Origin of the sequence: Pseudomonas sp. H26/SER47-MNA-CIBAN-0231 (genome assembly GCF_040310465.1) — a bacterium.
In the GTDB taxonomy this organism is placed as follows: domain Bacteria; phylum Pseudomonadota; class Gammaproteobacteria; order Pseudomonadales; family Pseudomonadaceae; genus Aquipseudomonas; species Aquipseudomonas atacamensis.
The window spans coordinates 1-57,671 of sequence record NZ_JBEOPW010000008.1; the positions used below are offsets into that span (position 1 = coordinate 1).

Annotated in this window: 45 protein-coding genes (1 of these 45 running past the window's edge); 15 read left to right on the plus strand and 30 right to left on the minus strand. The window is 62.0% G+C overall.

Annotated features, from left to right (window positions below):
* Nucleotides 1-203: 203 nt before the first annotated feature.
* The 5 genes from AAEZ10_RS14200 to AAEZ10_RS14220 all read right to left on the minus strand — a co-directional run bounded on the left by AAEZ10_RS14200 (nt 204) and on the right by AAEZ10_RS14220 (nt 5,307).
* Nucleotides 204-713: a hypothetical protein gene (locus AAEZ10_RS14200; RefSeq protein ID WP_016774812.1), complete on the minus strand. Its 510-nt coding sequence runs from the start codon at nt 711-713 to the stop codon at nt 204-206.
* 8 nt (nt 714-721) lie between these two features.
* On the minus strand, nt 722-1,240 hold the full coding sequence (locus tag AAEZ10_RS14205; protein WP_350569675.1) for a hypothetical protein: 519 nt from the start codon (nt 1,238-1,240) through the stop codon (nt 722-724).
* Nucleotides 1,237-1,890, minus strand: a complete 654-nt coding sequence (locus tag AAEZ10_RS14210; RefSeq protein ID WP_056786867.1) for a hypothetical protein — start codon at nt 1,888-1,890, stop codon at nt 1,237-1,239. Before AAEZ10_RS14210 ends, AAEZ10_RS14205 begins: the two co-directional genes overlap by 4 nt.
* A gap of 225 nt (nt 1,891-2,115) precedes the next feature.
* Nucleotides 2,116-3,411 (minus strand): OprD family porin, encoded by a 1,296-nt coding sequence (locus tag AAEZ10_RS14215; RefSeq protein WP_350569677.1) that lies wholly within the window; start codon nt 3,409-3,411, stop codon nt 2,116-2,118.
* A 192-nt stretch (nt 3,412-3,603) separates the two neighbouring features.
* Complete coding sequence (locus AAEZ10_RS14220; protein ID WP_350569679.1) at nt 3,604-5,307, minus strand: amidase; 1,704 nt, start codon at nt 5,305-5,307, stop codon at nt 3,604-3,606.
* 309 nt (nt 5,308-5,616) lie between these two features.
* Here AAEZ10_RS14220 and AAEZ10_RS14225 point away from each other — a divergent pair, with 309 nt between their 5' ends.
* Nucleotides 5,617-6,732 carry an AI-2E family transporter gene (locus AAEZ10_RS14225; protein WP_350569681.1) on the plus strand — a complete coding sequence of 372 codons (1,116 nt, stop codon included), beginning with the start codon at nt 5,617-5,619 and terminating at the stop codon, nt 6,730-6,732.
* Nucleotides 6,733-6,742: 10 nt separating this feature from the next.
* Nucleotides 6,743-8,356, plus strand: coding sequence for a mechanosensitive ion channel family protein (locus AAEZ10_RS14230; protein ID WP_071172514.1), 1,614 nt, complete (start codon nt 6,743-6,745; stop codon nt 8,354-8,356).
* A gap of 3 nt (nt 8,357-8,359) precedes the next feature.
* Here AAEZ10_RS14230 and AAEZ10_RS14235 read toward each other — a convergent pair whose 3' ends face one another.
* The 6 genes from AAEZ10_RS14235 to AAEZ10_RS14260 form a co-directional block, all read right to left on the minus strand.
* Entirely contained in the window at nt 8,360-9,637 is a 1,278-nt protein-coding gene (locus AAEZ10_RS14235) for an OmpP1/FadL family transporter (protein WP_122692529.1), read from the minus strand.
* An 86-nt stretch (nt 9,638-9,723) separates the two neighbouring features.
* Nucleotides 9,724-11,226: a glycine betaine/L-proline transporter ProP gene (gene proP / locus AAEZ10_RS14240; protein WP_024013032.1), complete on the minus strand. Its 1,503-nt coding sequence runs from the start codon at nt 11,224-11,226 to the stop codon at nt 9,724-9,726.
* Nucleotides 11,227-11,535: 309 nt separating this feature from the next.
* Nucleotides 11,536-12,834, minus strand: a complete 1,299-nt coding sequence (locus AAEZ10_RS14245) for a carbohydrate porin (RefSeq protein WP_350569684.1) — start codon at nt 12,832-12,834, stop codon at nt 11,536-11,538.
* Between the two features lie 97 nt (nt 12,835-12,931).
* Nucleotides 12,932-15,337 (minus strand): glucose/quinate/shikimate family membrane-bound PQQ-dependent dehydrogenase, encoded by a 2,406-nt coding sequence (locus tag AAEZ10_RS14250; protein ID WP_350569686.1) that lies wholly within the window; start codon nt 15,335-15,337, stop codon nt 12,932-12,934.
* Nucleotides 15,338-15,687: 350 nt separating this feature from the next.
* Nucleotides 15,688-16,704 carry an NADP-dependent oxidoreductase gene (locus AAEZ10_RS14255; RefSeq protein ID WP_350569687.1) on the minus strand — a complete coding sequence of 339 codons (1,017 nt, stop codon included), beginning with the start codon at nt 16,702-16,704 and terminating at the stop codon, nt 15,688-15,690.
* 55 nt (nt 16,705-16,759) lie between these two features.
* Nucleotides 16,760-17,548 carry an SDR family NAD(P)-dependent oxidoreductase gene (locus AAEZ10_RS14260; protein ID WP_350569689.1) on the minus strand — a complete coding sequence of 263 codons (789 nt, stop codon included), beginning with the start codon at nt 17,546-17,548 and terminating at the stop codon, nt 16,760-16,762.
* A 139-nt stretch (nt 17,549-17,687) separates the two neighbouring features.
* Between AAEZ10_RS14260 and AAEZ10_RS14265 the strand changes: the two genes are divergently transcribed.
* The gene (locus AAEZ10_RS14265) at nt 17,688-18,290 is read left to right on the plus strand and encodes a TetR/AcrR family transcriptional regulator (protein WP_071172657.1); all 603 of its coding nucleotides are present in this window, start codon (nt 17,688-17,690) and stop codon (nt 18,288-18,290) included.
* Between the two features lie 5 nt (nt 18,291-18,295).
* On the opposite strand, the gene AAEZ10_RS14270 is transcribed toward AAEZ10_RS14265, so the two are convergent.
* Together AAEZ10_RS14270 and AAEZ10_RS14275 are read right to left on the minus strand one after the other, a co-directional pair.
* The gene (locus AAEZ10_RS14270; protein WP_225914370.1) at nt 18,296-18,697 is read right to left on the minus strand and encodes a response regulator transcription factor; all 402 of its coding nucleotides are present in this window, start codon (nt 18,695-18,697) and stop codon (nt 18,296-18,298) included.
* A complete protein-coding gene (locus AAEZ10_RS14275; protein WP_350569692.1) occupies nt 18,694-19,683 on the minus strand; it encodes a response regulator in 990 nt (329 codons plus the stop codon). The genes AAEZ10_RS14270 and AAEZ10_RS14275 overlap by 4 nt, the downstream gene beginning before the upstream one ends.
* Nucleotides 19,684-20,035: 352 nt before the next feature.
* Between AAEZ10_RS14275 and AAEZ10_RS14290 the strand changes: the two genes are divergently transcribed.
* Nucleotides 20,036-25,195 (plus strand): trifunctional serine/threonine-protein kinase/ATP-binding protein/sensor histidine kinase, encoded by a 5,160-nt coding sequence (locus tag AAEZ10_RS14290; protein ID WP_502947696.1) that lies wholly within the window; start codon nt 20,036-20,038, stop codon nt 25,193-25,195.
* Nucleotides 25,196-25,438: 243 nt separating this feature from the next.
* Here AAEZ10_RS14290 and AAEZ10_RS14295 read toward each other — a convergent pair whose 3' ends face one another.
* The 5 genes from AAEZ10_RS14295 to AAEZ10_RS14315 all read right to left on the minus strand — a co-directional run bounded on the left by AAEZ10_RS14295 (nt 25,439) and on the right by AAEZ10_RS14315 (nt 31,257).
* Nucleotides 25,439-25,915, minus strand: a complete 477-nt coding sequence (locus tag AAEZ10_RS14295) for a helix-turn-helix domain-containing protein (protein WP_016774798.1) — start codon at nt 25,913-25,915, stop codon at nt 25,439-25,441.
* 88 nt (nt 25,916-26,003) lie between these two features.
* On the minus strand, nt 26,004-27,116 hold the full coding sequence (locus AAEZ10_RS14300) for an alkene reductase (protein ID WP_350569698.1): 1,113 nt from the start codon (nt 27,114-27,116) through the stop codon (nt 26,004-26,006).
* Nucleotides 27,117-27,287: 171 nt separating this feature from the next.
* Nucleotides 27,288-29,522 carry a xanthine dehydrogenase family protein molybdopterin-binding subunit gene (locus tag AAEZ10_RS14305; RefSeq protein WP_350569700.1) on the minus strand — a complete coding sequence of 745 codons (2,235 nt, stop codon included), beginning with the start codon at nt 29,520-29,522 and terminating at the stop codon, nt 27,288-27,290.
* The gene (locus AAEZ10_RS14310) at nt 29,519-29,992 is read right to left on the minus strand and encodes a (2Fe-2S)-binding protein (RefSeq protein WP_350569702.1); all 474 of its coding nucleotides are present in this window, start codon (nt 29,990-29,992) and stop codon (nt 29,519-29,521) included. The genes AAEZ10_RS14305 and AAEZ10_RS14310 overlap by 4 nt, the downstream gene beginning before the upstream one ends.
* Nucleotides 29,989-31,257, minus strand: a complete 1,269-nt coding sequence (locus AAEZ10_RS14315) for a c-type cytochrome (protein WP_350569704.1) — start codon at nt 31,255-31,257, stop codon at nt 29,989-29,991. Before AAEZ10_RS14315 ends, AAEZ10_RS14310 begins: the two co-directional genes overlap by 4 nt.
* A gap of 298 nt (nt 31,258-31,555) precedes the next feature.
* On the opposite strand from AAEZ10_RS14315, the gene AAEZ10_RS14320 reads away from it, so the two are divergent.
* From AAEZ10_RS14320 to AAEZ10_RS14330, 3 genes are all read left to right on the plus strand, one after another.
* Nucleotides 31,556-32,755, plus strand: coding sequence for an MFS transporter (locus tag AAEZ10_RS14320; protein WP_350569706.1), 1,200 nt, complete (start codon nt 31,556-31,558; stop codon nt 32,753-32,755).
* Between the two features lie 94 nt (nt 32,756-32,849).
* Entirely contained in the window at nt 32,850-33,755 is a 906-nt protein-coding gene (locus tag AAEZ10_RS14325; RefSeq protein ID WP_016774792.1) for a LysR family transcriptional regulator, read from the plus strand.
* 130 nt (nt 33,756-33,885) lie between these two features.
* Nucleotides 33,886-35,388: a sensor domain-containing diguanylate cyclase gene (locus AAEZ10_RS14330; protein WP_122692537.1), complete on the plus strand. Its 1,503-nt coding sequence runs from the start codon at nt 33,886-33,888 to the stop codon at nt 35,386-35,388.
* 6 nt (nt 35,389-35,394) lie between these two features.
* Here AAEZ10_RS14330 and AAEZ10_RS14335 read toward each other — a convergent pair whose 3' ends face one another.
* From AAEZ10_RS14335 to AAEZ10_RS14345, 3 genes are all read right to left on the minus strand, one after another.
* Nucleotides 35,395-36,933: a cryptochrome/photolyase family protein gene (locus AAEZ10_RS14335; RefSeq protein ID WP_350569709.1), complete on the minus strand. Its 1,539-nt coding sequence runs from the start codon at nt 36,931-36,933 to the stop codon at nt 35,395-35,397.
* Between the two features lie 195 nt (nt 36,934-37,128).
* Nucleotides 37,129-38,250, minus strand: coding sequence for an alkene reductase (locus AAEZ10_RS14340; protein ID WP_350569711.1), 1,122 nt, complete (start codon nt 38,248-38,250; stop codon nt 37,129-37,131).
* A gap of 102 nt (nt 38,251-38,352) precedes the next feature.
* Entirely contained in the window at nt 38,353-39,030 is a 678-nt protein-coding gene (locus AAEZ10_RS14345; protein ID WP_122692540.1) for a type 1 glutamine amidotransferase domain-containing protein, read from the minus strand.
* Between the two features lie 212 nt (nt 39,031-39,242).
* Between AAEZ10_RS14345 and curR the strand changes: the two genes are divergently transcribed.
* The gene (gene curR / locus AAEZ10_RS14350; protein WP_016770670.1) at nt 39,243-39,827 is read left to right on the plus strand and encodes a TetR family transcriptional repressor CurR; all 585 of its coding nucleotides are present in this window, start codon (nt 39,243-39,245) and stop codon (nt 39,825-39,827) included.
* Nucleotides 39,828-39,881: 54 nt separating this feature from the next.
* Here the strand turns inward: curR and AAEZ10_RS14355 are convergent, their stop codons facing one another.
* The 3 genes from AAEZ10_RS14355 to paoC form a co-directional block, all read right to left on the minus strand.
* A complete protein-coding gene (locus tag AAEZ10_RS14355) occupies nt 39,882-40,325 on the minus strand; it encodes a hypothetical protein (protein WP_350569713.1) in 444 nt (147 codons plus the stop codon).
* A 61-nt stretch (nt 40,326-40,386) separates the two neighbouring features.
* Complete coding sequence (locus tag AAEZ10_RS14360) at nt 40,387-40,719, minus strand: hypothetical protein (RefSeq protein WP_350569715.1); 333 nt, start codon at nt 40,717-40,719, stop codon at nt 40,387-40,389.
* A gap of 25 nt (nt 40,720-40,744) precedes the next feature.
* The gene (gene paoC / locus AAEZ10_RS14365) at nt 40,745-42,955 is read right to left on the minus strand and encodes an aldehyde oxidoreductase molybdenum-binding subunit PaoC (RefSeq protein ID WP_350569717.1); all 2,211 of its coding nucleotides are present in this window, start codon (nt 42,953-42,955) and stop codon (nt 40,745-40,747) included.
* A gap of 266 nt (nt 42,956-43,221) precedes the next feature.
* Here paoC and AAEZ10_RS14370 point away from each other — a divergent pair, with 266 nt between their 5' ends.
* Together AAEZ10_RS14370 and gabP are read left to right on the plus strand one after the other, a co-directional pair.
* Entirely contained in the window at nt 43,222-45,348 is a 2,127-nt protein-coding gene (locus tag AAEZ10_RS14370; RefSeq protein WP_350569719.1) for a TonB-dependent siderophore receptor, read from the plus strand.
* Between the two features lie 235 nt (nt 45,349-45,583).
* The gene (gene gabP / locus AAEZ10_RS14375) at nt 45,584-46,990 is read left to right on the plus strand and encodes a GABA permease (RefSeq protein WP_160769482.1); all 1,407 of its coding nucleotides are present in this window, start codon (nt 45,584-45,586) and stop codon (nt 46,988-46,990) included.
* Here gabP and AAEZ10_RS14380 read toward each other — a convergent pair.
* Both AAEZ10_RS14380 and AAEZ10_RS14385 read right to left on the minus strand, forming a co-directional pair.
* Nucleotides 46,987-47,199, minus strand: a complete 213-nt coding sequence (locus AAEZ10_RS14380; RefSeq protein ID WP_122706258.1) for a hypothetical protein — start codon at nt 47,197-47,199, stop codon at nt 46,987-46,989. The genes gabP and AAEZ10_RS14380 overlap by 4 nt on opposite strands.
* 18 nt (nt 47,200-47,217) lie before the next feature.
* Nucleotides 47,218-49,269: a 2Fe-2S iron-sulfur cluster-binding protein gene (locus tag AAEZ10_RS14385; protein WP_350569721.1), complete on the minus strand. Its 2,052-nt coding sequence runs from the start codon at nt 49,267-49,269 to the stop codon at nt 47,218-47,220.
* 285 nt (nt 49,270-49,554) lie between these two features.
* On the opposite strand from AAEZ10_RS14385, the gene AAEZ10_RS14390 reads away from it, so the two are divergent.
* Entirely contained in the window at nt 49,555-50,184 is a 630-nt protein-coding gene (locus tag AAEZ10_RS14390) for a glutathione S-transferase family protein (RefSeq protein WP_024013009.1), read from the plus strand.
* 153 nt (nt 50,185-50,337) lie between these two features.
* Entirely contained in the window at nt 50,338-51,258 is a 921-nt protein-coding gene (locus tag AAEZ10_RS14395; RefSeq protein WP_350569723.1) for a LysR family transcriptional regulator, read from the plus strand.
* A 27-nt stretch (nt 51,259-51,285) separates the two neighbouring features.
* Here the strand turns inward: AAEZ10_RS14395 and AAEZ10_RS14400 are convergent, their stop codons facing one another.
* Both AAEZ10_RS14400 and AAEZ10_RS14405 read right to left on the minus strand, forming a co-directional pair.
* Nucleotides 51,286-52,062 (minus strand): alpha/beta fold hydrolase, encoded by a 777-nt coding sequence (locus AAEZ10_RS14400; RefSeq protein WP_122692547.1) that lies wholly within the window; start codon nt 52,060-52,062, stop codon nt 51,286-51,288.
* A 155-nt stretch (nt 52,063-52,217) separates the two neighbouring features.
* Nucleotides 52,218-53,123 carry an AraC family transcriptional regulator gene (locus tag AAEZ10_RS14405; RefSeq protein WP_350569725.1) on the minus strand — a complete coding sequence of 302 codons (906 nt, stop codon included), beginning with the start codon at nt 53,121-53,123 and terminating at the stop codon, nt 52,218-52,220.
* 125 nt (nt 53,124-53,248) lie between these two features.
* Between AAEZ10_RS14405 and rclC the strand changes: the two genes are divergently transcribed.
* Together rclC and AAEZ10_RS14415 are read left to right on the plus strand one after the other, a co-directional pair.
* Nucleotides 53,249-53,824 carry a reactive chlorine resistance membrane protein RclC gene (gene rclC, locus AAEZ10_RS14410; protein ID WP_071172487.1) on the plus strand — a complete coding sequence of 192 codons (576 nt, stop codon included), beginning with the start codon at nt 53,249-53,251 and terminating at the stop codon, nt 53,822-53,824.
* Between the two features lie 30 nt (nt 53,825-53,854).
* Entirely contained in the window at nt 53,855-54,082 is a 228-nt protein-coding gene (locus AAEZ10_RS14415) for a DUF2790 domain-containing protein (protein WP_095180049.1), read from the plus strand.
* 1 nt (nt 54,083) lies between these two features.
* On the opposite strand, the gene AAEZ10_RS14420 is transcribed toward AAEZ10_RS14415, so the two are convergent.
* Both AAEZ10_RS14420 and AAEZ10_RS14425 read right to left on the minus strand, forming a co-directional pair.
* Nucleotides 54,084-55,325 (minus strand): MFS transporter, encoded by a 1,242-nt coding sequence (locus AAEZ10_RS14420; protein WP_350569728.1) that lies wholly within the window; start codon nt 55,323-55,325, stop codon nt 54,084-54,086.
* A gap of 118 nt (nt 55,326-55,443) precedes the next feature.
* The gene (locus AAEZ10_RS14425; RefSeq protein ID WP_350569730.1) at nt 55,444-56,577 is read right to left on the minus strand and encodes a lactonase family protein; all 1,134 of its coding nucleotides are present in this window, start codon (nt 56,575-56,577) and stop codon (nt 55,444-55,446) included.
* Between the two features lie 276 nt (nt 56,578-56,853).
* Here AAEZ10_RS14425 and AAEZ10_RS14430 point away from each other — a divergent pair, with 276 nt between their 5' ends.
* Nucleotides 56,854-57,671: the 5' portion of an Nramp family divalent metal transporter gene (locus AAEZ10_RS14430; protein WP_409037407.1), read on the plus strand. The gene runs 475 nt beyond the window's last position; 818 of the gene's 1,293 nt are visible here — the first part of the coding sequence; it begins with the start codon at nt 56,854-56,856; its stop codon lies off the right edge, out of view.

Consider the following 57,671-nt stretch of genomic DNA (forward strand, 5'->3'; position numbering starts at 1 on the left):
AACCCGATCGCTGATTCGTCAGCGACCGCACCACAATAGAACCCGCCCCCAAGGCGCACAAGCCGGCGGATTCTGGCTTGGCTGTAGGCAGTGGCGCAAGGATTTGTAGCCTTGAGACCGTGTCAGCAGGTGTCTTTTAAACAGCTTCGTTCAAATCAAAGAATTGCGCCGCAGTCCACCGCACCAGCCCCCATCACCCAACCTCACGGCTGATACGGAATCACCTTGTCCCGGTCCATTTCCACCAACAACTGGTCGAGCATCTGCCGTTTGTTCTCGACCCCGGGAATCGGCACATACCACGTCATCACGCTCCAGCCTTCGCGGGAGTAGTTGTAGGTTTTGAGCAGTTGGCCATCCTTGAACACCGAGCCGCGCAGGTTGTCCTGGTAGTGGTAGGGCATAGGGAAGGTGAACAGGGTGAAGACGTTGACCAGCGCCAGCCAGTTGACCTTGCCGTCGCTGGGTTCGGTGATCAACAGGCTGTAGCCGTTGCGGGTGTAACCGCCGTCGAGCATCGAGAACGCGCCGGTCTTTTTCAGGACGCTGACGGTTTCGCGCTGATGCTGCTCGTCGATGCGCGTATAGGCCGGCCCCATGCCGAGCGTGACCGGCACGTAGGCCTGATCGGCATGGTAATCGAGCGGTTGCAAGGTGTTGGCGCAGCCGCCCAGCATCAGTGAGGCACAGAGCAGGCCGGCGACTTTTATCATCGCGCGGTTCATTGCGCGACTGCCGGGATCAGCCGGTCCTGCTGCACATCCTGCGCGAAGGCGCGGGCGATGCGGCCGAGGTTCTGTTCGCGCATCTCGCCGCCCTGATCCAGTAGCCAGACGTATTTTTGAGTGATGTTGCGATAGGTGTATTGCTTCAGTCGCTTGTCACCCTGGAACACGGTGAATTCGGTTTGCGTGTCGAATTCGTTCGACAGCGGCAGCAAGAACAACGTCGCGGTGCTCAGCAGAATCACCGGAAACGGCGGTAGGTGTCGTTCCACATTGAGTTTGACCTTCACGTTGTACTCGTCAGCTTTACCGCTGCCGGTTTCGATAGTGCGGAACACACCGGTCTGACGCAGGTGGTTGCGCAGGCTGGAGCCGTTTTCCGGATCATCGACCATAACGTGAATCGGCTGCAGATAATCTTGACCGTCCGTAAGCGTGCGCTCGGGCAAGGTGTTGGTCGCCGCGCAACCGGTCAACAGAGCGGCGGCGGTGAGGGCGATAATTTTTTTTTTCATGGTTTGGCGTCCACGGCAATGCCCGGAATGGGGCCGGTGAAGATGTAGGGCTGAGCACTGTTCAGGTCGAGTTTCAGCGGTTGCAGCGTTGGCAATCCTGGCGCCAGACGTTGCGCAATCAGCGCATCGCGGGCGTTCTGATCACTCCAGCGGAACGCGCAGAAACCGGCTGTCAGGCAGAACGAGCGGAACTCGCCGATGTAATAGGCCTTGCCGGGTTCCAGGCGCATCGGCAGGTTGAATTTCTCCCGCGCCTCTCTCGAGGTGAAAACAGTGCCTAGCCCAGGTTGATAACGTGCGGAAAAGAACTGGAAATCATAGAACTCGTAATCGCCCGGCTTCAGGGGAAGCACGAATACGCTCGCTGCGCCGACACCGTCCTGAACATCCTGCGGTGTGGAGTAAGCGCCGGCCATTTTCCAGACGCCGGCCGCACCGTATTCGGAACCGCGTTTGCGGAAAAAGATTCGCTGGTTGTCAGCGGCTGATTGCTTGAGTGATTGCGGCCCGATTGAGCCAACGAGATAACTGACTGGCTCGCTTGCCTTGGGTTGCAAGGGTTCGCTGACCCAGGAAGCGCTTTCGGTAATGCAGCCGCTGAGCGTCGCGGCGAGCACGACGGCCGCTCCGAGTTTGAATAGCTGAAACATGTACATCCCTGAATCTGCTTGCGTTGATTGACTACAAACAGGAAGGTCAATCAATGCCTTCCTGGCTTGGCTTTTTATGGAGGGCGCAGAATAAACGAGGTGATGGCACTTGGCTAGCCGCTGTAGGCGCTGCGGTACGCTGAAATCATTTGATTTTGATCTCAAGGAGCAAACTCATGGTTTGTGGCCGACGCAGGAACCTGTGGGCGGGTTGATCGTGTTACCTCAAAAACCCAACGGGTACTGAACGACCACGTAAATCCGGTCAATGTCATCCCCGGCCTGTGCTTCGTTGGCGCGGTGGGTGACGTGCGATAGCTGCACCGACAGATCCTTCGCGGCGCCGGATTGCACGACATACTTCAGGTCGATATCGCGTTCCCAGTGTTTGCCGCCGCTGCCTTGTTGCGGTTGATAGTCGCCGCTGTCGGCGTCGAACGGGTTGTAGGCGCCGCCCCTCGGCGCGTTCGTTCCGTCGATGTGGCTGCCGCTGACGTAGCGGGTCATGAAGTTCAGGCCGGGGATGCCGAAGGCGCCGAGGTCGAGGTCGTAGCGGGCTTGCCAGGAGCGTTCGTTGGCGCCGTTGAAGTCGGCGTATTTGATCGAGTTGGCGAGGTAGATCGAGTCGCCGCCGACGAAATCGAACGGCGTGTCGCCATTGATCCGTTGCCAGCCGAGCATCACCGTGTGCGCGCCGAAGCTGTATTTGCCGGAAAGGCTGAAGGCGCTGTTGTCGATCTCGCCGGCCAGTGCGCGGCCGGTGTCGCGGGTGTGGTAGAGGTTGGCGTCGAGCAGCACGCCGGACTGTTTGAAGTGCAGATTGCCGTAGTACTGGTGCCAGGTGTCGCTCAGTTCTGAGGCGTAGAGTGCGCCGCCGATCGGGCTTGAGCTGAACAGGTCGGCACCGACGAAGCTGATGCCACCCGCTTCGGTGTTGGCGCCGTAGCCGTAGAAATCGCCTTTGCCGGAGGAGCTGTCCTGGTTCTTGAATGCAGTGAAATGCCCGGCGAGCAGATTGACGTTGTCGAGCTCGGCGCTGTTGAGCAAAAAGCCTGTGGCGTATTCCGGTTGCAGGCGTTTGTCGGAGGTGTCGAAGACCGGGGTTTCTACGGTCATTTCGCCGAAGGCGAGGGTGGTTCGCGAGACCTTGAGCTTGAACGCACCGCCAGCGCTGGAATAGTTGTTTTCACTGCGACCATCGCTGTCGACCGGTAACAGGCCGGTGCCGGAATGGCCCTTGCCGCCGTCGAGTTTCAGGCCGGCGAAAGCGTGGGCGTCGATGCCGAAACCGACTGTGCCCTCGGTGAAACCGGATGAGAAGTTGCCGATAAAGCCTTGTGCCCATTCCTGTTTGTAGTTTTTCCCGGAGGGCGTGGGCGAGCGGTAGTCGTTGCTGAGGTAGAAGTTGCGCAGCAGGACATCGCTTTTGGCGTCGTCGAAAAAGCCGCTGGCATGGGCGGTGCCGGTCAGACCGCAGAGCATGGCGAGCAGAGTGAGGCGGGAGGGGGCGCGGTTGATCATGGTCAGTGCCGGTGGTAATCAGGATGGCGCTGATGATCGGCGGATTGGCCTGGTAAGGATTGGGCCGGTGTGCTGAGTTGGCAGCCCTCACACCAAACCCTGTGGGGTAGTCAGGTGGAAATGTGGCGGCTGTCAGGCCGCCATCGCTGGCAAGCCAGCTCCCACAGAGATTGTGGGAGCTGACACAGTACATTAAGCCAGCGGCGGTGTACGCGGTGGGATCTGGCGTTTGCTGCCGGTGGATTCGAAGGCGGCGGCGAAGCGCAGCAGGTTCGAGTCGTCATAAGCGCGGCCGGCGAAGGTCAGGCCGACGGGCATGCCGATGTCGGCCATCACACCCATGGGCACGGTGACGGTCGGCACGCCGAGGTGGCGGATCGCGAGGTTGCCGTTGGCCACCCAGACGCCGTTGCTCCAGGCGATATCCGCCGAGGCCGGGTTCACATCCGCATCCGCCGGGCCGACGTCAGCGACGGTGGGGAACAGCACGGCGTCGAGGCCGAGGTTATCCATCCAGTCTTCAAGGTCGATGCGTCGGGTCTGCTCCAGACCGCGCAAGCCATCAGGCACGGTTGGGATTTCATTCCACGGCGTGATGCCGCGCTCGGCCATGCGCACGTATTCGTCCATGCCGGCGGCCAGATCGCCTTCGCGGTTGGGCAGGGTGCCCGGGTCGTGCGGGAAGATCTTCGGCCCGTCGACGTCAACCAGACGATTGAGTTTCGGGTCGCCATTGGCTTGCAGGAAGTCGTCGAACGCCCAGGCAGTCAGATCCCACAGTTCATGATGCAGAAACTCTTTCGACACCAGCCCACGGGTGAACACGGTTGGTGCGCCAGGGCGGTCGCCTTCGCAGTTGGAGACTAGCGGAAAGTCGGTTTCGACGACTTCAGCGCCAGCGGCTTCCAAGGCCTGACGCGCCTGTTTCCACAAATCGATCACGGACGCGCGGGTGTTGATGCGCTGACCGGTCGGGCCGCCAATGCCGGGGGCTTCGCTGGTGCCGGCGTCGGGGTCGGCGTTGATGTACATGCGCGGGATGGCGAAGCGTTTGCCGGCCAGGGCTTTGGCATCGACGGCCAGCTCACTGTAGGTAGCCGGACGCACTTCGCTGACGCGCGGGATCGGCACCCACGGTTGCAGGCGCCAGAGGTCGCCACGGGTGTCGGTATCTTCGGCGACGACCACGTCGAGCACTTCGAGCAGGTCGGCCATGGTCCGCGCGAATGGCACGACGACGTCCATGGTCGGGGTCAACGGCCAGTTGCCGCGCACCGAGATTACGCCGCGCGACGGGGTGTAGGCGCACAGGCCGTTGTTGGACGCAGGGCCGCGACCGCTCGACCAGGTTTCCTCGGCCAGGCCGAACGCAGCGAAACTCGCAGCGGTCGCGGTGCCGGCGCCGTTGGACGAGCCGGAGGCGAACGGTGCGGTCAGGTAGTCAGCGTTGTACGGGCTTTCAGCGCGGCCATAGACGCCGCGTTGCATGCCACCATTGGCCATCGGCGGCATGTTGGTCTTGCCCAGGCAGATCGCCCCGGCAGCGCGCAGGCGCTCGATGGTGAAGGCGTCGCGATGGGCGACCAGATCGGCGAACGCCGGACTGCCGGAGGCGGCGGTCAGGCCCTTGACCAGATAGCTGTCTTTGGCGGTGTAGGGGATGCCATCGAGCGGGCCGAGGGTTTCACCGTTGGCACGGCGGGCGTCGGAGGCGCGGGCTTCGTTCAGTGCTTCGGGGTTACGCACGACGACGGCGTTGAGTGCGGTCGGGGTGTCGGCGCCATCGTAGGCATCAATGCGCGTCAGATAGGCCTGCACCAGCTCCACGGCAGTGGTCTGGCCGGATTCGAGGGCGGCGCGCAGTTGGGCGATGGAGACTTCGGTGACTTCGATCATGGGGTCACCTGTTGAGCGTGGATGTTCTGGGCAGGGGTTTTCATAGCGGTTCTCGTTGCACGGCTTGAAGCGACAAGGTCGGGACTGGCGCCTATTTAACACCATGCGGCGGGCGGAGTAATCGGTGGGGTGATGGTTTTGTTGGTAGATGGCCTGAGCATCCGTGCTGCCTGACCTTGCGCTTTCGCGAGCAGGCTCGCTCCCACACCGTGTTGCGTAAAGCGATAATGCCGCGCCCCACAGGAAGACCAGCCCAACATGTTCTAGGCTCAGCGCATCCCGAATGCTGCACCGCTCAGGAATGTTGCCATGGAAGATAAGCCGCTGATTGCGTTCAACAGTTCCAAAGCCTTGCTCGACGTACTGATCCGCGCCGGGTTGATCGCGACCCTGGTGCTGTTCTGCTACGACATTTTCCATCCGTTTCTCAATGTGATGCTGTGGGCGCTGATCCTCGCAGTCACGCTGTACCCGCTGAACCAGAAACTCGGCGCAAAACTCGGCAACCGTTACGGTTGGGCGGCGATTGTGCTGGTATTGCTGGGGCTGGTGATCCTGATGGTGCCGCTGAGCCTGCTCGGCGCATCCGTGGCCGATTCGGTGAAGGTGGGCATGCAAACCGTGGAAGCGGGGCAGTTCGAGATTCCGCCGCCACCCGCCAATGTCGCCGACTGGCCGCTGATCGGCGCGCCGTTGTATGGCATCTGGATGCACGCTTCGCAGGACCTGAGCTGGGTGTTCAAGGAACTGGCGCCGCACCTGACCAGTTGGGGCCGGGTGCTGTTGCATCAGGCCGCCGGCGTCGGCGCAGGCATCGTGGTGTTTGTCGTCGCGCTGATCGTCGCCGGACTGATCATGACCCACGGCGAACGCGGCCATCGCACGGCGGTGGCGATCACCACGCGAATTTCCGGCCCGGTGCGTGGCCCGCAGATCGCGCAACTGTGCACCTCGACCATTCGCGCGGTGGCGCAGGGCGTGGTCGGTATCGCTTTTATCCAGATGATCTTGATCGGTGTGGCGCTGGTGATCATGGGCGTGCCCGCTGCCGGTGTGCTGGCGTTGATGGTGTTGCTGCTGGGCATCATGCAACTGCCGGTGCTGTTGGTTACCGTGCCGGTGGTGGTGTTCGTCTTTGCCCATGACGGCGTCGGTGCCGGCACGATCATTTTCGCCGTGTGGATGGTGATCGCCGGGCTTTCCGACAACGTGCTCAAACCGATGTTGCTCGGCCGTGGCGTGGCCGTGCCGATGCCGGTGGTGCTGATCGGCGCGCTGGGCGGCATGGTTACCAGCGGCATCATCGGCCTGTTCACCGGGCCGGTGATCCTGGCGGTCGGTTATGAATTGTTCATCGGCTGGGTCTATCAACCGGCGGACGTCAGCGAAGTGCTGGACGAAACCTCTCACGACAATCAGCCATAAGGAACGGCGCATGCGTAACAGGCTGATGGTGCTGGCGATGCTGCTGGCTGCAACACTGTGGTCCGGGCTCGGCCAGGCACTGGAAGACACCACGACAGCAACGGACGAAGCGGTAGAACTGAAAGTGGCCAACCGCAGCATCATGCTGTTTCGCGCGACCATCCTCGGCGAGGCGCCGGCCTCACGGGTCAAGCGGGCGAAGCGGGTGATCAGTGAAGCGCTGGAGGAAGACCCTGAGCTGAAAATCAGCACTGATTCGATCCAGAACAGTTACATGGTGCTGATCGGCAATACCCGTGCGTTCATCGTTGCACCGAAAGACGTCGACAGCCTGGCCTATTCCTCGGTGCAGGAAGCCGCCGAAGGCGCAGCGGAAAAACTGCGCCAGGTGGTCAACGAGACCCGTGAGGCGCGTAACGTGCAGATGATTGTGCGTTCGCTGGCGCTGGCGGCGGTGGCCACGCTGATCTATCTGGCGCTGCTCTGGTGCCTGTCGTGGCTGCGCCACAAGCTGTTGGCGAAACTGCCGGCGCTGATGGATCGCCACACCAAGGCGCTGAAGGTCGGGCGGGTGCAACTGATCGACTCGAATTTTCTCTACCCGTTGGTCAGCCGCTGTCTGTTGTTCCTGCGCTGGTTGCTGATCCTGCTGCTGTCCTACGAATGGCTCGGTTTTGTCCTGTCACGCTTCCCGTATACGCGGCCGTGGGGCGAAAGCCTCAACAACTATCTGGTGGAACTGGCCGGTTATCTGTTGCAGGGCATCGTCGATGCGATACCGGGGCTGGGCGTGGCGCTGGCGATTTTCTTTATCGCCCGGGGCGTGACCGCATTTACCCGACGCATCCTGCGCCGGATGGCCGCGCCGGGGACGTTCAGTTGGCTCAACCATGAAACCCTGCAACCGACGCAACGCCTGACCGCGCTGGCAGTCTGGCTGTTTGCGCTGGCGATGGCTTATCCCTATCTGCCCGGCGCCGGGACCGATGCGTTCAAAGGCTTGTCGGTGCTGATCGGCCTGATGATTTCCCTTGGCGCCACCAGCGTCGTCGGGCAAGCGGCGGCCGGGTTGATCCTGACCTACACGCGGACCCTGCGCCCCGGCGAGTTTGTCAGGATCGGCGAGTACGAAGGCACCGTCACCGAATTGGGCATGTTCACCACGCGGATTCGCACTGGCCTCGGAGAAGTGCTGACGCTGCCCAACTCGATGATCACCGGCACCGTGACCAAGAACTACTCGCGCACCGTGCAAGGTCCGGGCTACGTGGTCGACACGGTGGTGACCATCGGCTACGACACGCCATGGCGCCAGGTCGAAGCGATGTTGCTGGAGGCGGCCAAACGCACGCCGGGCGTGCTCGAAGACCCGCCGGCGCAGGTGTTCCAGACCGCGCTGTCGGACTTCTATCCCGAGTATCGACTGGTGGCCCAGGCCATTCCCAGCCAGCCGCGCCCGCGTGCGGTGTTGCTGAGCATGCTCCACGCCAATATTCAGGACGTGTTCAATGAATACGGCGTGCAGATCATGTCGCCGCATTACCTGGGCGATCCACAGCAGGAAAAACGCGTGCCGCCGGAGCAGTGGTTCACCGCACCGGCGCAGGCGCCGAAGGATGAGTGATCCCTAGAAACGCCAGACCACGCCGCCGCCCAGCACATGCAGGGCGGCGTTTTTGTATTCGCCGGAGACCGAGCCGCCGGAGCGCGCTTTGGTCTGTTGCACGTCCATGTCGCCGAGGTAGATCAGCGTGTAGCTCATGTGCACGTCGACATCTTCCTGCAACGCATAGCTGACCCCGGTCGCCAGGCGCCACGCTTCGTTCATCGGGTTGTCGACGGTGCGATCCTTGTCGTCCACTGCCGAGGAGTCGTAACCGAGGCCGACGTTCCAGCGCAGTTTCGGGTTGATCTGGTGCTGCGCGCCGATCGAGGCATGCCAGGTGTCCTTGTATTGCCGCTGCGCCGTTCTGGAAGTCGAGCCCAGGCCGGTATCGACTTCCACGCCAACCTTGCCGAAATCGCTCCAGTCCTGCCAGCCGAGGCTGCCGAGCAGCGTCCACTGCGGATCAAGCTGGTAGGACACGCTGGTGGTGACGGTCTGCGGCACGTTCATGTCGACGTTCAGCTGATCGGCGTCGAGACGGTTGAGCGCCAGACGCAGCAGCGGATTGGTGATTTTCTTCAGCTCGGGTTTGTCTTCGAATTTGAGCTTGATCTTGCTGGTCCAGGCCAGCCCGAGCTTTGTGCGCTCGTTGAGGTTGTAGAGCACGCCGACGTTGGCGCCCGTGCCCCAGTCGGTGTCCTTGTAACGCAACTGACCATCCTCGGCGTTGCCCAGACCGAGCACGTTATTGTTGACCGCCACTTCGGTGCGGAAGTAGCCAAGCATGAAGCGCGGGCCGAGGCCGACGGACAGGTCGTCAGTGATCTTGTAGGCATAGGTGGGCTGGAACGACACACCGATAATGGCCGACTCCTGAGCGAAATAGCGCCCGGCCCAGTCATCGTCGTAGTCCAGCGCCAGACCGAAATTGCCGTACATGCCGAAGCCGATCGAGGAGCGCTCATCGAGTTGATGGCTGATGAAGAAGCTGGAGCCGGGCAGGTACTTCAAGGCGTTGCCACCTTCGTTGCCGCCGAAGGTATTGGCGTTGTCGCGGGAGAAGCTGACGTCGCCGAGGATCAACTGCGCGTTGAAGTTGATCTGCGTGCCGGCCAGTTGGCTGATGCCCGCCGGGTTGGTCATCAGAATGCTCGGGTCGCTGGCCATGACCGCAGAGCCGGCGTTGGCCAGACCGGTGCCTTCGTGGCCGGCCTCGTAAATCATGATGCCGCCGGCTTCGGCCTGGAGGCTGGCGAAGAGCAATCCGCCAGCGACCGAACTTTTCATCAGCTTGAACATGTGAACTCCTTGAATGGCATGCGATCCGGTTTCAAGGCTAGCTCAAGCTCGGCGCGGCGTGGGACCGATTGCCGACGCCGCACTGATCAATCGATGCGCGGATGCTGGAGCGCCAGTTCCTTGCGCTTGGCTTCCAGCGCGGCGATTTCGGCATCGATGTCTTCGATTTTCTGCTCGATGTTGTCGTGGTGTTCTTGCAACAACTCCTTGGCCTCTTCGAGGTCGGAAGCCGCCGGGGCCGCGCCGCGCAAGGGCTTGTTGGCGGTTTCCTTCATGGTCACACCAGTGACCAGACCGACCACGGCGATGACCATCAGGTAATACGCAGGCATGTACAGATCGTTGGTGCTTTCCACCAGCCAGGCCACGGCAGTCGGGGTCAGACCGGCGATCAGCACCGAAACGTTGAAGGCACTGGCCAGCGCGCTGTAGCGGATGTGGGTGGGGAACATCGCCGGCAGGGTCGAGGCCATCACGCCGATGAAGAAGTTGAGCAGCACCGCGAGGATCAGCAGGCCGGAGAAGATCAGGCCGATGCTGCCGCTGTTGATCAGCATGAACGCCGGAATGGCGAAGATGAACAGGCCAATGCTGCCGACGACGATGAAGGGTTTGCGGCCGATCTTGTCGCTGATGAAACCGATCAGCGGCTGCACGAAGAGCATGCCGACCATGATCGCGATGATGATCAGCACACCGTGGTTTTCGCTGTAGTGCAGGTTGTGCGTCAGGTAACTCGGCATGTAGGTGAGCAGCATGTAATAGGTGACGTTGGTCGCCGCTACCACGCCGATGCAGGTCATCAGGCTGCGCCAGTGTTTGGTTGCGACTTCCTTGAAGGACACTTTCGGGCCGCCGGCGAGGCCTTCGCGGTCGCCTTGTTCGAGTTTTTCCACGTGCTGCTGGAACGCCGGGGTTTCTTCCAGGGCGTGGCGCAGATACAGGCCGATCATGCCCAGCGGCAGGGCGAGGAAGAACGGAATCCGCCAGCCCCATTCTTCGAAGCGCTGTTCACCGAGAATGGTTGAAATCAGCACCACGACGCCGGCGCCGAAGACGAAACCGGCGATCGAGCCGAAATCCAGCCAACTACCGAGGAAGCCGCGCTTACGGTCGGGCGCGTATTCAGCGACGAAGATCGAGGCACCGGTGTACTCGCCACCGACCGAGAAGCCCTGAGCCATTTTCGCCAGCAACAGCAGGATCGGCGCCCAGATGCCGATCGAGGCATAGGACGGAATCAGGCCGATGGCGAAGGTGCTCAGGGACATGATGACGATGGTCGCGGCGAGGACTTTCTGCCGTCCGTATTTGTCGCCCAGCGCACCGAAAAACAAACCGCCAAGCGGACGGATGAGGAAGGGCACGGAGAAGGTCGCCAGCGCGGCGATCATTTGCACGCCGGGATCGGCGCCGGGGAAGAAGACCTTGCCGAGCACATAGGCGACAAAGCCGTAGACGCCAAAGTCGAACCATTCCATGGCGTTGCCCAGCGCGGCGGCGGTGATCGCCTTGCGCATCTTGGCGTCGTCGACAATGGTGATGTCTTTCAAACCGATCGGTTTGACAGTGTTCTTGCGTGATTTCATTGCGCTGTTCCCGCTCGCTGATCCAGATTACCGCTGCGATGCCATCTCCATGATGGCGCCGGCTCTTCTGGCTCAGATACATGCGGACACGAAATAATTCACCGATAGGCTGGAATTAATTTCCTGCCCGCCGCAAATCCTCTGTATCCCGCTACGGCAGCGGCGAATCCAACTCTCCGACCTGACCCAAACCCCCTGTGGGAGCGAGCCTGCTCGCGAAGGCGGCGCTACATTCAACATCGCAGTCGCCTGACCCGGCGCTTTCGCGAGCAGGCTCGCTCCCACAGTGGTTTTGTGCTTCGCAGGGACTTATAGCGCAGCCTTCACCTGCAACCCCACCACCAGCGCATTATCGATGTCCTGCCCGGAAAACGCCCCCGGTTCGATGATGTATTGCAGGTTCGGGCGCAGGGTCAGCCATGGGGTGGCCTGATAGCCATAGCCCAACTCGATCAACTGTTCGGCACTGTCGAGATGCGGGAACGCAGCACCATCGGCCAGCGCGGCATTCTGCTGCACATCGCGGCTGCGCGGGTTCGGCACGGCGCGGCCATAACCCAGCGCCAGGGTGTCACGCGGGCGGCCTTCGAACGGTTTGTACAAAACCACGCCGGTGCCGTACCACTTGCTGAACGGTGATGCCGCTTCACTGGCCGCCGAATACTGACCGAACGCATGCAGGCTGCGGCCCTCGGAGGTCGGCGAACGCCATACGGCCTGATCGATCAGCAAATAATGCCCGCCACGTCCGGACACTTCGTCGTCGCTGCCAATGCGTTTGACGTCGGAGCTGTCGTAGTAATAGCCGAGCTTGTACTCACCCGGCAGCTCGCCGGCGTGCTTGTACACCAGCTCGATCGGCACGACGGTGCCGGTGGTGTGCTTCGGCCCCAGATGCCAGGCGCGGCTGGAATTGCCGTTGCTCTCGGGGTCGACGTTGAACGCTGCTACACGCAGTTGCCAGGACGGCGACAGGTCGTATTTGACCCGTACGCCCAGACGCGCGTTGGGGTAGTTGGTCCAGCCGCTGCCGCCGGACATGTTCAGCGGATGGCCGCAGAAACCGGCGTTCATGAAGTTGCACAGAATGCCGCTGTCGAGGCCGCCGAGATCGTTGCCCATGGCCATGTAGCCGAGCTTCACGTTCAGCGCCGGGGTGAACAGGCTGCGCTCGTAACTCAGTTCAGTCAGGCGCGTGTACAGGCCGCCGTAGTTTTCCTGAATCGGCAGGCGGTTGCCGACCAGATCTTCCGATGCGCTGTTGCCGCGTCGGTCGTTGATGGTCAGTTGCACTTTGCCGACGTTGTCGACGCCGTAGAGTTTGCTCAGATCAAACTGCACGCCGAGTTTGATGTTCTGCGAATAACGCGCTGAACGGTGCAGGCCGCCGTCGGCGTTGTAAGCAGTTTCGCCGCTGTAATCGCCAGTGAACTTGACGCCATCTTCATCGAGTTGATGACGCAAGCCGCCCCAGTCACCGGTGAGGGTGCTGCGGGTCAGCAGATCGGAATCGCTGGCGGCCAGCGCGGGGAGGGCAGTGGTGCAGCTCAGACCCAGCAACAGGCCAGTGGAAAGCTTGGTACGAGAAAAGCGAACAGCCGATGACATGTGAATCCTTCCTGCTGAAATCTTTGACGCAATAAAACAGCGACGCGGTGCTTTGGGGCACCGCGCGCTTGGGGGAGGTTGGTTGTGCGGCAGCGAGTTACGGCAGGGCGTAAGCCATCACGTAATCGCCACGATCGGTCGACTGGCGTGCGCCGCCAGCGGTGACAACGATGTACTGCTTGCCGGTCTTCGGCGAAACGTAGGTCATCGGGCCGCCCTGGCTGCCGACTGGCAGACGGGCTTTCCAGACTTCTTCGCCGTTGCCGCTGTTGAAGGCGCGCAGGTAGAAGTCCTGGGTGCCGGCAATGAAGATCAGGCCGCCCTGGGTCGACAGGGTGCCGCCGAGGGTTGGCAGACCGATCTTGATCGGCAGGTGCATGCGGATGCCCAGAGGACCGGTGTCTTCAACGGTGCCGACCGGAACCTGCCATGCGACTTTCTGGGTCTTCATATCGATCGCGGTCAAAGTGCCGAACGGCGGCGCCTGGCACGGGATGCCGGCCACCGACAGGAAGCGGTTCTTGTTCACCGCGTACGGCGTGCCTTTGAGCGGCACAGCGCCCATGCCGGTGTTCAGCGCTTCGCCACCGCCAGCGGCCTGGCCTTTGTTCTGCGACGGGATCATCTGGATCCACAGACCCAGGCGCATGTCGTTGACGAAGATGAAACCGTGCACCGGGTCAGTGGAGATGCTGCCCCAGTTCATGCCGCCCAGCGAACCCGGGAAGCTCAGCGATTTGTCAGTACCCGGCGCGGTGTACAGGCCGTCGTAGCGCATGCTCTTGAAGTCGATGCGGCAGAGCAACTGGTCGTACGGCGTGGCGCCCCACATGTCCGATTCGGTCAGGTGCTGCGCGCCGATCTGGGGCATGCCCACGGATTTCGGCTGAGTTGGCGAGTACGGCTCGTTGGGGATGTTCGCGGCTTTCACCGGTACTTCCTTGACCTCGGTCAGCGGCTTGCCGGTGGCGCGGTCGAGCACATAGATCTGCCCGGCCTTGGTACCGATGACCAGCGCCGGAACGCTTTGGCCGTCCTTGTCGAAGTCGATCAGGCTCGGCTGCATCGGCAGGTCGAAGTCCCACAGATCGTTGTGCACGGTCTGGAACACCCAGCGTTCTTCACCGGTGCTGGCGTCCAGCGCGAGGATCGAGGCGCCGTACTTGTGGTCCAGTTCGCTGCGCTCGACACCATAGATGTCGGTGGACGAGCTGCCCATCGGCAGGAACACCGTGTTGGTCGCCGCGTCGTAAGACATCGGCGCCCAGCTGTTCGGCGTGCTGCGCACGTAGGTTTTGCCGTCGGCCGGCGCGTTGCGATCCTGCGGGTTGCCCGGGTCGAACGCCCAGCGCATGGCGCCGGTGATCACGTCAAAACCACGGATCACACCGCCCGGCATGTCGCTTTGCACATTGTCGGCAACGCGACCGCCAACCACCACGGTGGTGCCGGCCATCAATGGCGCGGACGACAACTGATAGTAGCTGTCCGGAACATCACCCAGGCCGGCCTTCAGATCGACCTGGCCGTTGTTGCCGAAACCCTGGCAGAACTCGCCAGTGTCGGCATCGACGGCAATCAGGCGGGCATCGATGGTGTTGGTCAGCAGACGACGCTGGCAGTTGGCGGCCGGCGCCGGTTTGGCTTCGATGATCGAAGAGTTGCTCGGCTGAGCGATGGTCGCGGTGGCGTCGAAATAGGCCATGCCACGGCAGCGCTGCCAGACTTTCGATTGCGCGTTGATCGCGTTCTTCCACAGCTCTTTGCCAGTGTCGGCATCGAGGGCGATCAGGTTGTTGTGCGGGGTGCAGATGAACACCTTGTTGCCGACCTGCAGCGGGGTGAGCTGGTCTTCGGCGCCGTTGCCATCGCTCTCGGCGACGTCACCGGTGTGGTAGGTCCACGCGACTTTCAATTTGTCGACGTTGTTGCGGTTGATCTGATCGAGCGCGGCGAAGCGGCTGCCACCTTCGGTGTTGCCGTAGTGCGCCCAGTCTTTCTGCGCCTTGGCCGGCTCGACCGGAGTCAGGCCCGGGCCAGTGCCAGTCGCGGCAACGGTTGGGTGAGCGACGAACATGTTGCCTGCAGCAACGGCCACACCAACCGCGAGCACAGCGGCCACGGCATACGCGCCACGACCGGCCACGCGGCCATTGGCGCGCGCCAGCAGCGGGTAGACCAGAGCGACGACCATGCCGATCGCGCTGAACATGAACAGCCGCGAGAACACCGGCCAGAACACCAGCCCGGCGTCAGCCACGGCCCAGATCGCGGTGGCCACGAGAAATGCGGCGAACAGCCAGGCGCCTGCAGTTTTCTTCAGTGCGATCAGCACACCGGAAACGGTCATCGCCAGACCGCCGACCAGGAAGTACCAGGAACCGCCCAGGCTGACCAGCTTCACACCGCCGGTCGCGAGCGCCAGGCCGAGCAGGGCGATGATCACGCCAAGGCCGACCAGAATGAACGTTGAAACGCCTGAGACGCGTTGACTGTGGTTCACATTGAAAGTCCCGTTTGAATGAAGCGCGGGATTATAGCGGTAACTAACCATTCAGTTAACCGCAGTTTTGCCATGAAAACGTGCACTTCTGTGAATCAAGCGTGGTGCAGGATGGGCAAAATGCAAGTTGAGAGGGGTTTCTCGACGTCTCGGCGGGGATGGCGAGTCGGGCTTGCAGTTGCAATTGCACATATACAAACACCGCGTTGAATTCACCCCTCACCCCAGCCCTCTCCCCGAGGAGAGGGAGCCGATTGGTGGCTTCTCAGAACTTGTGTTCACCTCGGTATTGCAGGTTGGAATCACTCGATCAAACAACTCGGTCAGTTCCTTCTCCCTCGGGGAGAGGGCTAGGGTGAGGGGCTTTTGAGGATGGCCGCGATGGCAACCTTGCCCTTGGCCCGACCTTGTTCGACGTAGTGCAAGGCGTCAGCTATCTGATCGAACGCAAAGATGCGGTCAATCACCGGTTTGATAACTCCAGCCTCGATCAGTGCGGTGATCTTCTGCAACTGAACGCCATCGGCACGCATAAACAGAAACGAATAACCCACCCCATGCTTGCGCGCCTTGCGCCGAATGCCACTGCTGAGCAGACGCATGACCAGCCCGAGCAGCCAGGACAAACCCTGCTCCCGAGCGAACTGCGCAGTCGGCGGCCCTGACAGGGAAATCAGTTGCCCGCCCGGTTTCAACACCTGCAACGATTTCTCCAGCACATCGCCGCCGAGGCTGTTGAGCACCACGTCGTAGTCGCGCAGTTCAATGGCGAAATCCTGCTGCTTGTAATCGATCACCACATCAGCGCCCAGCGCCTTGACCCACGCGACATTCGCCGTGCTGGTCGTAGTCGCAACAAAAGCGCCGAGGTGTTTGGCCATTTGAATGGCGACCGTGCCAACGCCACCGGAGCCGGCGTGAATCAGCACTTTCTGGCCTTTTTGCAGCCCGGCGACTTCGACCAGGGCCTGCCACGCCGTCAACGCCACCAGCGGCATGCAAGCCGCCTCGGTCATAACGAGATTGGCGGGTTTCAACGCGATCGCTTGTTCGTCGACAGCGATGCGTTCGGCAAACGTGCCAATCCTGTTTTCAGGCGCACGCGCATAAACCTCATCGCCCGGCTTGAAACGCTTGACCGCCGCACCGGTGCTTATCACCACGCCGGCGACATCGTTGCCCAGTATCAAAGGCATTTGATAGGGCAGGATCATCTTGAATTCGCCGCTGCGAATCTTCAGATCCAGAGGGTTGACGCTGCTGGCGCGCACTTCGATCAGCACGTCGTGCGCGCCGACCTGCGGTTCCGGGATGTCGCCGATCCGGCCGTTCTGCTTGCCGTAGCGCTCGATGAAAAATGCCTTCATTGCCGATGCTCTTGTCGGTAGAAACCCGCCGGCATAGCGGCGGGTCTGAATGAGGTCAGGCCTGAGTCAGATAACGTTGCGCCACTGCCGACTGGCGGATCTGCCCCAACAGCCCCTGCCGCGCGGTTTGCATGGCATCCCAGAGCTCGCCTTCGTGCAGCGGCGGGATGGTCACGACTTCGCGACGGTCGAAACCGACCAGCGCGGCATCGACCATATCGCCGACTTCCATGATGTCGGTGAGGGTGTTGATGTCGATACCGGCGCGGTCCCAGATTTCCGTGCGAGTGGCCGCAGGCAATACGGCTTGCACATACACGCCTTGTGGCGACAGTTCCAGGCTCAGGCCCTGGGAGAGGAACAGTACGAACGCCTTGGTCGCGCCATACACCGACATGCCGAACTCCGGCGCCAGGCCCACCACCGAGCCGATGTTGATGATCGCGCCGTCGCCGGCCTTGGCCAGACGCGGGGCGATCGCACTGGCCAAACGCACCAGCGCCGTGGTGTTGAGCGCGACCAGTTGCGCCACGCTGTCGGTGCTCTGCTCGATGAAGGTACCGGACTGCGCCGCTCCGGCATTGTTGACGAGGATGCCGATGCGCGCGTCGTCACGCAGACGCGCCTCGACGGTTTGCAGGTCGCTCAGTTGCGTCAGGTCGGCCTGTAGCACTTCGACATTGACGTTGTGTTCAGCGCGCAAACCGGCAGCAAGGGTGTCCAGGCGCGCCTGGTCACGGGCGACCAGCACCAGATCGTGCCCGCGTTGGGCGAAACGTGCGGCGTAGACCGCGCCGATGCCGGTGGAGGCGCCAGTAATCAGAACAGTAGGGCGAGTAGTCATGGTGTGGGCTCTTTGTCAGTTGAAGACTGATTGCGGGCCTTTAGGATGATGATCCAAATCTAAACTGTCAACGGTTTTGATTATGGCCAACATCTATGTATCATCGGCCGATGAATTTTCAGCGCTGGAGGTATTCAACATGCGCGTATCCAAGGCTCAGGCTCAGGCCAATCGCGAGCACATTGTCGAAACGGCATCAGTGATGTTCCGCGAACGCGGTTATGACGGGGTCGGCGTGGCTGACCTGATGGCGGCCGCCGGTTTTACTCACGGCGGTTTCTACAAACACTTCGGCTCCAAGGCCGACCTGATGGCCGAAGCCTCGGCCAACAGCCTGGCGCAGTCCACGGCCGCCGCCGAAAGCATGAGCGTGCAGGATTTCATCGATGTGTACGTGTCGCGCGACCATCGCGACGGCCGCTCCACCGGTTGCACCATGGCAGCGCTGTGCGGCGATGCGGCGCGGCAGTCGGGGGACGTGAAAGCGGCGTTCGCTGAAGGTATCGAGCGCACGTTGCAGACGCTTGGCGAGAAATACCCGACGGCAGCGGATGCACCGCAAGGTGAGGGCCGAACCCGGATGATCGACCTGCTGGCCCGGGCGGTCGGGGCGATCATGCTGTCGCGCGCCTGCCCGGATGATTCGGCGCTGGCCGATGAGATTCTGGCGGTGTGTCACGCTTCGATGACTGAGTCGCTGCCCGCGATCGAAACTGCGCAAGAAGCCACGCAGGACAGCTGAAGCGATCAGTGCTGGCGGTGCAGGGCCTTGTCGAGTGCCGCCAGCAAAACCTCTTCTTCGAAGGGTTTGCACAGGCATTCAAACGCCTGGTAATGCCCGGACTCAGCCAACGCCGCCTCGTCCCAATGGGCGGACATGCAGATCACCGGAAACTGTCGCGGCAGCTGGCGCATCACGTCGATGCCGGACAGGCCGGGCATGCGCAGATCCAGCAGCAGGCAGGCGATTTCGGCGAAGTCGGCTTCGGCGAGAAACGCTTCGCCACTGGCATAAACCTGCGCGCGATACCCGACCGAACGCAGCAGATTCGACAGGCTTTTGCGCACCGACGCGTCGTCATCGACGATGCAGACAATCGTCGGTCGGGTGTTCTCGATCGCCGTCGGGCGACCCGCCGGGCCGCTCACGACAGGCTCGATGGGCCAGGCGAAGGCGCAGCGCTGATCAGTCCGTAGAGTTCGACGAGGTTGACCAGCGAGCGGGTCTGCATCTTCGCCATGATGTGTTTGCGATGAACCTTGGCGGTCACTTCACTGGTGCCCAATTGGTTGGCGATCTGCTTGTTCGACAGACCGCCGACAATCAGCGGCAGCACCTCGCGCTCACGCGGTGTCAGCTGCGCCGCCAATTGCCGCACGTGCTGAACCCGTTGCCATTGATTGAACGCAGTCGCGGCGTGTTGACGGGTGCTGCGCAGAATGCCGAGCAGTTCATCGTCATTGAATGGCTTGGTCAGGAACTCCACCGCGCCGGCCTTCATCGCCTGCACCGACATCGGAATCGTGCCGTGGCCGGTCATGAAGATCACCGGCCACGGCAAGCCGCGCTCGTTCAGCGCCGCCTGCAATTGCAGGCCTGTGGTTTCGGGCAGGCTGACGTCGAGCAACAGGCACGCCGGGCCATTGGCGATGTCGGCCTCGAGCAGTTCTTCAGCGGACTGGAAAATCCGGTGCTCGATGCCTTCGGCGCGCAACAAGCGGCTCAATGCGCTGCGCACGCAGGCCTCATCGTCAACGATGAACACCGGCACCGATTGCGTATCGACCGACGGCGGCTGCGCTACCATCGGCGCCGAGGCCAGGGCGTTGAACACGGGCAGTTTGGGTTCGCGGTCTTTCAATAATCGGTAACCTCGACGGGCAACCGTCTGGATGATTTCTTTTTCCCCGAGCAGTTTGCGCAGCGAGGAAATCTGCACTTGCAGATTGTTCTCTTCGACGACGATGTCCGGCCACACCTGATTGATCAGCTCGTCCTTGCTGACGATGCGCCCATCGGCCTGCATCAGTACCGAAAGTATTTCGAACGCCCGCCCGCCCATGCGCAAGGGCCGGCCATTGAGAAAGGCTTCGCGCCGTTCCAAAGAAATCGTGGCTTGGCCGAGTCGGATCATGCGGGCCTCTGCGTTGCGGTGAGAAGGACAGGGCGCGGGCGCCGGGTTATCAGGCTCGTACGCTAGGGGACGGCCTGGCATAAAGCAATTATCCCGAGGGATAAGACGTGCGCTTGTATAGCGCAAGAAACAGCCGCGCAAGGCTCTGGACGGCCATCTTGAGGCTGCGGACGGACATCAGCGCAGCGGCTGGCCCTCTGGCAAAAAAACGCTGGGTATACTTCGCCACCAGCCTGAATCCCATTTCCAGCGGTGAATGCGTATGCCCGGCCAGCCATCCTCCTCTGCAATTTCCCGCGTGGCCGATGCGCCGATGCTCGATGAAGCATGGCTGGAGAACTGTCGGTTCAGTCTGCTGCGCCGTGACCATGAACTGACCTGGTTCAGCCTTCAAGACAGCCACTCGGGCCAGAGCTGGTTCGCCGTGCGTGCGCCGATCCAGCGTCCGGCGCTGTGCCAGCGGCTGGAGCGCGATTTCCATTTGCAGTTGCCTTCGCAGTGGGCGCTCAACCCGCTCGCGCTGATTCGCTCGGCGGACGGGCCGGTGTTGGTCTACCCGCAATGGGGCGCGCCGCTGGCTGGACTGATCGACGCCGCCGGCTTACCACTCGGACGGGTGCTGAATATCGCCGTCGCCGCCGCGAATGCGCTGGTCCACTCTCGCCATCCGGAAACACCGCAAAACCCTGTGGGAGCGAGCCTGCTCGCGAAAGCGTCAGTCCAGCCGACATCACCCTTGACTGACCCAGCGCTTTCGCGAGCAGGCTCGCTCCCACAGTGTTCTTTATTGCCTTGGCATCTGCTGGTCTATGCCGACGACAACGTCAGGCTGATGGGCTTTCACACCCACGCGCAGGAAACGCCGGCGACCGAACTGCCGAGCCTGGAACACTGGCCTTATCTGGCGCCGGAACAGCTGCAGCACGACGGCGTCGATTCCGATGAGCGCAGCGACGTCTATGCGCTGTCGGCAATCATCTACGAGGCGTTGACCGGGCGCCCGCCGCTGATCGCTCGCGACGCCTCGCAATGGCTGCATGTGCACGCCGCCGTCCAGCCTTTGTCGCCAGCGCAATACCAACCCGACCTGCCGCAAGGCATTTGTCATGTGCTGCTCAAAGGCCTGGCCAAGGAGCCGGACGCGCGCTATCAAAGCATCGAATCGCTGGCCGCCGATCTGACCTGGTGCCTGCGCCAATGGCAGAAAAAAGGTCAGATCGAAGCGTTCCGCCTCGGTGCCTTCGACGCGCGGGCGACGGCCACGCGCGGCGATGTGCTGTTTGGTCGTGATGACGAACGTCAGCAGCTGCTTGAACAGATCCAGCGCGTGCGCAGCGACGGCATCGCTCGCGTGCTGCTGGTTGCCGGCGCACCGGGAGCGGGGAAGTCGACGCTGATCCAGCAAGTCCTGCGTAGCCAGGCACCCGGTTATTGGGCCAGCGGCAAGATCGAACTGCTGAACAATGACCGGCCCTTCGCGCCGCTGGCGCAGATTTTTCAGTCTCTGATCAGCCAAGTGTTGACCAAGCCCACGCTGGCCTTGCAGGCCTTGGCCGAGCAACTGCGCGAAACCCTCAAGGGCCGTGGCCGCTTGCTGCTGGACCTGGCACCGGAAGCCGAACTGCTGATCGGCGCCACCGCCGAACTGCCGAACATGCCGGCGCGCCACGCCCTGGATCGGGTCAATCGGGCGCTGCTCGATGTGCTCGAAGTCTTTGCGCAACCGGGGCATCCGCTGCTGCTGTTTATCGACGACTTGCAGTGGGCTGACGACTCGACACAGGCGTTTCTCAAAGCCTTTATCGCCCGACCGACGCGGCATCTGCTGCTGGTTCTGGCGTATCGCGAGGGCGAGTTGACGGAGCATCCGGGCGGCTGGCTCGATGAGATGCGCAGAGCACCCGCGCTGCCAGTCAGTGACCTTCGACTAGGGCCGCTGTCGGTGCAGGCCGTTGCGCAACTGATGGCGGTCGAACTCGATGCTGACGTCGACAACCTCGAGGCGCTGGCCCGCGTCGTGCACTTCAAAACCGCCGGCAATCCGTTGTTCGTCAGCCAGGTGGCGCGCGCGTTGGTGGACGAGCGTCTGCTGCGTTTCGACGCGACAACGCGGCGCTGGGTGTGGAATCAGGCCGAAGTGAACGGCTATCGCTACGCCGACAACGTGGCCGAATTGATGGTGCAACGCTTGCAGCGTCTGCCGGCCAGTGCCCGTGAAGTGTTGCGCACCGCGGGTTACGTCGGTGGCCGCTGTGACGAAACGCTGTTGGGCGATTTGCTGGGGGACGATCCGGCGCAATTGCTGCGTGACGTGGATTATCTGGTCAGCGCCGGATTTCTCCTGCGCGAGCCTGGCCAACTGCTGTTTCCCCACGATCGGGTGTTGGAAGCCGCCGCTGCGCTGACCGCACCGGCCGGGCGTTCGGCTGAGCATGCGCGCATCGCTGCCGCCATGCTCGATCAATGCGGCGAGCAGCGGCAGGCGCGCGTCTTCGACATCGCCAGTCAGATTCAGCGCAGCGCCGGCAATGCGCTGCAAGCGCCTCGACGCGCTGAATTCATCCAGTTATTGCTCGAAGCTGCCGAGCGCGCCCGCGATAGCGCCGCTGTCGAGCAGGCCGTGGATTATCTGCGCAGCGCCGAGGTGTTACTCGGCGACAACGGCTGGACGCAGCTCTACCCGCAAGCCTTCGCGGCGCGCTGGCTGGCAGCCGACTGCGCGATGTTGCTGGCGGATCTGCCCGGCGCGCAACAGCGTCTCGACGATTGCCTGGAACACGCTGCCACCGTGCTGGACCGCGCGAAAACCTACCGCCTGCGCGCCAGCCTGCGCACCTTGCATTCCGATTACCACGGCGCGATCGGCGAAGCGCTGGCCGGTCTTGCGTTGCTCGACATTGACCTGCAGCGACAACCCTCGAAGGCGCAACTGGGCGAAGCGTTCGAACGGGTTCGGCAATTGGTCGGTGCGCGACGGATCGCTGAGTTGACGGCGTTGCCCAAAGCCAACGAGCCGCGAATCGAAGTGGCCATGGAGCTGCTGAGCACGCTGATCGCCTCGTTCTTCGTGCAGGACGACATTGCTTTTTTGCACCTGGCGAAGATGGTCGAACTGACTTTGCTCCATGGCACCACGCCGAGCAGCGGCTACGGTTTCGCCTGGTACGGCGTGATGATCGCCGACCGTTATGGCGAATATCTGGACGGTGTTGCTTTCGCCGAACTGGCGCTCGATCTGACTGATCTGCACGGCTATGAGGCGGGGCGCACCGGCACGCTGGTGGCGCTGGATCAGGTCAGCGCGTGGACCCGGCCGATGGCTTACGCGCGGCAGAAGGCTTTCGCCGCGTTTGAGTGCGGTCAGGCCGGCGGCGATCTGGGCATGTCGTGTTACGCCTGCAACCACATCGGCTCCGATCTGCTGTTCATGGGCGAGCCGCTGCCAAACGTGTTGAACGAGCTGGACGTCGGCCTGAGTTGGGTGCGGCAGTTTCACTACATCGACATCGAGCGCATTCTCCTGGCGCAACAGGCGTTTGCCAGCGATTTGCGCAATGGGCCTGAGCCTCGTTCGATCGCAATGCTGGATGCTTTGGAACATGACCGTTTCGGCCCGCTGCATCGCGACCGCGTTTCACAGCCGACGCTGTTGTGGATGTGGTTGTATTCGGGCATGTCGGCGTTCTATTTCGGTGAAGTGCGTTACGCGTTGCGCCGTTTCGAAGACGCCGAGGCGTTGACCTGGTCGCTGCCGGCGCACATTGATCTGGCGCATTACTACCTGTTCTACAGCCTGGCACTGGCCAGTCCCGAGGCGCCGGGCTCTGTTGCCGAAAAACTGCAGAAGCTGGAGCAGCAACGGCAGCGTTTTCTGCCATGGGTCGAGCTCAATCCTTCGACCTTCAGCAACAAACTGCTGCTGATCGAAGGCGCGATGGCCCGCGTGCGCGGCGAAGGGCTGGCCGCCATTCGCTGCTTCGACCAAGCGCAAATCGCGGCGGCCGCTGCCGGGTTTATCCATGAGCAAGCACTGGCACATGAACAACTGGCCGAGGTCTGCCTGGTCAACGGCCTGGTCTCCGGCACGCATCATCACCTGCGTGTTGCGCGCGACTGCTATGTGCTGTGGGGCGCTGAAGCCAAGGCGCGCCAGCTCGAAGCGCAGCATCCGTTTCTCGCCCACGAGCATTCCCTTCAAGCGGGAACGCCGGTGACGCGGGTGCGCCTTGACCTGGAAGTCGGCATTGAAGCGGCACGCGCGGTCTCGCAAGAGGTGTTGCTTGATCGGCTGGTGGAGACCTTGATGAATCACTTGATGATTCAGGCCGGTGCCGATCGCGGCGCGCTGCTGTTGGTCGCCGAGGGTGAGTTGCAATTGGCCGCTGCCGCGCATGTCGAGGCGGGCAACGTGCGGGTCAGTCAGGACAACGATCGCTCGCTGGAGCAGATCGCGCCGGTTTCAGTACTCAATTCGACCATGCGCACGCGCACGCCGCTGGTGCTCGACGATGCCCGCGCCGACTGCCCGCAAGCTTACAGCGCTGACTTGCGCGAGCGGCAGACGCGCTCGCTGATGTGCCTGCCGTTGCTCAAGCAAGGCGCGCTGATCGGTCTGGTGTATCTGGAAAACAGCCTGGTACCGAAGCTGTTCAGCGCCGAACGCCTGACCATGCTGGAAATCCTCGCCTCGCAGGCAGCGGTGTCGCTGCAGACCGCACGGCTGTACGCGCAACTGGTCGAAGACAACCGCTTGCGCGCGCAGATGGAAGCCGACTTGCGCAGCTCGCGGGCGGAACTGGCGCGCAACTCGCACCTGAAAATGATGGGCGAACTGTCGGCCTCGATCGCCCACGAAATCAGCCAGCCGCTGCTGGGCATTTCATCGAACGCCTCGGCCAGTCTGCGCTGGCTCAAGCGCGACACGCCTGATCTCGACGAGGCTATTCAGGGACTGGAAGACATCCGCTCCGACAGCGCCCGTGCCACCGAGATCGTCCAGGCCTTGCGCGCATTGGCCAGGCAGGCGCCGTTGCAACGATTGCCGGTGTCGATTGACGCGTTAATCGGTGAGGTCGTGCAACTGACGGCCAGCGATGTGCACAATCGCGGGGTGAGCTTGCACACGCAACTCAACGCTGCTGACCCGGTACTGGGGGATCGGGTGCAGATCCAGCAGGTGATCTACAACCTGATCGTCAACGCGCTGGAAGCAATGGCTGGGCAGGGCGTGAGTGACGGGCGCCTGGTGATTGAGTCGACGCTGTCCGATGGGCAGGTCTGCGTGGCTTTTCAAGACAACGGGCCGGGGATCGCCGAGCATCAGCGTGAAGAAATTTTCGATGCGTTCTTCACCACCAAGGGCAGCGGCATGGGCATGGGCCTGGCGATTTGCCGAACGGTGATAGGCGCCCATGGCGGGACGTTGCGCGTGGAAGACAGCGAAGAGGGCGCGCGGATCTGTTTCAGACTGCCGCTTGCGCCGGACGCCAGGATCAAAAGCCCCTCACCCTAACCCTCTCCCGGAGGGAGAGGGGACTGACCGGGGTGTTTGGGGGAGATACGCCGACGTGAAAGTCCGAGTTGAACTCAGGACTGGAAAAACACCAAATCAGCTCCCTCTCCTCGGGGAGAGGGCTGGGGTGAGGGGGGAGTTCACCGCCGTACCAACGCCGACCACCAGCGCTCTACCGCAAAAAAAAGCCGCGAAAAATCGCGGCCAAAAGGGAGGAGTGAACAAAACCCTTTGAAATCCGACTCAGGGCCGCAGTTCCGTCAAGCGCTGGCCCATCGTCGAATTCAGCAACCCATCGCTGAGCCGCCACACATCCGCATCCACCAGCGCCACCCGCGCTCCGCACATCAGTTGGCGCCAGACCTTCGGCGGCATTCCCACCATGCGCCCGAACGTGCGGGTGAAGTGCGAGTGATCGGAAAATCCGCATTCATAAACAATCTCGGTAATCGCCATCGAGGTCAGCAAAAGCCCTTTGGCCTTGTCGATCTTCATCTTCAGCATCCATTCCTGAGGCGAGCAGCCGGTGACGATCTTGAACGCCCGGGAAAAGTGGCTGCGTGAAAGATTGCAATGTTCGGCAATCTCGCTGACGCGCAGGCTGCGGCTCAGATCGTGCAGCATGTAGGCCTTGGCGCGGCGTTCCTGCCAGCCGGACAGTGCGCCCAGTGGGCGCGCCAGGTGGCAGGAAGGGTCTGACTTCACCGATTGCGGGTTCATGGCGGCTCTCCTGATCGATGGGCAAAGTCTGGCCGCAGGCTTTATTTAAAGTCCTTAAACAAACCTTAAAAGTTATGAAGCCCAAGCCTCAGGCGTGAAACGGATAATCGACATAACCACGCTGATCGCCGCCGAAGAAACTGCTCGGATCCGGCGTGTTCAGTTCAAGCCCGTCGTGCAGCCGACGCGGCAGGTCCGGGTTGGCCAAAAATGGCCGGCCAAAAGCAATGATGTCGGCGCGATCGGCGTTCAGCGCCTGTTCAGCGGACTCGGCGTCGTAACCGCCAGCGAGGATCAGCACGCCGTTCCAGGTCTGGCGCAACTGGGCGATGATCGCGTCCCAGCGCGGGTCGAAGTTTTCGTCCTTGACCGTGCCGACCATGGCCGGCTCGACCAGGTGCAGGTAGGCCAGATTCCACTGGTTGAGCGCTTCGACCAGATAACCGAAGGTCGCTTCAGGCGTGTCATCGCCCATGCCCATGAAGCGGCCCATTGGCGTCAGACGTACGCCGACGCGCTCGGCGCCGACTTCATCAGCCACGGCAGCGACCACTTCGAGCAAAAACCGCGCACGGTTTTCCACACTGCCGCCATAGGCGTCATCACGCTGGTTGCTGTTGCTGTTGAGAAACTGGTCGAGCAGATAACCGTTGCCGGCATGGATCTCCACGCCGTCCATGCCAGAGTTCAACGCGTTGCGCGCAGCGCGGCGATAGTCTTCGACGATGTCGGCGATTTCCGCCGTTTCGAGAGCGCGCGGCACTGGCACATCACCCCACACGCCATTGCCTTGTTCATCGACGATAAAGGTCTTCCCCGGCACTGGCAGGGCGCTTGGCGCCACTGGCAAACCGGCGTCAGGCTGGAAACTCGGGTGGGAAACCCGGCCGACGTGCCACAGCTGCATGAAGATCAGACCGTCGGCCTCGTGCACCGCCGTGCTGACTTCGCGCCACGCCTGCACTTGCGCATCGGTGTAGATCCCCGGCGTCCACGCATAGCCCTGGCCCTGTTGGGAGATCTGCGTGGCCTCGGTGATGATCAGCGCAGCACTGGCGCGTTGGCGGTAGTACTCGGCGTTCATCGCCGTCGGCACATCGCCCGGCTGGCCGGCGCGTGAGCGGGTCAGGGGCGCCATCGCCACGCGGTGGGCAAGGGTGTAAGGGCCGAGTGCGATAGGTTGAAACAGGCGACGGGTCATGGGTAGCTCCGGATTTCGGTGAGTAGGATTCAAGCGCGGCAGCCAGGTGCCGCGCGCTGTGCAGGTAACTTAACCGGGGGTGGCGGGGCTGATAATCCGTGGCCGGCGCTACGCAGTTTTGCGCGCAACGCAACGGCACCCGCGCTCATCGCTGATGAACGCGGGCGTGGTTCAGGCGGGTTGGCTCGAGCGAGTCAGCGGCAGATTCAGCCAGCGCCGGCCGGTGGCATTGCTGACCGCGTTGCCGAGAGCAGCAGCCATTGGCCCTTGGACGATTTCGGCAGCACCGAGGAAGGGTTCGCCCGGTTGATCAAGCAAATGCACGTCGACTTTTTTTGGCAATTGCGTAAAGCGCAGAATTGGATAACCGCTCCAGTCGTAGCTGCGAATGCCGCCGGCGTCGTAGGCGACTTTTTCGTAGAGCGTCCAGCTGGCCGACTGGACGATGCCGCCCTCGACCTGATTGCGCAGGCCATCTGGGCTGACAATCTGGCCAACATCGACCGCTGTCACCACATGATCGACACGGATCTCGCCGGTTTGCGGATGCACCCGCAATTTCACCGCAAGGGCGCAGTAACCCATGATGTTTTTGTAGCGGGCGAAGGCAAAACCGATCCCCGCGCCGGGCTCGTTGCTCTTGTGGGGCCAGCCGATTTCGTCACGCACGCGTTCAATCACAGCCCGGGCACGTGGGTCGCTCAGATGCGCCAGGCGCAACGCCAGCGGATCAAGGCCAGCCTTGATCGCCAACTCATCAATACCCGCCTCGATGGCGAAGATGTTGATGTGCGCACCCAGCGAGCGCATGGCCGAAGTGCGGAACGGCATGGTGGTGACGAAATTCATGTTGATCCGCGTCGCGCCCAGCTCGTACAGCGGCACCGCGTTGCGATCGCCATCACCTTCGGGTTGGGCGATCGGCACCGAGGGCGCCGAGGTGAAGGGTTTCGCCAACAGGCGTGCCGGCAGCAGGCGCCCGGCATTGACGATGCGTTCGTTGTGCGGCGTGGTCCACAGCTCGTAGTTCCAGTCCTGCAAACGGCCCTGACTGAGGCCGGCATCGACTTCGGTGACCATCGCCGAACTGTACGGCTCCCAGAGATTTTCCTGCTCGCGCATCCATTGCACCCTGACCGGCGTGCCCGGCAGGCGCATGGCGATCAGCGCGGCATCGGCGGCGGCATCATCGGCGCCGTTGTGGCCATAGCAACCCGAGCCTTCGGTATGAATGCAGCGCACGCGGTCCGGCGGCAGCCGCAGCATCTCGGCGATACCGGCGCGCAGCGGATAGACGCCCTGGGTGTGGGTCCACACTGTGAGCACGCCGTCGTTGAACCAGGCCACCGCACAGGACGGGCCGATCGAACCGTGTATCAAATATTGCTTGGTCACCCGCGCTTTGAAACGCGTTTCGGTCGCGCCGCCGGGATTGCCGTTGTTGCTGATCGGATAGCGCTTGGAGGGCAATTGCTTGAGCAAATCATGAATCCCGGCGGCTTCGGGAATCGCCTCGCCGCCGCTCCACTTGGCACTTTCCATGCCGGCGCGCATGGCCTTGATCGCTTGCCACTCATCATGGGCGACCACGGCCAGATAGTTGCCGTCGCGAATCACTTTGACCACGCCGTTCAACGCCTCGATGGACGCGGCATCGAACGCCTGTAACGTGCAGCCGGGACGCGGCGGGCGAATCACCCGCGCATGCAGCATGCCCGGCAGGCGCATGTCTTGCACGAACGCCGCGCCGCCGCTGACCTTGGCCGGTATGTCCAGACGCGGCAGGTTGTGCCCGATCAGTTTGAAATCGGCCGCCGCCATCGCCGGTGATTGCGCCTTGGCGTACTGGTGCACATCGACATGCCTGACCGCGTCGGCATAAGCCATGCGCTGGCCGGTCGGCCCTTCGATGATGCCGTCGCGAGTGCTCAGTTGCACAGCGTCGATTTGCCAGCTGCGCGCGGCGGCGTCGACGAGCATTTCTCGCACCTGCGCGGCAGCGTTGTACAGCGCGGTGCCGCTGTCGAAAATGCTGTGGCTGCCGGCGGTGTAGCCTTCGTTGGGCGTCAGCGCGGTGTCGGCGGTGAGCAAGTTGATCGCGCTGGCCGGCACCTGCAAACGCTCGGCGGCGATTTGCAGCAACGCGGTTTTCACCCCGGTGCCCAGTTCGACCTTGCCGGTGTACACGGTGATGCCGTCGGCGCCGATGCGAATCCACGCGTCGAGGTATGGGTTGGTGCGCAGGCTGCCGGGCAGATCGGGGGCCAGCACCACGGTGCCAAGGGTGTCGACTTCGGTGTCGGCCAAGGCACGCCGCGCTACCGGCATCAGGGTGAAGGCCATGAGCAGCGCGCCGCCACGCAGAAAGGCCCGGCGGCTGGGGTTCAAGCCGTTTGCTTCGCTCATGTCCGGCTCCCGTTGTGCCCGGCCACCTGCTTGATCGCCTCGATGATGCGCAAATGGGTGCCGCAACGGCACAGATTGCCGGCCATGTGTTCGCGGATGGTTTGTTCGTCCGGGTGCGGATCGTTTTCGAGCAAAGCCTGCGCGCGCATCAGCATGCCGGCGATGCAGTAACCGCATTGCGCGGCCTGCTTGTCGATAAATGCCGCCTGCAACGGGCCGGGTTTCTCTGCGCTGCCGAGGCTTTCCACGGTGCGGATCTTTTTCCCCTCAAGGCCTGCGCAAGGCGTCAGGCAGGCGAACACCGGTTGGTCGTCGACGATCACCGTGCACGCGCCGCACTGGCCCAGGCCACAGCCGTACTTGGCGCCGTTGAGGTTCAAGTGGTTGCGCAGCGCATACAGCAGCGGCATGTCCGGCTCCAGATTAAGCGCTTGGGCGGCTCCATTGACGGTGAGAGTGATCTGGCTCATTTCGTCTCCTGACGTAACGCTTCAATAGTGGAAGAAAGGTCGGCCCATGGCTGATCGGGTCTGGCTTGCTCGCGCAGATACGCGGCGAGGGCGCCGAGCTGGGCGTTGTCGAGGCTGGCGGCGAATGGCGGCATCACCGGGCCGGGCGCGCCGGGAATGGCGGGCACGCCTTCGAGCACGGTCTTGAGAAAGTTGCGCGAGCTGGCCGCTTGCAGCGCCGAAGTGCTTTGCAGGCCTGGGCGGCCGTCGATTTCGCGCATCGGCGCGGCGGGCGCGTGACATCCGGCGCAGGCGCTGCTGAAGAGCAGGGCGCCGGTTGTGTGATCCGCTGGAATACCTGGCTGCTTTTTCGCGGTGGTTTCGCTCACCGCGTGCGGGTTTTGCAGGCTCAGCAGGTAGTCGGCAATCGCTTCGGCTTCACTGGCCGGCAAGCGCGCCAGACTCAGGCTGACCGGGCGCATCGGGCCGGCGGGTGTGCCGTGACCATCGACGACATCGGCGCGCAGATAGCCGACCAATTGCTCGCGATTCCACGGATTGGCGCGTTGCCCGAGGCCGACCAGGGCCGGCGCTTCCCAGCCATCGACGCTGCCGCCCTGCAGATACTCCGAAGATTTCTCCGCGCCAATCAGGTTCAGCGGCGAATGGCAGCCGGCGCAGTGGCCCGGGCCGTCGACCAGATAGCGTCCGCGATTCCATGCCGCGCTGTGTTCGGCCAGCGGCGTCAGTGGCTCGCCATGCAGAAACAGCAGATTCCAGAACGACACCAGCGGGCGGATGTTCATCGGGAAATTCATCTGGTTCTGCCGCGCCGGGGCGTGTACGGCGGGGCCGCTCATCAGGTAGGCATAGGCGTCGGCGATGTCTTCGGAGCTCATGCGCCGGTAGTGCACGTAAGGAAACGCCGGGTAGAGAAAGTGGCCGTCGCGGGCAATGCCTTCACGCATCGCCCGCTCGAAGGCCGGCAATGACCATTCGCCGATGCCGGTCTGCGCATCCGGGGTGATGTTGGTGCTGTACAGCGTGCCGAACGGCGTCACCAGCGGCAGCCCGCCAGCCAGGTATTCGCCGCCGGGGCGGGTGTGACACACCGCGCAGTCGCCGGCCTCGACCACCCGTGCGCCGCGTTGCAACTGCGCAGTATCGAATGACGTGGGGCGTTTGATTGGCGCGATCGCCGGGCGCCACATCAGCGCGACGGCGACGATCAGACCGATCACCGCGAGCACGGCGACGCTGATCCACAGGGTTCTGGATTTGAGCAAATGGCTGTTCATGGTCGGCAGAAAAACGCGGCGGACAGTGGCAGGACGAGTGCAGTGCGGGTCATGGAAACGCTCCTTGTAGCAGCCGGGGGAAGGGCGCCGATGCGGACGTCAGCGCCAGGGCCAAAGCGTAGAGAAGACGCTTGCAGCGGAGAATCACCGGCCCACGCAACAGCGCGTTGCGCCACAAGCAACGTTGCGCGCCGCGCATCAGTGCGTTGCCAGTGGCACGGATTCTCGCTGCCGCCGGCTGACCGTAGCCTTGGCACAACTTTCCCGAACTCAACGAGGTGTCACCATGCTTACGGGCAACCCTGCCGTTGCGGCCCCGGCCGAACAGCCTGCTTCACTCTCCGGCCTGATGGTCGCGTTTCTGGCCTTCTGCTGCGGCGCGGTCGTCGCCAACCTGTATTACGCGCAGCCCATCGTCGAACTGATCGCGCCGCAGATCGGCCTGTCCAGCGCCAATGCCAGTCTGATCGTGTCGCTGACCCAATTCGGTTATGCGCTGGGCTTGTTGCTGCTGGTGCCGCTGGCCGATCTGATGGAGAACCGCCGTCTGGTGGTCGGCTTCACCCTCGCTGCGAGTGTCACGCTGCTGTGTGCTGGCCTGACTCATTCGCCGTCGCTGTTTCTGCTGCTCTCTTTGCTGATCGGCCTGACCTCGGTGGCGGTGCAGATTCTCGTGCCGTTGGCCGCGCATCTGGCGCCGGAAGCCAGCCGGGGGCGCGTGGTCGGCAACATCATGAGCGGCCTGTTGTTGGGGATTCTGCTGTCGCGGCCGCTGTCGAGTCTGTTGGTTGAAGTGTTCGGCTGGCGCGGGGTGTTTTACAGCGCGGCGGCACTGATGGCGGTGATCGCGCTGATTACCGCTGTGGCATTGCCGCGCCGGGTGCCGACGCACAAAGCCACTTATGTCGCGTTGATCGGTTCAGTGTTTGCCCTGGCCCGGCGCTTTCCTGTGTTGCGCCAGCGTTCGCTGTATCAGGGTTTGCTGTTCGCCAGTTTCAGCCTGTTCTGGACCCTGGCGCCAATTGAGCTGATGCGTCATCACGGCTTCAGCCAGGCGCAAGTCGCGATCTTCGCCCTGGTCGGTGCGGTGGGTGCAATTGCCGCGCCGATTGCCGGGCGTCTGGCCGATGCCGGGCACGGTCGTCGCGGTACCTTGGTGGCGTTGCTGCTGGCGCCGCTGTCACTGTTGATCGCCGCGTTGCCGGGCAGTGGTTACGTATGGCTGGTGGTGTGTGCGGTGCTACTGGACTTTGCCGTGCAATTGAACATGGTCCTCGGCCAGCGTGAGGTCTACGCCCTCGACCCGCACAGCCGCGCACGCCTGAATGCGGTGTACATGACCAGCATTTTCGTTGGCGGCGCCCTCGGCTCACTGGTCGCCAGCCCGCTGTACGAACACTTCGGCTGGAACCTCTCGGCCGTCGCCGTAGCGGTGTTGCCGGCGCTGGCGCTGGCAATGTTCCTGGGTCGCAAGGCTGATGGCTGAGGTCGCGATGAGGCCCGGCAAGCACGACGATACAAGACGTGTGGCGAGCGCTGATGCACAATCAGCGGCGTTCCCTCACCACCGGACCCCGCTTATGGACAAGTTGCTGGCCTTGAAGATGTTTGTTGAAACCGTGCGCTGCGGAGGCTATTCCTCGGCGGCGCGCAAGCTTGGGATTTCGACGTCTTCGGTGACACGGCAAGTGGCGGGGCTGGAAAACGAGTTGGGCGCCAGCCTGCTCAATCGCACCACGCGCAACACCAGCGTGACCGTCGCCGGCCAGACCTATTTCGAGAAAGCCGTGGCGATTCTTGATGCCATCGACGAAGCCGACGCGGTGGTCGCCGATCGTGGCAGTGATGCCCAGGGCCGCTTGCGCATCAGCGTACCGGTGGAGTTTGGCCGCCGGCTGATTGCGCCGCACCTGAGTCGCCTGCTTGAACGCCATCCCGGGCTGGAGATCAGTCTGTCGCTGAGCGATCAGGTCAGCGATTTGCTCAGCGAGCAGATCGACGTTTCGGTGCGGCTCGGCTCGACGGTGGTCAGCGAAGACATCGTCAGCAAACGCGTCGGCCACTTTCAGCGTTGGATTGTCGCCAGCCCGGATTATCTGGCGCGCAGCGGCGTGCTCGAACATCCGCGGGATCTGCTCGAGCATCAATGCCTGCGTTTCGATTACGGCGGCAGCCATCACCACTGGACCTTTCAGGGCGACGAAGAGCCGATTCAGCTCAACGTCCAGGGTCGCCTGCAAAGCAACAACGCCGACATCCTGCGCGAAGCCGCGATTGGCGGTGGCGGGGTGGCGTTGCTGGCCGACTGGCTGGTGCGCGACGACGTCGCCGCCGGGCGCCTGACGCGCTTGCTTGAGCATTATGAAGTCAACCCCGGCAGCGCCAGCAGTTGCATCAACGCGTTGTACCTGCCCAACCACCGTGGTTCGAGCCGGATCAACGTGTTCATCGATTTTCTCGTGGAAATCCTCAAACCCGCTGCTTAGCACTGCACACTCTGTTGCTGCAGCCGCTGCACACTGCTTGTATGCTTGCGCCCCGGAACACGTGGCCGCCGTGAGTGCCGACGTTCGAATGATGGCTGGAATGGATACCGGACTTCCTTAAGGTACTGACGTGAAGCGTGATACTCGCCTTGTAATGCTCCTGCTGCTGGTGATCGGTTGTTCCCTGACTTCGCTGACGATCTGGAAAGTCTGGTCTTCGCGCGAGCGTGCGCTGGCGGAAGTCGACGTGCATGGCCTGAACCTGACCCAGGCGCTCAACACCTACACCGAAGGCATCGTCCGGCAAAGCTCGCTGCTCTTGCTCGGGCTGGTCGAGCGTCTGGAAACCGAGGGCAACGGCCCGGCGCAGATTCAGCGCATCCAGAGCCTGATCGACCGCCAGCAGCCGCTGATGCCCCAGCTCAGCGGCATCATCATCTATGACCGGAACGGGCATTGGCTGATGTCCTCCAACCGGCCGATTCCGGAGGGCGCCAACAGCAGCGACCGCGCCTATTTCATTCATCACCGTGACAGCCCGAGCCGCGAGCCGTTCATTGGCCCGCCGATCCAGAGCCGTGCCAATCACGAATGGGTGGTGACTATCAGTCGGCGCTTCAACGACGACGGCGGGCAGTTCGCTGGCGTGGTAGCGGTGACGCTGGGGGTGGAGAACTTCCTGCGGGTGTTCGGCAAACTCGACGTTGGCCAGGACGGCGCGATCGGTCTGTCTTACACCGATGGCACGCTGCTGGTGCGCTATCCGTTCCGCGAGCAGGACATGGGCCGCAACTTCTCCAAATCGCCGATCTACGCCAAATACCTCGTTGACCGCTCGGTCGGCACTGCCTCCTACACCTCCAGCCTCGACGGTGTCGAGCGGCTCTACGCGTTCCGTAAAAGCGAAAGCCTGCCGCTGATCACCACCGTGGCCCTGGGCAAGGATGAAGCGCTAGCGGCGTGGCGCATCGAAGCGGCGCTGTCGGCGGTGGTAGTGATCGGGCTGCTGGGGCTGACCGGATTGATCGGCTGGTTCCTGATTCTCGATATCCGCCGCCGCACTGAGGCTGAAGAGGCGTTGCGCGATGCCCAACAGCAGCTGCTTGCGTCCAATCGGCAGCTGGAATTGCTGGCGCTGAAGGACGCGCTGACCGGCCTGGCCAACCGCCGCTGTTTCGATGAAACCCTGACCGTGGAAGCGCGGCGCGCGCAGCGTGACGGGACCTCGCTGGCCTTGCTGATGATCGATATCGACCACTTCAAATTGTTCAACGATGCCTTGGGCCACGTCGCTGGCGATGCCTGCCTGCAAGCGGTCAGCAAGATTCTTGAAGGCTGCGTGCGACGCCCCTCGGATCTGGTCGCGCGCTACGGTGGCGAGGAAATGGCGGTGATCATGCCGGCCACCGACAGCGCCGGTGCGACCGTGGTGGCGCAACTGATGCTCGAGCGTTTGCAGCAGGCGAACATCGCCCACCCGGGCAGTCCGTTTGCTCGGATTACGGTGAGTATCGGCATGGCGGTGGGGACGGGCGCTCAGCTGGATTCGCTGCCGGCGTTGATCCAGACCGCCGATCAGGCGCTGTACCGGGCGAAAGCGGCGGGGCGCAACGGGATGGCCGGGCAGGCCTGAGGCGCACTAGAAAGCTTCGCCGCTATCCAGTTTCGCCAACAGCATTTGTCCGCGTTGCCACAGTGCATCCTGCTTGGCCAGCGGCATGCGGTCGAGGTTCTTGTACATCATGCCCATGCGCTGATTGCCGCGCAGGATATCGCCGTGGCGCATGACGAAATGCCAGTACAGCGCATTGAACGGGCAGGCATCGTCCGCGCTGCTTTCCTTGACCTTGTAGGCGCAGTCGCCGCAGTAATCCGACATTCGATTGATGTACTGGCCGCTGGCGCAGTAAGGCTTGGAGCCGAGATAACCGCCATCGGCGTGCATGACCATGCCAAGGGTGTTGGGTAGTTCGACCCAGTCGAAGGCGTCCATGTAGATCGCCAGATACCACTCACAGATTTCCTTCGGCGCAATCCCGGCGAGCAAGGCAAAGTTGCCGGTGACCATCAGGCGCTGGATGTGGTGCGCGTAGGCATGTTGCAGACTTTGGCCGATGGCCTGGCGCATGCAGTTCATCTGTGTCTGCCCGGTCCAGTAGAACTCCGGCAGCGGACGCGAGTTGCCGAACACGTTGCCCTCGGCGTAATCCGGCATCTTCAGCCAATACACACCGCGCACGTATTCACGCCAGCCGATCAGCTGCCGAATGAAGCCTTCGGCCGCGTTGAGGCCGATGCTCCCCGACCAGTACGCCGCCTCGACATCGCTGCACAGCTGGCGCAGATCGAGCAGGCCGATGTTCAGCGCGGCACTGATCCGCGCGTGAAACAGAAACGGTTCGTCGCTGGCCATGGCGTCCTGGTAATCACCGAAGCCGGCCAGCGCATAGTCGAGAAAGTATTGCCACAGGGCCTGGGCATCGGCGTGGGTCACCGGGTAATTGAAGTCATCCAGCGTGCCGTAATGGCTGGCGAAGCGCTCGCCGACCAATACCAGCACCTCTTGGGTGATTGCATCATTGGCGAAACGCGCCGGGTAGGGCGGTTTGGCGTGTTTGGGCAGGGCCTTGCGATTCTCCGCATCGAAATTCCACGCACCGCCGACCGGCGTGCCGTCGCCATTGAGCAGCAGCCGACTCTTGCGCCGCATCTCACGATAGAAAAACTCCATGCGCAGCTGTTTCTTGCCGCTGGCCCAATTGGAGAATTCTTCGCGGGAGCAGAGGAAGCGGCTGTCTGAATGCCAGTGCACGGGCAAGCCCGAATCTCTGATTGATTGCTCAAGGCGCCAGTCGCCGCATTCGGTGATGTGAATCTGTTCGGCGCCGGTGAGGGTTTGCCAGCGCTGTAGTTCGCCGGGAATTGAGCCGCTGTTGTTCGGGTCATCGAGGGTGACGTACTGGACGCGGAAGCCTTTATCGCGCAACGCCTCGGCAAAGTGGCGCATGGCGCTGAAGATCAGAGCGATCTTTTGCGGATGATGGGCGACGTGGGTCGCTTCCTCCATGACCTCGACCATCAGCAGCAGGTCTTGCTGGGGATCGAGTGGCTGCAGGGACGCCAGGTCGAATGACAGCTGGTCGCCGAGGATCAGGAGCAAGCGGTGGGCAGGGGGCATGGAGCGAAGTCCGGTGAACGATTCGAACTCCAATAGTTATACAGATTGTTTGATATGTATAGGTTTTAGCGGCCACTGACATCCTATTGTGGGAGCGAGCCTGCTCGCGAAAGCGTCCTGTCAGTCAATACAAATGCTGACTGACCCACCGCCTTCGCGAGCAGGCTCGCTCCCACAGGAACTTGTTTTGGGTTCTTATGCGGGGTAGGTCGGATAGTCGATATACCCCTCGGCACCGCCGCCATACACCGTCGCCGGATTCAACTGATTCAACGGCCAGTCATTGGCAATCCGCGCCGGCAGGTCCGGGTTGGCCATGAATGGTCGGCCAAACGCGACGAGATCCGCCAGCCCCGACTCAAGCAATTGCGCGCCGGTTTTGGCGGTGTAGCGACCGGCATAAATGATCGCGCCGCTGAACGTGTCGCGCACGGCCTGGCGAAAGGTCTGCGGCATGGCTGGCGCGTTGTCCCAGTCGGCCTCGGCGATCGACAGGTAGGCGATGCCCACGTCTTCGAGAATCCTGATCGCGGCAATGTAAGTTGTGTGCGGATCTTCCTCGACCAGGCCCAGATACGTCCGCGCTTCATCGGTGGTAGTGAACAACGGCGCGAAACGCACACCGACCTTGTCCTTGCCGATGCATTCGGCGACGCCGGCCACCACTTCGCGCAAGAAGCGCAAGCGATTGTCCAGTGAGCCGCCGTACAGGTCGGTGCGCAGGTTGCTGTGGGCGGAGATGAACTGGTTGACCAGATAACCGTTGGCGCAGTGCAGTTCGATGCCATCGAAACCCGCATCCATCGCGTTGCGCGCGGCCTGGATGTACAGCTGAATCAGTTCCTGCACTTCATCGGTGCTCAACGCGCGCGGAGCGGACGGCGGCACCAGTTCACCGACACCGGGCGCGGTTTCGATGAACACGCTGACGCGGTCCGTGGCGACCGCAGAGGCCGACACCGGCGCATCGCCGTTGGGCTGCAACGCCGTGTGCGAGACCCGACCGACATGCCAGAGCTGGGCGAAGATCACGCCATCCACGGCGTGCACCGCCTCGGTGACTTTGCGCCAACCGGCGATCTGCTCCGGCGTGTGAATGCCCGGCGTCCACGCATAACCTTGCCCGCGCGGTTCGATCTGCGTGCCTTCGGTGACCAGCAAACCGGCACCGGCGCGCTGCTGGTAATACTCGGCCATCAATTCGTTGGCGACATTGCCCGGTTGCGTGCTGCGCTGGCGGGTGAGGGGCGGCAGGACGATGCGGTTTTTCAGGGTGTGGGCGCCCAATTTGGCAGGCGTGAAGAAAGCGTTATTCATGGAGTAAGCCTTGAATCTGATTAGACCAGTCGACTATTGACTGGGCAAAAAAACAACGCCGGGCTGTACGCACGCGGCGTTGATCGGGTTGGAGCGAGGGATTCAGCCGAGCATCTTCAACAGCTTTTCGGCAACGGCGGCGGAGCTGGCCGGGTTCTGGCCGGTGACCAGTTGACCGTCAGCGACCACATGCACCTGCCAGTCGGCGACTTTCGAGTAACGCCCGCCCAGACGCTGGAACTCGTCTTCGATGAGGAACGGCACCACGTCAGTCAGACCAACAGCAGCTTCTTCGGCGTTGGTGAAACCGGTGACGTCGCGATCTTTGACGATCGGCTGGCCGTCAGCGCGCACCACATGACGCAACACGCCGGGTGCGTGGCAGACAAAACCGTGAGGTTTGTTGGCGCGGTCGAAGGCTTCGATCAGCGCGATCGAGGCCTTGTCTTCGGCCAGATCCCACAACGGACCGTGGCCGCCTGGGTAGAACACGGCATCGAAATCTTCGGCCTTCACATCAGCCAGACGGCCAGTGGTGGCGAGTGCCTGTTGTGCGGCCGGATCGGCGCGGAAGCGATCGGTTTCGGCAGTCTGCGCGCTTGGCTCATCGCTTTTCGGATCGAGCGGAGGCTGGCCGCCGGCAGGCGATACCAGGGTGACGTCGGCGCCGGCGTCCTTGAAGGCAAAGTAAGGCGCGGCGAACTCTTCCAGCCAGAAACCGGTTTTCTTGCCAGTGTTGCCGAGTTGATCGTGGGAAGTCAGAACCATCAAGATTTTCATAGAGCACCCTTGGGTTGGTCTGGCATCGGCAGAAGGCGAGGGATTCGCTTGTTGTCGGTGCCGCATGAATTTGTGTGTCGGGGCGCAGCATAGTTTCCAATTAGACCAGTCGTCTAGTAATTTTTTCAGAAAATGTTTTTGCCCGTCGGTTATGGCAAACTCCCGGTCCTGAAAACTATACGACTGGTCTATTGTCTGGAATTTTGCGCACCATGAAGCCGACCTTTGACGACACCCGCCAACACTTGCTCGACACCGGCCACCGGATGATGGCCGAGAAGGGCTTCACCAGCGTCGGCCTCAACGAGATCCTGCAGACCGCCGGCGTGCCGAAGGGCTCGTTCTATCACTACTTCAAATCCAAGGAGTTGTACGGCCAGGCGCTGCTCGAGGATTACTTCGTCGACTACCTCGCCGACATGGAGCGCCGCCTGACATTGCCTGGGCTGACTGCCTTCGAGCGTTTGATGGATTACTGGCAGGGCTGGCAGAACCGCTGCACCCTCGAAGGCCACGGCGATGAATGCCTGGTGGTGAAACTCAGCGCCGAAGTCGCCGACCTCTCCGAATCAATGCGCCTGACCCTGCGCGACGGCGCCGAACGCATCGTCGCGCGCATCACCGAATGCATCGAACAAGGCCAGACCGACAAAAGCCTGCCGGAGGGCGATGCGCGCAAGTTGGCAGAGACGCTGTATCAGCTCTGGCTCGGCGCGAGCCTGCTGAACAAATTGCAGCGCACCGGACAGTCGCTGGAAACCTCGATGGCGATGACCCGGCAGTTGTTGCAAGTCTGAGCTTCGCCGCTGGTTCCTGTGGGAGCGAGCCTGCTCGCGAAGACGGCGGCACATTCAATATTTCATCGCCTGACCGGATGCATTCGCGAGCAAGCTCGCTCCCACAGGTTTTCGCGGCGTGTGCCAAATCCCGGCGACATGCAAAATCCAGTGTGGGAGCGAGCTTGCTCGCGAAGAGGGCGGCACATTCAACATCTTCATTGCCTGACCCAATGCATTCGCGAGCAGGCTCGCTCCCACAGGTTTTCGCGGCGTGTGCCAAATCCCGGCGACACGCAAAATCCAGTGTGGGAGCGAGCCTGCTCGCGAAGACGGCGGCACATTCAACATCTTCATCGCCTGACCCAACGCCTTCGCGAGCAAGCTCGCTCCCACAGGTTTTCGCGGCGTGTGCCAAATCCCGGCGACATGCAAAATCCAATCTGGGAGCGAGCTTGCTCGCGAAGAGGGCGGCACATTCAACATCTTCATTGCCTGACCCAATGCATTCGCGAGCAAGCTCGCTCCCACAGGGGACCTGCGTTGCTTGTTTGATTGGGGTTCTACAGGCCATCAGTACTCAGGCAGGTCCGCCGTTCTTGTCTGGCAGTTGGGCAAACCACTGCGCATACGGTGTATTGCTCACTTTGAATCGGTTGTAATCCGGGCTGCCGTCATCCCACCACACCGGCCCGCGCTCACCCAGCCCAATCTTCGCCTCGTTGACGCGAGCTCTCGCCGACTTCAATGCCTGTGCATCCTCCGCACGCTTCGCCTCTTTGACCGCACGCCGCGCTGACATGAGTTCGGCTACAAACGCCTCACGCTTGGCGGCTGGCAGTGATGGATTGCTGCAACGCCACAGCTGTTGCTTGACCACAAAATAGCGGCCATCGGGGGTGGTGGGGTACATGGGCGATATCCTGCGTGATCCAGTCTCAGACCGGGTAGGACAACTCGCCGATGAGTTTATCCAGCGTAATCGGATAATCGCGCACCCGTACGCCACAGGCGTTATAGATCGCGTTGGCGATCGCCGCCGCCGCGCCGCTGATACCCAGCTCACCGACGCCTTTGGCCTTCAGCGGGGTGGCATACGGGTCGACTTCATCGAGAAAGATCACTTCCTGATGGGGAATGTCGGCGTGCACCGGCACCTCGTATCCGGCCAGATCGTGATTGACGAAAAAGCCGATTCGATGATCCACCGCCAGCTCTTCCATCAATGCCGCGCCGGCGCCCATGGTCATGCCGCCGATGATCTGGCTGCGCGCGGTTTTCGGGTTGAGGATGCGCCCGGCGGCGCACACGGCCAGTTGCCGACGCAGGCGAATTTCGCCGGTCGCCGCATTGACCGCGACCTCGGCGAAATGCGCGCCGAAAGTCTGCTGGGCAAAACGCTCGGCCAGATCGCCGTATTCCATGCGGTCCTCGCCCGTCAGCTCGCCATTGGCTGCGGCCTGAGCCAAGCCAACCTGCTGCGAGCCTGCGCGAATTTGCCCGTCGACAAACTCCGCTTGCTGCGGGTCAATCCCGACGGCGCGAGCAGCGGCTTCACGCAGTTTCACACACGCGGCATACACGCCGGCAGTGGAGGAGGCCGCGCCCCACTGGCCGCCGGAGCCCGACGATTCCGGAAACCGCGAATCGCCCAAATGCACCACGACACGCTCCAGCGGCACGCCCATCATTTCGGCAGCGGTCTGGGCGATGATGGTGTAACTGCCGGTGCCGATGTCGGTCATGTCGGTTTCCACGGTGATGACGCCTTGACGATCGAGATGCACCCGCGCCGCCGAAGCGGTCGTCGGTGCGCCGCGAATCGCCGAGGCCAGCCCGATGCCGATCAGCCAACCGCCCTCACGGCGCTGAGCGGGTTGAGGGTTGCGCTGACGCCAGCCAAAGCGTTCGGCCCCAGTGTTCAGGCATTCCACCAACTGCCGTTTGGAGAACGGCCGCGCCGGTTGCTCCGGATCGACCTGCGAATCGTTGAGGATGCGCAGTTGCAGCGGATCCATCTGCAGCTTTTCCGCCAGTTCATCCATGGCGATTTCCAGCGCCATCATCCCCGGTGCCTCGCCCGGCGCGCGCATCGCCGAACCCTCGGCGAGATCGAGCACGGCGAGATTCAAACGGGTCATCCGATTGGCACCGGCGTAAAGCAAGCGGGTTGACGCGGTGGCCGCTTCGGCGCGTCCGCCGCGCAGATTGCCCGACCAGCTCTCGTGGCCGATCGCCGTGATCACGCCGTTACGGTTGGCACCGATGCGCAGGCGCTGAAGCGTCGCCGGACGATGGGTGAGGTTGTTGAACATCAGCGGCCGCGGCAGCGCGACTTTCACCGGTCGCCCGGCATGTCGAGCGGCCAGGGATGCCAACACTGCGTCGCAAAGAATCGTGCCCTTACCGCCGAAACCACCGCCGATATACGGCGAGATCAGGCGCACATCCTCCTTGGCGATGCCGAGGGTTTTCGCCAGGTCGCGCACGCCCCAGTTGATCTGTTGGATCGATGTCCACAAAGTCAACGGCGTGCCGCTCCAGCGGGCAATGGTTGCGTGCGGTTCCATCATCGCGTGGGCCTGGTCAGGCGTGCTGTAGTGCTGATCGATTTGCACTGGCGCAGCGTTGAAGGCGCCTTCGAAGTCACCGACGCTGGTCTGCGGCGGCGGGCCGAAACCGGCCGGTGGCGGTGGGGTTGCGGAGTCTTTCGCAGTTGCGAGATCGAACGAACCCGGTGCGGCCACGTAGCGAATTTCAAGCAGACCGGCAGCCGCGCGGGCCTGTTCAAAGGTCTCCGCAACGACAATCGCCACGGCCTGGTGATAGTGATCGACCTGCGGCCCGGCCAAGGCCCTGGCTACGTAAAACTCGCCTTTGGCCAATGGCCCGGCGTTTTCGTAAGTGACGATGGCGATCACCCCGGACGCTTCCCGCGCGCTTGCCGAATCGATCGAAGCAATGCGCCCCTTGCCGATCCCGGCGCCGACGATATAGCCATAGGCGGCGTCCGGCACCGCTGCGTTTTGCTCGTAGGCGTAGGGGGCGGTGCCGGTGGTTTTCAGCTTGCCGTCGATGCGGTCGGCAGGCTGGCCGATCACCTTCAGTTGATCGATCGGATTGGAGCCGGCCGGGGTGTCGAATTTCATCTGCAAATTCCTTTCAGACAGGCTGGCGGCGCACACGTAGCGCGGCGCAGCCATCGATTGACGTCGGATCTCTACGAGCCTAGGCCATCGACGCGCTGCTGATAATGCGCGGTTTCAGGATGGAGTGATGAATCTCGCTCACCAATCCTGATCAACATGACAAATAGGAATACGTTTCAATTACTAATGCGACCGTATACCATGCGCGGCGTTTTCAATGGCGGTTTTGCCCTTCGTTCTGGCCTATTCGTAAAGGTTTTCACCTCATGCGTCGAACTCTGCTTTCCATATGTGTGCTGCAGGCGTTGTCTTCTTCCTCGTGGGCTGAATCAGCCGAACCGACTTCTTCAACGCTTGAGCTGGAAGCCACCGATGTGGTCGGCACAGCGGATTACGAAAGGGCAGACGGCCCGGTGCAAGGCTATCGCGCGACGCGTTCGGCCAGCGCCACGCGCACCGACACTTCGATTCATGAAACCCCGCAGTCAATCAGCGTGGTGACCAAGGATGCCGTCGAAGACCTCGGCGCCACGCGTTTGCAGGATGCGCTGGATTACGCCGGCGGCGTCGGACGGGCGAACAACTTCGGGGGGCAGGGCCTGACCACCTTCACCGTGCGCGGCTTCACTACGGGTGAGTTCTACCGCAACGGTTTCCCGATCAACCGTGGCTACCCGAATATGCCCGACGCCAATACCATCGAGCGTCTGGAAGTGCTGCGCGGTCCGGCGACCATGCTCTATGGCCGTGGCGATCCCGGCGGTACCTTCAACGTGGTGTCGAAACAGCCGTTGCCCGAGCGCACCGTTACGTTAGGCAGCCAATTGAACGACCAAGGCATGAAGCGCGGCACCCTCGACGCTTCCGGGCCGCTGGATGAAGAAGGGCGTCTGGCCTATCGCTTGAATGTGGTGGGCGAGGGCGGTGACACCTTCCGCGATCATGTCGAGACCGAGCGCTACGGCATCACGCCGGTGCTGACCTGGCAGGCCACCGACGCGACCAAGCTGATATTCGAAGGCGATTTCATGCGCAACAACGCGCCGCTCGATCGTGGCGTGACGCGCTACCCGGCGCAGAGCGGCACTGCCTCGCGCGATACCTTCTTTGGCGAGAAGGACGTCGGCAAGCTGCACAACGACAACAACATGGCGCAACTGCGTTTCGAGCACATGCTCAACGACGACTGGACCCTGGGCGGTGGTTTCCAGTGGCTCGACGGCTCGCTCAAGGGCAACGCGATCGAGGCCAACGGCATTGCCGCTGACGGCCGCACGCTGGGGCGCAACTTCAACTACCGCAAGCTGGAATGGACCGACAAGGACACCCAGCTCAACCTCACCGGGCATTTTGATACTGGCGGTCTGCAGCACACCTTGCTCACCGGCATCGAGTATGAAGATTACGATTACAAGTCGATCATCCAGCGCTCCAGCGGCGCGGTCAGTGCCTACCCGATCGACATCTTCAATCCGGTCTACGGCCAGCCACGCCCGGCGCTGACCCGCACACCGACTCACGATAAGGAAAACCTCAAGACCTACGCTGCGTTCGTGCAGGATCAGGTCGCACTGACGGACAAACTGAAAGTGCTGGCCGGCGCACGTTTCGAGCGCTTCGAGCACGATTACGAAACCTACGTGCCGGGCGGCAAGAGCTGGCAGGCCAGCGACAACGCCGTCACCCCGCGTATCGGCGTGACCTACGATTTGACCGATACCCTGGCGGTGTACGCCAACACCGCGCGCTCGTTCAAGCCCAACACCGGCGCCAGTCGCGAAGGCGGCGGCTTCGCCCCGGAGAAGGGTAAATCCTACGAGATGGGCGTGAAGTGGGAAGCGCTGGATCAGCAGTTGAGCGTCGACGCGGCGATCTACCAGATCGAAAAACGCAACGTGCTGACCACCGACCCGGTGGATTCGACCTTCAGCGTCGCCGCCGGTGAAGTACGCAGCCGTGGTTTCGACGTCAACGTCACCGGCAACCTCACCCCTGAGTGGCGAGTAGTCGGCGGTTACGCCTACGTCGACGCCGAGGTGACCAAGGACAACACGCTGCGCTCCGGCACCCGCCTGCTGAACATTCCGAAGAACAGCTTCAGCCTGCTCAACATGTACGAGTTCCAGGACGGCACGCTCAAAGGTCTCGGCCTTGGCACCGGTCTGAAATACGTCGACGAGCGCGCCGGGCAGACCGCCAACACCGCGTTTTCCATGGGCAGTTACACCGTGGTCGACCTGCTGAGCTTCTACAAGGTCAACGATAAAGTGCGGCTCAACCTCGATGTGAAAAACATCTTCGACCGCGACTACGAAGAAGGCGCCTTCGGCAACGTTTACGCCTACCCGGGCGCGCCGCGAACCGTGCAGGTGGGGATTTCCTACACGCTGTAAATCGCCGCAGCGGTTGCCGCCGACCCATGCTGGCCTGAGAGTGGCATGTCGAAATCAGACATCGGCATGCCGCACTCAGGCTAGTTGCGCGGCGGTCGGGCCACGTAAGGTGAAGCATCATTTCGTCGGCAAAGCGTCTGCGTCGCAGCTTTCGCCTGATGCCGCCACCGGAAATGATGATCGCCTGACGCTCAGTCAGTGGCCCAAACGTCGATCATGAGAACAATAAGAACCCATGACTAGCCTGAACCCCAAGGACTCCAACGGTCAGTTGGCGCAAGGTTTCAAACCGCGTCACGTCACCATGCTTTCCATTGCCGGCATCATCGGCGCAGGACTTTTCGTTGGCTCAGGCCACGCCATCGCCGCCGCAGGACCTGCGGTGCTGCTCGCTTATCTGTTCTCCGGTCTGCTGGTCGTGCTGGTGATGCGCATGCTCGGCGAAATGGCCGTGGCGCATCCCGACACCGGCTCGTTTTCCACCTACGCCGATCAAGCCATTGGCCGCTGGGCCGGCTTCACCATCGGCTGGCTCTACTGGTGGTTCTGGGTGCTGGTAATTCCCATCGAAGCACTGGCCGCCGGGCACGTGCTCAATCAGTGGTTTCCCCAGGTCGATGCGTGGTTGTTCGCCTTGCTGTCGATCGTGCTGCTGGTGATCACCAACCTGTTCAGCGTGTCGAAATACGGCGAGTTCGAATTCTGGTTCGCCATGGCCAAGGTCATCGCGATCATCGGTTTCATCGGCTTGGGCTTTGCGGTGCTGATGGGCTGGATTCCCGAGCGCGAAGCCAGTGGCTTGAGCACGCTGATGGCCGAGCACGGCGGCTTTGCGCCCAACGGCATGTCGGCGGTGGTCGGCGCGTTCATCACCATCATGTTCAGTTTCATCGGCACCGAAGCGGTGACGATCGCCGCTGCGGAGTCGAACAACCCGGCGCAAAACATCGCCAAGGCCACGCGCTCGGTGATCTGGCGTATCGGCATTTTTTATTTGCTGTCGATCTTCGTGGTGATTTCCGTGGTGCCGTGGAATGACCCGCAGCTCGCCTCGGTCGGTTCCTACCAGCGCGCACTGGAACTGATGAACATCCCCAACGCCAAATTTCTCGTCGACGTTGTGGTGTTGATCGCGGTGGCCAGTTGCATGAACTCCTCGATCTACATTTCCTCGCGCATGCTCTATTCGCTGGGCCGACGCGGCGATGCGCCGCCGGCATTGAAGGTGACTTCGGCGGCGGGCGTGCCACGCGCGGCGGTCATTGCCAGCACGGTGATCGGCGCAGGCGTGACGTTACTCAGCTATTTCATGCCGGCCGGGCTGTTCCAGTTCCTGCTCGCCAGCTCCGGCGCGATTGCCTTGCTGGTGTATCTGGTGATCGCCATTTCGCAGTTGCGCATGCGCCGCCGACTGGAACGGGAAAAGGTCGAAATGACCTTGCGCATGTGGCTGTTTCCCTGGCTCACCTGGCTGGTCATCGCCTTTATCTGCGCGGCGTTGGCAGTGATGATGATCACCCCTGAACATCGCCTGGAAGTGACTTCGACCATTGGCCTGGCGTTGCTGATCTCGTTCATTGGCCTGGTCACCAGCCGCCAGCACCGGCCGGCGGGCAGGGTGGCGGCTGTTGGCAAAGCCTAAGCAAACAACGCCTTGAGCCCACGGGAAAACCAGCCGTTCGGGCTCGAAGGCAGATGCTCACGTTGATTGAATGAGCCCGTCAACGCGCAGGTTTCACCGGCGAGCGAGCCCATCAGTTGCGGCAGCAAAAAACTGCGTTCGCATTCGCTGGCGGACAGTCCGGTGTTCTCTTGCGGCCAAACCACGTTGGTTTCTGCATACGGCTTCATGGTGCACCTCCTCATTATTCAAACGTCCAGCACCAGGGTTTCGCTGCCCTGCGCCGGGGCGGCGCAGCAGATCAGCACTTCGTCGTCCGCCAGGCGCATTGCCGGCGGGGTGAGGTAGTGCACCTGGCCGCTGGTAAGGCGGGTTTTGCAGGTGCCGCACGAGCCGCCGCGACAGCTGAACTCCGGGTTCAAGCCACGCGCCTCGGCCAGTTCCAGCAAGGTGCCGCTGCCCGGTTCCCAGCGTGCTTCCTTGCCGGACGTGGCGAATAAGACCTTGACCGGCTCTTCCGCGACCGGCACCTGCGGCGGCGCCGGGGTGCTGATTTCGACATCGCGGATCAGCGTCGACGGGCCGAAGGTTTCGGCGTGGATGCGATCGTCGGGAATGCGCATTTTGCGCAGGCCGTCGTACAGCGCCTGGGTAAAACTGCCCGGGCCGCACAGGTAGAAATCGTAGTCATCCAGCGGCAGCAGGCTCTTCAGCAGGGCGACGTCGATGCGCCCGGCATGATCGTAACCCTGCGCTGTTGCGTCCAGCGGCGGCTGGCTGACCACGCGCAGCACCTTGACCTTGTCACCGGCGCGCGCAGCCAAGGCGTCGATTTCTTCGCGAAAGGCCAGATCCTCGACGGTGCGACTGCTTTGCACCACCCAGGTCGGGCGCATGCGGCTGATGCGTTTGCCCTGATAGACCACCTCGCGCAGCATCGACAGCAGCGGCGTTACCCCAACCCCTGCGGCCAACAGCACCAGTGGCCGGCGTTCGGTGGCGTCGACGGTGAAATCGCCTTGCGGCGCGCGGGCTTCGATCAAATCCAGTGCCTGGACCCGATCATGCAGATGCGAAGACACCGAGCCGTCGCGTTTGACGCTGATGCGCAGAAACTCGTCCGACGGCGCGCTGGACACGCTGTAGGTGCGGATCGACGCGGCATCCTGACCGTCGAGCAAGATCTTGATCGGCAAGTGCTGGCCCGGTTCGAAGCGCGGCAGGCCGAAGCCATCGTTAGCTTGCAGGTAAAACGAACGGATCTGCGGACTCTCATCGACTACACGCGTTACGTGCAGCGCACGCCATTGGTTGCGCAGCGCCTCGGCCTGCAGACGTTCGCGGGTCTGTTCCCAGCTGCCGGTCATTTGCGAATTGGGCGAATCGCCTTCCGGCTGCTCGGCCCAGCGCAGTGGCAATGCGGCCTGACGGTAAACGATGCGCTGTGGCCTGAAGCGCCACAGACGTTCGGCACCCTGGAACGCGGCGATTTGCGGATCGTCGAGCAGCACTTCCGCGCTGCCGGTCATCTGCAACAGATCGCCGCTTTCAAAATCGATGAAGGTCAGCCCGGCGCGCGGGTTGAGCAGGATGTTGCCCAAGGTGTTGAAGAACAGATTGCCGGAGAAATCCGGGATGGTCAGGGTGCCGTCCTCGTCCATATGGACGAAACCGGATTTGCCGCCGCGATGGGACACATCGACTTGCCGCTCACCGTCGCGCACCACGTAAGTGGCCACGTAGAACGAATCGGCGGCGGTGATCATGTCGCGCACCAAGGGTTCGCTGACAGGCAGGTCGAGCGCGGTGTCGGTGGTTTCGTCGACGAACGCGTAGTGGCGCAGGTTGATGTAGCGCGGGCAGTTGCCGTAAGCCTGGGTCACGCTGATCTCGAGGCTGTCGTCCTCGCGGCGGCTGATATTGCCGTTCATGCGATTGCGCCGACGGGTGTGCAGCTCGATGCCGAGCATGCCGATCGCGTCGCCGGGCTGCAGGCCTTGATTGGCCGGGTCATTGGGCTGCGCGTCGAGTTTGATCTTCAACACCTGCGGCGACGGCGAATCCATGAAGCCCGGTTGACCGGTGCGCAGCGTCGCCCACGGGTCGCCCTGGCCATCAACGGCGCCGAGCACGACGAAGGGCAGTTGCGCATAGAACTCGCGGTGCTGATCCGGCATCCAGTCGCGGGCCAGTTGCCGATGGCCGACACCGACCATCATCTCCACCGCGCCGACGGCACGTTGCAGGGTCAGCTCACCTTCATGCCAGGGCGAGGGCTGCGGTTTCGACGCTGTGTCCATTTCGATTCTCCTCGGGTGCAAACGGGCCGGTGAGCCGCCAGGGGCTGAAGCTCAAGTGGGCTCATGTTCGCCCCCGGCCGGTTGCGAGGGAATGGCCAGAAACTGCAATCCACTGTTTCACTCGGTGAAATGATCCCTGCGCGCGCCTAAGGAGGCGGGTGATTATTTCACTGGCTGAAATGCTCGATTGTATTTGCTGAGGATTCCGCGATTTGCGGCAGGGGAGCAGGATGAGCCCCATCGACACGATCAGCGGGTCGACCTCAAATAATCCAGGAGCACGTCATGTCTCAGTCAGCCGTCAAACTGTACCGCCATCCGTTGTCCGGCCACTCGCATCGCGTCGAGTTGATGCTGTCCCTGCTGGATGTGCCGACCGAACTGGTGTTCGTCGACCTGATGAAGGGCGCACACAAAACCCCTGAATTCCTCGCCCTCAACCGTTTCGGCCAAGTGCCGGTGATTGATGACAACGGTACGGTGCTCGCTGATTCCAACGGCATTCTGGTTTATCTGGCGAGCAAATACGGCAACGGCCAGTGGCTGCCGAGTGATCCGGTCGAGCAAGCCAAGGTGCAACGCTGGTTATCGGTGGCCGCCGGGCAGATCAGCTCCGGCCCGGCCACGGCGCGCTTGATCACGGTATTCGGCGCCGGTTACGACGCGGCTGATGCAATCAAACGTTCCCACGCTTTATTGCAAGTGATGGAAGACGAGTTGGCCAACAGCGCATTCCTTGCCGGCGACAAGGCTACCGTTGCCGATGTGGCCGCCTACACTTACGTCGCCCACGCGCCGGAAGGCAATGTCTCGCTTGAGGATTATCCGAATGTGCGGGCGTGGCTAGCGCGGGTCGAGGCGCTGCCGAAATTCGTCGGCATGCAGCGCACAGCGGTGGGCCTGCAAACAGCTTGATTCAAAACGATGCACATCCCCTGTGGGAGCGAGCCTGCTCGCGAAAGCGGTGTGTCATGCAACGGTGATGTTGACTGACAGAATGCCTTCGCGAGCAGGCTCGCTCCCACATGATTTCACTGTGTTTTCGAGGTTTTTTACAGGTTCCCGTCTATGGATCGTTTTCAGGAAATGCGCATGTTCCTGGCCGTGGCCGAGGAGGGTGGCTTTGCGGCGGCGGCCCGGCGTTTGAACACCTCGCCCCCCAGCGTCACCCGCGCCATTGCCGCGCTGGAACAACGCATCGGCACGCGCCTGTTGTCGCGCACCACGCGCAGCCTGCACTTGACCGAAGCCGGGCATCGTTATCTGGACGATTGCCGAAGAATTCTGTGCGACGTCGACGAAGCCGAAGAGGCCGCTGCCGGCAGTTATCGGGTGCCGTGCGGGCACTTGAGCGTGACCGCGTCGGTGTTGTTTGGCGAGCTGTTCATCGCGCCGTTGCTGGCGCAATACGTCGACGCGTTTCCTTCAGTGCATCTGAAGGCCTTGCTGGTCGATCGCGTGGTGAACATGGCGGAAGAGGGTATTGATGTCGCCGTACGCATCGGCCATCTGCACGAGAACAATCAGCATGCAATCAAGGTCGGCGAGGTCCGGCAGGTTATCTGCGGCACCCCCGATTACTTCGCCCGCTATGGCCGACCGCAACATCCGAACGAGTTGAGCCGCGCCAATATCGTCATGTCGTCCGCCAGTCATTTGCTCAGCGATTGGCAATTCGCCCATGCCGACGGGCCGTTGAGCTTTCGCTTCGAGCCGCGTCTGGTGGTCACGGCGAATCAGGCGGCAATCAACATCGCCAGTACCGGTTGGGGCATTACCCGAGTGCTGTCTTATCAAGTCGCCAGCCAGGTTGCGGCCGGTGAACTGGAATTGGTGCTGGAGGCCTTTGAGCCGCCGGCGTTACCGGTGCAACTGGTCTATCTGAAACATCCGCGCGTACCGGCGAAGGTGCGCACGTTTGTGGATTTTCTCAGCGAGCGGCTGCAACACCACCCAGCGCTGAAAGCCGTGAACAGGGTTCACGGCTAAGGCTTCAAGGTTCAACTCAGCGATGGATCACTTCGCGGCCGCAGCGGTTTCGATCAGGCTGGCTACGGCTTTCGGGTTGGACACCATCACCACGTGCGACGCGCCTTTGACCACGACGGTCTGCTTGGAGTGCGCGCGCTCGGCCATGAACGCCAGGGCTTGCGCCGGGATGTTCTTGTCCTGGTCACCGTAGACGAAGTACGACGGCACGGTTTTCCATGCAGGCTCGGTGGCGGCTTCGTTGAGCGCGGCGACGGTCACCGGGCGCTGGGTGGCGGCCATCAACTTCGCATCTGCCGGGGAAACATCGGCTGCGAACTGATCGTGGAATTTGTCCTGCTGGATGTACAAATCCTTGCCACCATCGGCCAGCTCAACCGGGGCCGACAGGGTCGGGCCGAGGGTGCTGCCAGGGAAACGCCCGGACAGTTCAGCGGCGGTTTCACCCTTTTCCGGTGCAAAAGCTGCGACGTACACCAGCGCTTTGACATTGGCATTGCCGTAAGCGGCTTCACTGATCACCGGGCCACCGTAGGAGTGGCCGACCAGTACCACCGGAGTTTTCACGCTGGCCAGCACATCCGCCACCGATTGCGCATCACCCTTGACCGAGCGCAGCGGGTTCGCGGCGGCGATCACCGGGTAGCCATCCTTCTCGAGAATCTTGACCACGCCGTTCCAGCTGCTCGAATCGGCAAAGGCACCGTGCACCAGTACCACGGTGGGTTTAACGGGGGCGGCGAAGGCGGCGGTGGCACCAAACATGGCGGCGGTAAGGGCGAGGGTTGCGAAGACTTTGTTCATGGTGATGTCCTGTCGATTGGTTAAGGTAGAAATGGAAGCGACAGTGGTATTTAGCGCGCTAAATGTGTCAGTTGTGTGTGCGCACGGCCGAACTTCGCATGCTTGTGTATCTGTGTCGGCGAAAGCTACACGCTGATACAAAGCGATCCATTCAATCAGATCGCGCGGCGGACTTTGCCCGGGGCCTCGCCGTAGGTTTCCTTGAATTTCTTGCTGAAGGCAGCCTGCGACTGATAGCCGACCTGTATGGCAATGTCGTTCAGGCCCAGATGTGAATGGCTCAGCAGACTGAACGCCAGCTCCATGCGCAACTGGGTCAGCAACACCCACGGCGATACGCCAGCGACCCGGGCGAAGGTGCGCATGAACGTTGCACGAGACATGTTCGCGGTGTCGGCCATGGCTTCGATGGTCCATTCGTGCGCCGGGTCGGCCAGTATCGCCTGACAGGTGCGGCCGAGGCGCTGGTCGCCGAGCAGCGCCAGGGTGCTCTTGTCCTGCTCCGCACGGGCCAGGTGCGCACGCAGGATCAAGGTGAACAACGCTTGGGACAGTGAATCGAGGAGGAACCGCGCGCCCGGCTGTTCGCTGTCGGCTTCGCTGCGCAACAGCGCAATCAGGGCGGTCAGCGGCGCATCCACCGGCAAGCCATCGTTGGCAATCAACAGGTAATCGGGGAGGGCGGCGAACAGCATCGACGCGCGGTTGTAGTGAAAGCCACCGCAGAGCATGTCCAGATCGGCGCTCGCGCCGCCCAGCCGATAGATCGGCAACACCCCGCCGGGAATCAGCGTTGGCGACATCGGCGCTACATTTTTGCCGGCACTGTGCAGCACATGCGGCGTACCCCGTGGCAACAGCAGAATATCGCCGGCGCGCATCGCCAGGCGTTGCCCGCTGGCCAGTTCAACCCGGCATTCACCTTTGAGCACGATGTGATAGGGCGCCTTGCCCAAGGCTTCCTGTTGATGATCGCGCGCCCAATCGCCTTGAAACTGGCAGCGCAGATCGAGGCTGCCGCGCACGTTGGCCAGGCTGATGAGTTTATCGAGCGAGTTCATTGGCACCCATCACGAAGGAATCCGCAAAGTTGAGACGATTGAGCAAGACGTTGAGCATGACCGACAAAAGCGCGATTCGGTAGCACCGCAGACTGACTCCACTTTCATTGATCTGGAGAAGTCGCATGTTCACCTCAATCAACGCCGGACTACAACAGCTCGGCAAACTCGATCGCCTCGGTATCCCGCTGATGCGCGTGGCCATCGCCATCGTCTTCCTGTGGATCGGCGCGCTGAAATTCGTCCCGTACGAAGCCGACAGCATCACGCCCTTCGTCGCCAACAGCCCGGTGATGTCGTTCTTCTACGAACACCCGCAGGACTACAAGGCGCACCTGACCCATGAGGGCGAGCTGAACGCCGACAAGCGCGCCTGGCAGACCGCGAACAACACCTACGGTTTTTCCACCGGGCTTGGCGTGGTGGAAATCGTCATCGGTCTGCTGGTCCTGTCCAACCCGCTTTCTCGCCGCACCGGCCTGCTCGGTGGTGCCTTGGCGTTCGCCACGCCGCTGGTGACCCTGAGCTTTCTGGTTACCACGCCGGAAGCCTGGGTTGCTGCGCTGGGTGATGGTCAGCACGGTTTTCCCTATCTGTCCGGTGCCGGACGCCTGGTGCTCAAGGACGTCCTGATGCTCGCCGGAGCACTGCCGGTAATGGCTGATTCCGCGCGCCAATTGCTGACTGAACGTCAGGCCTGAATTCCTCATCCTTTATAGAGAGATCACACCATGAAAACGCTTTTTGCTTTGGCCCTGGCCATCCTCGCCGGCAACGTGTTCGCCGCCACCGAACCTGCGCAGACCGGCGTGCCACTGGATATCGCCAAAACCATCAGCATCACCGACACCAGCGCCGCCTGCGGAATTGTTCCGGTGGAAGTCGTCTATGAAGACAGCCACGGCCAGCGGCATGTCGCCACGTACAACGTGCTCGGCAATGGCTGCGGTGGCGATTAGCTCAGGTTTGGCCCATAACTGCAGCGGACTCGAATTGCTCAGTCCGCTGCAGCGTTTCCGGAACGCCGATCAATAGCAGCAGAAACGCTGCCCCTGCAATTGCGGCAAGGGTCAGGAATGCCGCGCTGTAACCGGCCGCCTCGACGACAAAACCGGCCAGCCCATTGCTCAGCGCCGCGCCAAGGCCAAATGCTGTGGTCAGCGCGCCGAGGCTGACATTGAAATGCCCGGAGCCGAGGGTCAGATCCTTGACCATCACCGGGAACAGCGCGCCGAACAGCCCAGCGCCGACGCCGTCGAGCAACTGCACGGCGACCAGCCAGTACGAATCATCCGAGAAGGTGTAGAGCAAGCCACGCAGCGGCAGGATCAGAAAACCCGCCAGCAATAACGGTTTGCGCCCCCATACATCGGCTTTCGCGCCGGCGAGCAGCGCCATCGGCACCATCACCAGTTGCGCGGCGACGATGCACGCCGACGTCAGCGGTGTGGCCATGTGCAAGTTGGCTTGCGCGAGTTTCTGGCTCACCAGCGGCAGCATCGCCGCGTTGGCCAAGTGGAACAGCGCGCAGCACAGGGCAAACATCAGCAACGGGCGATTGCTCAGCAGTACCTTGAACCCGGACGGCTGATGGCTTTGATCGCCAGGCTGCAAACCGCGTGCGACGTCGTGATCTATCGCTTCGGCCGAAACGAACAGCACGGCAATCACGCTGGCCAGCGCCATGACCGCCATCAGATAAAACACCGCCACCGGACCGAACAGATAGGCAAACAAACCGGCCAATAACGCCGCGCACGCGTTGCCGGCATGGTTGAACGTCTCGTTGCGACCGGTACGCCGGGTGAATGCTCGTGGGCCGGTGATGCCCAAGGTGATCGCGGAAATCGCCGGGGCGAAAATTGACGCTGCCGCCGCGCTCAAGGCTTGAGTCAATGCCACCAGACTGAATGACGAAATGAACGGCAGGAGCAGACAACTCACCGTGACCAATAGCGCGGCGATGATGACCAGCGCCCGTTTCGCCCGGCTGCTGTCAACCAGCGCACCAGCGGGCGTCTGCGTGATCAGTGCGGCGATACCGGCAATGGTCATGACCACGCCGATACTGGCCGGGTCCCAGTGGTGCACGGCGAGCAAGTAGATGGCGAGGTACGGCCCGAGGCCGTCGCGGACATCGGCGAGGAAGAAATTCAGACTGTCCAGCGAGCGGTTGTTGCGGCGATCGAGATGGCTGATCACGGTGGGCAGTCTCTTGAAAGTGAGGTCTGCGAAAATGTATCAACCTCGGCAAACCTAATGACCGAAGCGGCGGGGGATTAGTTGCAGAACGGCGGAGCAGTTGCTGCTCCGCAGATATTCAAGCGTCAGGCGTTTGCAGTATTTCTATCCATAATGCGCCTTTGCCGGAGGCCGCTTCACCGACACGCTTCAGCGCGCCATCCTTGCTCACCGCGTACGTACCGACCTTGGCGCTTTTCTCGCCCGTCACCAGCAGCCAGTGGCCATCGGGGGAGAAGGCGATATTTCGCGGTTGCTGTTCTTGCACCGGGTAGTTATCGAGGAACTTGAGTGCTCCTGATGCCGGATCCACGGCAAATGCCGAAACGCTGCTGCTGGTGCGCTCACTCATCAGCAGCAGTTTTCCATCCGGCGACATGCGCAGGTCGGCAGCCCAGATGCGTGGGGTCGGATCGTCTTTCAAGTCGTTGTTGCGCGCATCACGGACTTCGCCGTGGGCCAGTTTCAATCGCTCGGGAATGCCATTGGCTTCAGCGATGCGGGTCAACGCGCCGCTGGCCTCGTCGATCGAAAACGCCGTCACGGTGCCGCTCATTTCACCGACGACGTAAAGGAATTTGCCGTTGGGCGAGAACGCCAGGTGCCGAGGCCCGGTTTTCTCCGGAACACTGACCGCGCCGTTGCCGATCGGGCTGAGCTCGCCAGTCTCGGCATCCAGGCGATATTGCAGCACCTTGTCGGTGCCCAGGTTGCCAGCGTAGGCGAAGCGATTGCTCGGCTCGGTGCGAATCGAATGCGCGTGCAGGCCGGTCGGATAACGCAGGATGTTGGCGGAAGGCTGATGATCCTCGCCGATCTTTTGAACGCTGAGTGCATCGGCGCCGTAGGACGCGGCGAGCAGGTAGCGACCTTTTCGATCGGTCGACAGGTAGGCCATGCTCTCTGCCAGCGGAGCTTGGGTGAATTTCGTCAGGTGACCGCTTTGGCGATCGATCCGGTAACCCAGCACCTGAAAAGGTTTGACGCGCAAGGCTGCAAACAGCACCTTGCCGTCCGGGGTGAGGGCCATGGGATTGACCTGATCACCGGCCTGAATCTGCTCAACGAGGGTGAGTGCGCCGTTACTCTGATCAAGCCGATATAGCGAGATCAGACCGTCACCGGGGCTTGAGATGTAGGCATAGGTGGCGGCATTGGCCGTCACGCTTAACGTGGAGGCGAGCGCAGCAATCAAGAGCGTTCTGTTCATCATTTTCAGCCTTATTGTTGTTGTGATCAGTCATCCTATGAGTGATTGACGAAGGCTTCAATGTCTATTTCATGGAGCTGGAACGTCGCCTAGCCTAGTTTTATAGACGCGTATTAGAGGATGTTGATCATCAGAAATGATCGAGCAGCACGGTAATCAGCGAGTTGTGAAACATTTTTACATACTCTCCCGTTAGCGTTGTTGTACGACATCCTACCTAATGTGCGCAGTGCATCAGTTCTCACAAAAACAATAACGGAGATACCCCCTATGACGAGCATGGCTCCACTCGATCATCAGGCCGCTGCGAAACCGCAAAACCTGTTCCTGCGTACGCTGAAACTGCTCGGCCCCGGCATTATCGCCGTGCTGTCGTGGCTCGGTGCGGGCGATCTCATCACGTCTTCAGTGGCCGGTGCGAACTACGGCTACGCGATGATGTGGGTGCTGGCGGTCTCTTTGCTGTTGAGATACCTGATCGTCAACATCATTGCCCGGTTCCAGCTGTGCAATAACCAGGGCATGACCATTCTGCAGGGCTACGCCCAGCTCAACCCGGTGTTTGCCTGGTTCATGCTGGTTTACGCCTTGTTGATGGGGCACTTGATGAACGCCTACATGATCAAGGGGGCAGGGGAGTCGCTGGCGATGCTGTTCAAGATCGATCAGCCATTGCTGTGCTCGGTGGCGGTGGTGCTGGCGGTCTGGATGCTGGTCGGGCGCAACATCTACACGATGATCGAAGGCGTGATGAAGCTGCTGCTGGCGATCATGACCCTGGCGTTCATCGCTTTGGCGGTGATGTCCGGCCCGGATGTCAGCGGCATCATCAAAGGCACCATCGGCTTCAGCATTCCGCCGGACGAAGGCGTGCATGGCGCGTTGCTGGTGGCGGTCTCGGTAATCGGCGCGGTTGCCGGCTCGATCGCCAACTTCGTGCACCCCTATGTCATGCGCCAGAAAGGCTGGACCGGGCCGCAGCACAAGCGCATTCAACGTAACGATCTGCTGTTTGCGGTGTTCGTCGGGATCATCATCAACCTGGCGATCTGGATCGTCGGTGCGGAAATCCTCCGTCCCAACGGCATCGAGGTGAA

Excerpts from the sequence above, each read along its gene's own strand:
- AAEZ10_RS14200 (WP_016774812.1), bottom strand. The coding sequence starts at position 713 with ATGATAAAAGTCGCCGGCCTGCTCTGTGCCTCACTGATGCTGGGCGGC.
- AAEZ10_RS14205 (WP_350569675.1), bottom strand. The coding sequence starts at position 1,240 with ATGAAAAAAAAAATTATCGCCCTCACCGCCGCCGCTCTGTTGACCGGT.
- AAEZ10_RS14210 (WP_056786867.1), bottom strand. The coding sequence starts at position 1,890 with ATGTTTCAGCTATTCAAACTCGGAGCGGCCGTCGTGCTCGCCGCGACG.
- AAEZ10_RS14215 (WP_350569677.1), bottom strand. The coding sequence starts at position 3,411 with ATGATCAACCGCGCCCCCTCCCGCCTCACTCTGCTCGCCATGCTCTGC.
- AAEZ10_RS14220 (WP_350569679.1), bottom strand. The coding sequence starts at position 5,307 with ATGATCGAAGTCACCGAAGTCTCCATCGCCCAACTGCGCGCCGCCCTC.
- AAEZ10_RS14225 (WP_350569681.1), top strand. The coding sequence starts at position 5,617 with ATGGAAGATAAGCCGCTGATTGCGTTCAACAGTTCCAAAGCCTTGCTC.
- AAEZ10_RS14230 (WP_071172514.1), top strand. The coding sequence starts at position 6,743 with ATGCGTAACAGGCTGATGGTGCTGGCGATGCTGCTGGCTGCAACACTG.
- AAEZ10_RS14235 (WP_122692529.1), bottom strand. The coding sequence starts at position 9,637 with ATGTTCAAGCTGATGAAAAGTTCGGTCGCTGGCGGATTGCTCTTCGCC.
- proP (WP_024013032.1), bottom strand. The coding sequence starts at position 11,226 with ATGAAATCACGCAAGAACACTGTCAAACCGATCGGTTTGAAAGACATC.
- AAEZ10_RS14245 (WP_350569684.1), bottom strand. The coding sequence starts at position 12,834 with ATGTCATCGGCTGTTCGCTTTTCTCGTACCAAGCTTTCCACTGGCCTG.
- AAEZ10_RS14255 (WP_350569687.1), bottom strand. The coding sequence starts at position 16,704 with ATGAAGGCATTTTTCATCGAGCGCTACGGCAAGCAGAACGGCCGGATC.
- AAEZ10_RS14260 (WP_350569689.1), bottom strand. The coding sequence starts at position 17,548 with ATGACTACTCGCCCTACTGTTCTGATTACTGGCGCCTCCACCGGCATC.
- AAEZ10_RS14265 (WP_071172657.1), top strand. The coding sequence starts at position 17,688 with ATGCGCGTATCCAAGGCTCAGGCTCAGGCCAATCGCGAGCACATTGTC.
- AAEZ10_RS14275 (WP_350569692.1), bottom strand. The coding sequence starts at position 19,683 with ATGATCCGACTCGGCCAAGCCACGATTTCTTTGGAACGGCGCGAAGCC.
- AAEZ10_RS14295 (WP_016774798.1), bottom strand. The coding sequence starts at position 25,915 with ATGAACCCGCAATCGGTGAAGTCAGACCCTTCCTGCCACCTGGCGCGC.
- AAEZ10_RS14300 (WP_350569698.1), bottom strand. The coding sequence starts at position 27,116 with ATGACCCGTCGCCTGTTTCAACCTATCGCACTCGGCCCTTACACCCTT.
- AAEZ10_RS14305 (WP_350569700.1), bottom strand. The coding sequence starts at position 29,522 with ATGAGCGAAGCAAACGGCTTGAACCCCAGCCGCCGGGCCTTTCTGCGT.
- AAEZ10_RS14310 (WP_350569702.1), bottom strand. The coding sequence starts at position 29,992 with ATGAGCCAGATCACTCTCACCGTCAATGGAGCCGCCCAAGCGCTTAAT.
- AAEZ10_RS14320 (WP_350569706.1), top strand. The coding sequence starts at position 31,556 with ATGCTTACGGGCAACCCTGCCGTTGCGGCCCCGGCCGAACAGCCTGCT.
- AAEZ10_RS14325 (WP_016774792.1), top strand. The coding sequence starts at position 32,850 with ATGGACAAGTTGCTGGCCTTGAAGATGTTTGTTGAAACCGTGCGCTGC.
- AAEZ10_RS14335 (WP_350569709.1), bottom strand. The coding sequence starts at position 36,933 with ATGCCCCCTGCCCACCGCTTGCTCCTGATCCTCGGCGACCAGCTGTCA.
- AAEZ10_RS14340 (WP_350569711.1), bottom strand. The coding sequence starts at position 38,250 with ATGAATAACGCTTTCTTCACGCCTGCCAAATTGGGCGCCCACACCCTG.
- AAEZ10_RS14345 (WP_122692540.1), bottom strand. The coding sequence starts at position 39,030 with ATGAAAATCTTGATGGTTCTGACTTCCCACGATCAACTCGGCAACACT.
- curR (WP_016770670.1), top strand. The coding sequence starts at position 39,243 with ATGAAGCCGACCTTTGACGACACCCGCCAACACTTGCTCGACACCGGC.
- AAEZ10_RS14360 (WP_350569715.1), bottom strand. The coding sequence starts at position 40,719 with ATGTACCCCACCACCCCCGATGGCCGCTATTTTGTGGTCAAGCAACAG.
- paoC (WP_350569717.1), bottom strand. The coding sequence starts at position 42,955 with ATGAAATTCGACACCCCGGCCGGCTCCAATCCGATCGATCAACTGAAG.
- AAEZ10_RS14370 (WP_350569719.1), top strand. The coding sequence starts at position 43,222 with ATGCGTCGAACTCTGCTTTCCATATGTGTGCTGCAGGCGTTGTCTTCT.
- gabP (WP_160769482.1), top strand. The coding sequence starts at position 45,584 with ATGACTAGCCTGAACCCCAAGGACTCCAACGGTCAGTTGGCGCAAGGT.
- AAEZ10_RS14380 (WP_122706258.1), bottom strand. The coding sequence starts at position 47,199 with ATGAAGCCGTATGCAGAAACCAACGTGGTTTGGCCGCAAGAGAACACC.
- AAEZ10_RS14385 (WP_350569721.1), bottom strand. The coding sequence starts at position 49,269 with ATGGACACAGCGTCGAAACCGCAGCCCTCGCCCTGGCATGAAGGTGAG.
- AAEZ10_RS14390 (WP_024013009.1), top strand. The coding sequence starts at position 49,555 with ATGTCTCAGTCAGCCGTCAAACTGTACCGCCATCCGTTGTCCGGCCAC.
- AAEZ10_RS14395 (WP_350569723.1), top strand. The coding sequence starts at position 50,338 with ATGGATCGTTTTCAGGAAATGCGCATGTTCCTGGCCGTGGCCGAGGAG.
- AAEZ10_RS14400 (WP_122692547.1), bottom strand. The coding sequence starts at position 52,062 with ATGAACAAAGTCTTCGCAACCCTCGCCCTTACCGCCGCCATGTTTGGT.
- AAEZ10_RS14405 (WP_350569725.1), bottom strand. The coding sequence starts at position 53,123 with ATGAACTCGCTCGATAAACTCATCAGCCTGGCCAACGTGCGCGGCAGC.
- rclC (WP_071172487.1), top strand. The coding sequence starts at position 53,249 with ATGTTCACCTCAATCAACGCCGGACTACAACAGCTCGGCAAACTCGAT.
- AAEZ10_RS14415 (WP_095180049.1), top strand. The coding sequence starts at position 53,855 with ATGAAAACGCTTTTTGCTTTGGCCCTGGCCATCCTCGCCGGCAACGTG.
- AAEZ10_RS14425 (WP_350569730.1), bottom strand. The coding sequence starts at position 56,577 with ATGATGAACAGAACGCTCTTGATTGCTGCGCTCGCCTCCACGTTAAGC.